52 protein-coding genes, 1 pseudogene and 1 riboswitch (2 of these 54 cut by a window edge) are annotated in these 56,131 nt (G+C 65.9%); of the genes and pseudogenes, 27 read left to right on the forward strand and 26 right to left on the reverse strand.

The window, feature by feature from the left end; all coding sequences use genetic code 11:
• On the forward strand, nt 1–625 hold the 3' portion of the coding sequence (locus BRAD285_RS32730; RefSeq protein ID WP_006611485.1) for a CoA ester lyase. Its footprint begins 254 nt before the window's first position; only the last 625 of its 879 coding nucleotides appear in the window; its start codon lies off the left edge, out of view; its stop codon occupies nt 623–625.
• 25 nt (nt 626–650) lie between these two features.
• On the opposite strand, the gene BRAD285_RS32735 is transcribed toward BRAD285_RS32730, so the two are convergent.
• The 5 genes from BRAD285_RS32735 to BRAD285_RS32755 form a co-directional block, all read right to left on the reverse strand.
• Nucleotides 651–1,022 carry a c-type cytochrome gene (locus BRAD285_RS32735; protein ID WP_006611486.1) on the reverse strand — a complete coding sequence of 124 codons (372 nt, stop codon included), beginning with the start codon at nt 1,020–1,022 and terminating at the stop codon, nt 651–653.
• Nucleotides 1,023–1,058: 36 nt separating this feature from the next.
• Nucleotides 1,059–1,475: a hypothetical protein gene (locus BRAD285_RS32740; RefSeq protein WP_006611487.1), complete on the reverse strand. Its 417-nt coding sequence runs from the start codon at nt 1,473–1,475 to the stop codon at nt 1,059–1,061.
• Between the two features lie 95 nt (nt 1,476–1,570).
• On the reverse strand, nt 1,571–2,368 hold the full coding sequence (locus tag BRAD285_RS32745) for a hypothetical protein (RefSeq protein WP_006611488.1): 798 nt from the start codon (nt 2,366–2,368) through the stop codon (nt 1,571–1,573).
• An 84-nt stretch (nt 2,369–2,452) separates the two neighbouring features.
• The gene (gene leuD, locus BRAD285_RS32750; protein ID WP_006611489.1) at nt 2,453–3,058 is read right to left on the reverse strand and encodes a 3-isopropylmalate dehydratase small subunit; all 606 of its coding nucleotides are present in this window, start codon (nt 3,056–3,058) and stop codon (nt 2,453–2,455) included.
• Between the two features lie 94 nt (nt 3,059–3,152).
• On the reverse strand, nt 3,153–3,551 hold the full coding sequence (locus tag BRAD285_RS32755; protein ID WP_006611490.1) for a metallopeptidase family protein: 399 nt from the start codon (nt 3,549–3,551) through the stop codon (nt 3,153–3,155).
• Nucleotides 3,552–3,689: 138 nt separating this feature from the next.
• On the opposite strand from BRAD285_RS32755, the gene BRAD285_RS32760 reads away from it, so the two are divergent.
• From BRAD285_RS32760 to BRAD285_RS35965, 4 genes are all read left to right on the forward strand, one after another.
• Nucleotides 3,690–4,004, forward strand: a complete 315-nt coding sequence (locus BRAD285_RS32760; RefSeq protein WP_006611491.1) for a hypothetical protein — start codon at nt 3,690–3,692, stop codon at nt 4,002–4,004.
• Nucleotides 4,005–4,235: 231 nt separating this feature from the next.
• Nucleotides 4,236–4,517: a hypothetical protein gene (locus tag BRAD285_RS32765; protein WP_006611492.1), complete on the forward strand. Its 282-nt coding sequence runs from the start codon at nt 4,236–4,238 to the stop codon at nt 4,515–4,517.
• Nucleotides 4,518–4,602: 85 nt separating this feature from the next.
• A complete protein-coding gene (locus BRAD285_RS32770; protein ID WP_035646006.1) occupies nt 4,603–4,908 on the forward strand; it encodes a hypothetical protein in 306 nt (101 codons plus the stop codon).
• Between the two features lie 298 nt (nt 4,909–5,206).
• A complete protein-coding gene (locus tag BRAD285_RS35965; RefSeq protein ID WP_006611494.1) occupies nt 5,207–5,908 on the forward strand; it encodes a hypothetical protein in 702 nt (233 codons plus the stop codon).
• Nucleotides 5,909–5,991: 83 nt separating this feature from the next.
• Here BRAD285_RS35965 and BRAD285_RS32780 read toward each other — a convergent pair whose 3' ends face one another.
• The 7 genes from BRAD285_RS32780 to ffh form a co-directional block, all read right to left on the reverse strand.
• On the reverse strand, nt 5,992–6,207 hold the full coding sequence (locus tag BRAD285_RS32780; protein WP_006611495.1) for a hypothetical protein: 216 nt from the start codon (nt 6,205–6,207) through the stop codon (nt 5,992–5,994).
• Nucleotides 6,208–6,399: 192 nt separating this feature from the next.
• Nucleotides 6,400–7,806, reverse strand: a complete 1,407-nt coding sequence (gene leuC / locus BRAD285_RS32785; protein ID WP_006611496.1) for a 3-isopropylmalate dehydratase large subunit — start codon at nt 7,804–7,806, stop codon at nt 6,400–6,402.
• A 401-nt stretch (nt 7,807–8,207) separates the two neighbouring features.
• On the reverse strand, nt 8,208–8,588 hold the full coding sequence (gene rplS / locus BRAD285_RS32795) for a 50S ribosomal protein L19 (protein WP_006611497.1): 381 nt from the start codon (nt 8,586–8,588) through the stop codon (nt 8,208–8,210).
• Between the two features lie 107 nt (nt 8,589–8,695).
• A complete protein-coding gene (gene trmD / locus BRAD285_RS32800; protein WP_006611498.1) occupies nt 8,696–9,469 on the reverse strand; it encodes a tRNA (guanosine(37)-N1)-methyltransferase TrmD in 774 nt (257 codons plus the stop codon).
• Between the two features lie 197 nt (nt 9,470–9,666).
• On the reverse strand, nt 9,667–10,263 hold the full coding sequence (rimM, locus tag BRAD285_RS32805; protein ID WP_006611499.1) for a ribosome maturation factor RimM: 597 nt from the start codon (nt 10,261–10,263) through the stop codon (nt 9,667–9,669).
• Nucleotides 10,264–10,391: 128 nt separating this feature from the next.
• On the reverse strand, nt 10,392–10,724 hold the full coding sequence (gene rpsP / locus BRAD285_RS32810) for a 30S ribosomal protein S16 (protein WP_006611500.1): 333 nt from the start codon (nt 10,722–10,724) through the stop codon (nt 10,392–10,394).
• A 138-nt stretch (nt 10,725–10,862) separates the two neighbouring features.
• Nucleotides 10,863–12,398, reverse strand: coding sequence for a signal recognition particle protein (gene ffh / locus BRAD285_RS32815; protein WP_006611501.1), 1,536 nt, complete (start codon nt 12,396–12,398; stop codon nt 10,863–10,865).
• A 403-nt stretch (nt 12,399–12,801) separates the two neighbouring features.
• Between ffh and BRAD285_RS32820 the strand changes: the two genes are divergently transcribed.
• Nucleotides 12,802–13,794 carry an MBL fold metallo-hydrolase gene (locus BRAD285_RS32820; RefSeq protein WP_006610775.1) on the forward strand — a complete coding sequence of 331 codons (993 nt, stop codon included), beginning with the start codon at nt 12,802–12,804 and terminating at the stop codon, nt 13,792–13,794.
• An 11-nt stretch (nt 13,795–13,805) separates the two neighbouring features.
• Here the strand turns inward: BRAD285_RS32820 and BRAD285_RS32825 are convergent.
• From BRAD285_RS32825 to leuB, 5 genes and pseudogenes are all read right to left on the reverse strand, one after another.
• Nucleotides 13,806–14,050: pseudogene (locus BRAD285_RS32825) on the reverse strand (YbfB/YjiJ family MFS transporter); the annotation flags it as partial.
• A 385-nt stretch (nt 14,051–14,435) separates the two neighbouring features.
• Nucleotides 14,436–15,377 (reverse strand): ABC transporter substrate-binding protein, encoded by a 942-nt coding sequence (locus BRAD285_RS32830; protein ID WP_006610773.1) that lies wholly within the window; start codon nt 15,375–15,377, stop codon nt 14,436–14,438.
• 81 nt (nt 15,378–15,458) lie between these two features.
• Nucleotides 15,459–16,496 carry an ABC transporter permease gene (locus BRAD285_RS32835; protein ID WP_006610772.1) on the reverse strand — a complete coding sequence of 346 codons (1,038 nt, stop codon included), beginning with the start codon at nt 16,494–16,496 and terminating at the stop codon, nt 15,459–15,461.
• Between the two features lie 4 nt (nt 16,497–16,500).
• Entirely contained in the window at nt 16,501–18,012 is a 1,512-nt protein-coding gene (locus BRAD285_RS32840; RefSeq protein WP_006610771.1) for a sugar ABC transporter ATP-binding protein, read from the reverse strand.
• A gap of 587 nt (nt 18,013–18,599) precedes the next feature.
• A complete protein-coding gene (leuB, locus tag BRAD285_RS32845) occupies nt 18,600–19,712 on the reverse strand; it encodes a 3-isopropylmalate dehydrogenase (protein ID WP_006612274.1) in 1,113 nt (370 codons plus the stop codon).
• Nucleotides 19,713–19,980: 268 nt separating this feature from the next.
• Here leuB and BRAD285_RS32850 point away from each other — a divergent pair, with 268 nt between their 5' ends.
• Nucleotides 19,981–21,177, forward strand: coding sequence for a YbfB/YjiJ family MFS transporter (locus BRAD285_RS32850; RefSeq protein WP_006612275.1), 1,197 nt, complete (start codon nt 19,981–19,983; stop codon nt 21,175–21,177).
• 173 nt (nt 21,178–21,350) lie between these two features.
• Here BRAD285_RS32850 and BRAD285_RS32855 read toward each other — a convergent pair whose 3' ends face one another.
• The 3 genes from BRAD285_RS32855 to BRAD285_RS32865 form a co-directional block, all read right to left on the reverse strand.
• Nucleotides 21,351–22,133 (reverse strand): molybdopterin-binding protein, encoded by a 783-nt coding sequence (locus tag BRAD285_RS32855; RefSeq protein WP_006612276.1) that lies wholly within the window; start codon nt 22,131–22,133, stop codon nt 21,351–21,353.
• A gap of 14 nt (nt 22,134–22,147) precedes the next feature.
• On the reverse strand, nt 22,148–22,777 hold the full coding sequence (locus BRAD285_RS32860; RefSeq protein WP_006612277.1) for a cytochrome b/b6 domain-containing protein: 630 nt from the start codon (nt 22,775–22,777) through the stop codon (nt 22,148–22,150).
• 201 nt (nt 22,778–22,978) lie between these two features.
• Nucleotides 22,979–23,533, reverse strand: coding sequence for a fasciclin domain-containing protein (locus BRAD285_RS32865; RefSeq protein WP_006612278.1), 555 nt, complete (start codon nt 23,531–23,533; stop codon nt 22,979–22,981).
• A 352-nt stretch (nt 23,534–23,885) separates the two neighbouring features.
• Between BRAD285_RS32865 and BRAD285_RS32870 the strand changes: the two genes are divergently transcribed.
• Nucleotides 23,886–24,380: a hypothetical protein gene (locus BRAD285_RS32870; protein ID WP_244563569.1), complete on the forward strand. Its 495-nt coding sequence runs from the start codon at nt 23,886–23,888 to the stop codon at nt 24,378–24,380.
• 4 nt (nt 24,381–24,384) lie between these two features.
• Here the strand turns inward: BRAD285_RS32870 and BRAD285_RS32875 are convergent, their stop codons facing one another.
• Entirely contained in the window at nt 24,385–25,572 is a 1,188-nt protein-coding gene (locus BRAD285_RS32875; protein WP_006612280.1) for a DNA topoisomerase IB, read from the reverse strand.
• 381 nt (nt 25,573–25,953) lie between these two features.
• Between BRAD285_RS32875 and acs the strand changes: the two genes are divergently transcribed.
• The 7 genes from acs to cysN all read left to right on the forward strand — a co-directional run bounded on the left by acs (nt 25,954) and on the right by cysN (nt 35,630).
• Nucleotides 25,954–27,906 (forward strand): acetate--CoA ligase, encoded by a 1,953-nt coding sequence (acs, locus tag BRAD285_RS32880; protein WP_006612281.1) that lies wholly within the window; start codon nt 25,954–25,956, stop codon nt 27,904–27,906.
• Between the two features lie 105 nt (nt 27,907–28,011).
• On the forward strand, nt 28,012–28,731 hold the full coding sequence (locus tag BRAD285_RS32885) for a hypothetical protein (protein ID WP_244563570.1): 720 nt from the start codon (nt 28,012–28,014) through the stop codon (nt 28,729–28,731).
• Nucleotides 28,732–28,921: 190 nt separating this feature from the next.
• Nucleotides 28,922–29,455 (forward strand): L,D-transpeptidase, encoded by a 534-nt coding sequence (locus BRAD285_RS32890; protein ID WP_006612283.1) that lies wholly within the window; start codon nt 28,922–28,924, stop codon nt 29,453–29,455.
• Nucleotides 29,456–29,618: 163 nt separating this feature from the next.
• A complete protein-coding gene (locus BRAD285_RS32895; protein WP_006612284.1) occupies nt 29,619–31,649 on the forward strand; it encodes a methyl-accepting chemotaxis protein in 2,031 nt (676 codons plus the stop codon).
• A 98-nt stretch (nt 31,650–31,747) separates the two neighbouring features.
• A complete protein-coding gene (locus BRAD285_RS32900) occupies nt 31,748–32,767 on the forward strand; it encodes a hypothetical protein (RefSeq protein WP_006612285.1) in 1,020 nt (339 codons plus the stop codon).
• The gene (gene cysD, locus BRAD285_RS32905; RefSeq protein ID WP_006612286.1) at nt 32,764–33,735 is read left to right on the forward strand and encodes a sulfate adenylyltransferase subunit CysD; all 972 of its coding nucleotides are present in this window, start codon (nt 32,764–32,766) and stop codon (nt 33,733–33,735) included. The genes BRAD285_RS32900 and cysD overlap by 4 nt, the downstream gene beginning before the upstream one ends.
• Nucleotides 33,735–35,630, forward strand: coding sequence for a sulfate adenylyltransferase subunit CysN (gene cysN / locus BRAD285_RS32910; protein ID WP_006612287.1), 1,896 nt, complete (start codon nt 33,735–33,737; stop codon nt 35,628–35,630). Before cysD ends, cysN begins: the two co-directional genes overlap by 1 nt.
• Before the next feature lie 21 nt (nt 35,631–35,651).
• Here cysN and BRAD285_RS32915 read toward each other — a convergent pair whose 3' ends face one another.
• Complete coding sequence (locus BRAD285_RS32915; protein ID WP_035646600.1) at nt 35,652–35,846, reverse strand: DUF1674 domain-containing protein; 195 nt, start codon at nt 35,844–35,846, stop codon at nt 35,652–35,654.
• A gap of 246 nt (nt 35,847–36,092) precedes the next feature.
• On the opposite strand from BRAD285_RS32915, the gene BRAD285_RS32920 reads away from it, so the two are divergent.
• From BRAD285_RS32920 to purH, 3 genes are all read left to right on the forward strand, one after another.
• Nucleotides 36,093–37,445: an RsmB/NOP family class I SAM-dependent RNA methyltransferase gene (locus tag BRAD285_RS32920; RefSeq protein WP_006612289.1), complete on the forward strand. Its 1,353-nt coding sequence runs from the start codon at nt 36,093–36,095 to the stop codon at nt 37,443–37,445.
• A 269-nt stretch (nt 37,446–37,714) separates the two neighbouring features.
• Nucleotides 37,715–39,406: a heparinase II/III family protein gene (locus tag BRAD285_RS32925; RefSeq protein WP_006612290.1), complete on the forward strand. Its 1,692-nt coding sequence runs from the start codon at nt 37,715–37,717 to the stop codon at nt 39,404–39,406.
• Nucleotides 39,407–39,730: 324 nt separating this feature from the next.
• Nucleotides 39,731–39,811: riboswitch (ZMP/ZTP riboswitch) on the forward strand.
• A 26-nt stretch (nt 39,812–39,837) separates the two neighbouring features.
• Nucleotides 39,838–41,430, forward strand: coding sequence for a bifunctional phosphoribosylaminoimidazolecarboxamide formyltransferase/IMP cyclohydrolase (purH, locus tag BRAD285_RS32930; RefSeq protein ID WP_006613394.1), 1,593 nt, complete (start codon nt 39,838–39,840; stop codon nt 41,428–41,430).
• 105 nt (nt 41,431–41,535) lie between these two features.
• On the opposite strand, the gene BRAD285_RS32935 is transcribed toward purH, so the two are convergent.
• Nucleotides 41,536–42,939 carry an MFS transporter gene (locus BRAD285_RS32935; RefSeq protein WP_006613395.1) on the reverse strand — a complete coding sequence of 468 codons (1,404 nt, stop codon included), beginning with the start codon at nt 42,937–42,939 and terminating at the stop codon, nt 41,536–41,538.
• Between the two features lie 145 nt (nt 42,940–43,084).
• On the opposite strand from BRAD285_RS32935, the gene ggt reads away from it, so the two are divergent.
• Nucleotides 43,085–44,791, forward strand: a complete 1,707-nt coding sequence (ggt, locus tag BRAD285_RS32940; RefSeq protein WP_035647510.1) for a gamma-glutamyltransferase — start codon at nt 43,085–43,087, stop codon at nt 44,789–44,791.
• 166 nt (nt 44,792–44,957) lie between these two features.
• Entirely contained in the window at nt 44,958–46,364 is a 1,407-nt protein-coding gene (locus BRAD285_RS32945; protein WP_035647520.1) for a serine hydrolase, read from the forward strand.
• A gap of 4 nt (nt 46,365–46,368) precedes the next feature.
• Here the strand turns inward: BRAD285_RS32945 and BRAD285_RS32950 are convergent, their stop codons facing one another.
• The gene (locus BRAD285_RS32950) at nt 46,369–47,034 is read right to left on the reverse strand and encodes a glutathione S-transferase family protein (RefSeq protein WP_006613398.1); all 666 of its coding nucleotides are present in this window, start codon (nt 47,032–47,034) and stop codon (nt 46,369–46,371) included.
• 170 nt (nt 47,035–47,204) lie between these two features.
• On the opposite strand from BRAD285_RS32950, the gene BRAD285_RS32955 reads away from it, so the two are divergent.
• From BRAD285_RS32955 to panE, 5 genes are all read left to right on the forward strand, one after another.
• Nucleotides 47,205–47,777, forward strand: coding sequence for a DUF2239 family protein (locus tag BRAD285_RS32955; protein WP_050886920.1), 573 nt, complete (start codon nt 47,205–47,207; stop codon nt 47,775–47,777).
• Nucleotides 47,778–47,890: 113 nt separating this feature from the next.
• Entirely contained in the window at nt 47,891–49,237 is a 1,347-nt protein-coding gene (locus BRAD285_RS32960) for an MATE family efflux transporter (protein ID WP_035647514.1), read from the forward strand.
• A gap of 107 nt (nt 49,238–49,344) precedes the next feature.
• The gene (locus tag BRAD285_RS32965; RefSeq protein WP_006613401.1) at nt 49,345–49,953 is read left to right on the forward strand and encodes a 2-hydroxychromene-2-carboxylate isomerase; all 609 of its coding nucleotides are present in this window, start codon (nt 49,345–49,347) and stop codon (nt 49,951–49,953) included.
• A 103-nt stretch (nt 49,954–50,056) separates the two neighbouring features.
• Nucleotides 50,057–50,794, forward strand: coding sequence for an SDR family oxidoreductase (locus tag BRAD285_RS32970; RefSeq protein ID WP_006613402.1), 738 nt, complete (start codon nt 50,057–50,059; stop codon nt 50,792–50,794).
• A 114-nt stretch (nt 50,795–50,908) separates the two neighbouring features.
• A complete protein-coding gene (gene panE, locus BRAD285_RS32975) occupies nt 50,909–51,832 on the forward strand; it encodes a 2-dehydropantoate 2-reductase (protein WP_006613403.1) in 924 nt (307 codons plus the stop codon).
• A 258-nt stretch (nt 51,833–52,090) separates the two neighbouring features.
• On the opposite strand, the gene BRAD285_RS32980 is transcribed toward panE, so the two are convergent.
• Together BRAD285_RS32980 and BRAD285_RS32985 are read right to left on the reverse strand one after the other, a co-directional pair.
• A complete protein-coding gene (locus BRAD285_RS32980) occupies nt 52,091–52,666 on the reverse strand; it encodes a cytochrome c (protein ID WP_006613404.1) in 576 nt (191 codons plus the stop codon).
• A gap of 145 nt (nt 52,667–52,811) precedes the next feature.
• Nucleotides 52,812–54,089: a sorbosone dehydrogenase family protein gene (locus BRAD285_RS32985; RefSeq protein ID WP_006613405.1), complete on the reverse strand. Its 1,278-nt coding sequence runs from the start codon at nt 54,087–54,089 to the stop codon at nt 52,812–52,814.
• Nucleotides 54,090–54,463: 374 nt separating this feature from the next.
• Here BRAD285_RS32985 and BRAD285_RS32990 point away from each other — a divergent pair, with 374 nt between their 5' ends.
• Together BRAD285_RS32990 and pncB are read left to right on the forward strand one after the other, a co-directional pair.
• Nucleotides 54,464–55,939, forward strand: coding sequence for an amidase (locus BRAD285_RS32990; protein WP_006613406.1), 1,476 nt, complete (start codon nt 54,464–54,466; stop codon nt 55,937–55,939).
• Nucleotides 55,905–56,131: the 5' end (the start) of a nicotinate phosphoribosyltransferase gene (gene pncB / locus BRAD285_RS32995; protein WP_006613407.1), read on the forward strand. It continues 1,078 nt past the right edge of the window; only the first 227 of its 1,305 coding nucleotides appear in the window; its start codon is at nt 55,905–55,907; its stop codon lies beyond the right edge, outside the window. Before BRAD285_RS32990 ends, pncB begins: the two co-directional genes overlap by 35 nt.

Consider the following 56,131-nt stretch of genomic DNA (forward strand, 5'->3'; position numbering starts at 1 on the left):
GACCGCAACTGACGGCATCCTGGTTCCCAAGGTGTCAACCGTCGACGATCTGCGCCTGGTGACGAGCCGCCTCGCCGAGGTCGGCGCCGATCCGGCGCTGAAGGTGTGGGCGATGATCGAGACCGCGCGCGCCGTGCTCGACGCCGACCTGCTCGCGGCCACCGCGCATGAAGAAGGCTCACGGCTCGCCGGCTTCGTGTTCGGCCCGAACGACATCTCGCGCGAGACGCGCATCCGGATGGTTCCGGGCCGCTCGACGATGCTGCCGATGATCAGCCATTGCATTCTGGCGACGCGCGCGCATGGGCTGGAAATTCTCGATGGTCCCTACAGCGACTTCGCCAACACCGACGGCTTCTCGCAGGAATGCATCCAGGCCCGCGATCTCGGCTTCGACGGCAAGACGCTGATCCATCCCGGCCAGATCGACACCTGCAACGCGATCTTCACGCCGCCGGCGGCCGAGGTGGCCGACGCCCGCAAGATCCTTGCGGCGTTCGAATTGCCGGAGAATGCCTCGCGCGGGGCGATCCAGATCGACGGCCGCATGGTCGAGCGGCTGCATGCCGAGATGGCCAAGCGTACGATCGCGATCGCGGATGCGATCGCTGAGATGGCGAAGTAGTTGAGACGGAGGAGGACGCGCCGCGTCAGATCTGTCTGAGGCTGAGGATGTAGTTGACGAGATCGCCGCGCTGCTCTGGCGTCAGGATGACGTTGGGCATCGTCGGGTGGCTGCTCTGCAGGAATACCTTCAGCGACAGCTCGGTGGTCGACGGCATGTTAGCCACCGCCGCGAAATCGGGCGCCGTGCGTGTCTGGGCTCTGGCTGCGCTGGCATCGATCGCGTGGCACGGGCTGCACCACGCCTCCGCGAGCTTACGGCCCGTCTGGACGCTCTCCGCCGTGGGCGTCGCGCCGTTGGCATAGTGCAGCCGGATCAGCAGCATCGCGACGAGCGCGAGCAACAGCGCGGCCCCGATATGGAGCCAGGTGTTGCGGTGCAGGTTCGGCATACTCATCGCGTTGCTCCGCTATGGGGAATGGGAGGGCGGCGATCAGTGCTTGACCACGGCGGCACCCAGCCGGTCGATGGTGGGCGCGTTGAGGCAGTAGTCCTCGTAATGCGCGCCGGACGTGCCCGCCGCGAGATCGCGATGGCAGCGCGGCTTGTCCTTGCACATGGCGCAGACCCGCTCCATGTCGCGCAGGACCAGCGGCTCGGCACGGCCCAGCGCGGCCTCGTCGATGCCGAGCGCCTTGAGCATCAGCGGCAGCTCGTCGGCCGCGTGCTCGCCCTGGCGGACCAGCTCGTCGAGATCCGACGGCGTGACCTGCAGGTCCATCGCGATGCGCTCGAAATCGTCGCGGTCGAGCTGCCGGAGCTCACTGAGCTCGCGCCGGTGCCGCAGCCATTGTGCGAACGTGTCGATCAGGAATTGCACGCGGGGATAGGGCTTGGCTTGGGCAGGCATGGCTCGTCTCCGATGATGCCCGCAATCAATCACCGGGTAGCCGCGCGGACGTTGCGGTAGATCAAGCAGCGGAACAGCCCTGTCACGGCAGACCGTCAGGCGCCGAACCGCTCCGTGGCCCAGGCGTACAGGCTGCCCGGAATCGGCGCCTCGCCGCCACGGCCCTTCGGCGAGATGTGCAGGCCGATGATGCCAGGATCGCTGATCAGGCCGGAGAAGTCGCTGGGATCGAAGAACGCCTTCGGTTCGGCATGAACCGCATAGAAGCTGCGCTTCGGCAACGCATGGCGCAGCGAGCCATGGCGGCGGGCCAAGGCGGTCAGCGCGGCCGGGCCGAAGATGGCGACGCGGATGTCGGACAGCCGGTCGGAGCCGCCGCGCAGCCGGCGGAGAGCGAAGGTGATCCGGTGGCGCAGCGACAGCCAGTTCGGCGTCAATTCGTCCTGCGCCATCAACGCGTCGAATTCGGCGACGATCGGATCATCCGGCGGCAGATACAGCGCGGAGTTGCCGAGCTGCCGCGGCCGCTCCCAGGCGAAGTATGGCAGGGCGGGATCGATCTCGACAGGGCGCAGCAGCAGCACGTCGGCATCGAGCCACAGCCCGGCGCCGCGCGCCATCAGCCGCATGCGGAAGAAGTCGCTGAACTGCAAGGTGGTCCAGTCGCGCCAGCTGCCGTCGGGCTGCGGCGGTCTGAGTCGCTCGGAGAACGCATAGGGCAGGACCGCGTCGGCCTCGGCATTGCCGACGCCATCGGGCAGGCCGGGCAGCGGATCGAAGCTGTAGACGGTGACCTTGTGGCCGGCCGCGAGCTGCGAGCGCAGACAGGTCTGCCGCAGCCGGTCGAGCGGTCCGCGCCAGAAGGTGACAACCTCGGGCAATACGCGCGTCAACGGCGGACCTGTGCTCGGGATGCTCTCGAAACAAGGCCCCGGACGAGGTCCGGGGCCCGCGAACTCTATGTTGTCAGACGGGGCTCAGGCCCAGGCGCGCTCGGCCTTGAGTTTGGCCTCGTAGCTGTCGATCGAGGCCTTTTTCTCCAAGGTCAGGCCGATGTCGTCGAGCCCGTTGAGCAGGCAGTGCTTGCGGAACGGATCGATCTCGAACTTGACGGTGCCGCCGTCGGGACCGCGGATCTCCTGGGCGGCGAGGTCGATCGTGAGCGTCGCGTTGGCGCCGCGCTCGGCGTCGTCGAACAGCTTGTCGAGATCGGCCTGCGATACGCGGATCGGCAGAATGCCGTTCTTGAAGCAGTTGTTGTAGAAGATGTCGCCGAACGAGGTCGAGATCACGCAGCGGATGCCGAAATCGAGCAGCGCCCAGGGGGCGTGCTCGCGGCTCGAGCCGCAGCCGAAATTGTCGCCGGCGACCAGGATCTTGGCGTTGCGATAGGCCGGCTGGTTGAGGACGAAATCCGGGTTCTCGCTGCCGTCGTCCTTGTAGCGCTGCTCCGAGAACAGGCCCTTGCCGAGGCCGGTGCGCTTGATGGTCTTCAGGTACTGCTTGGGGATGATCATGTCGGTGTCGACATTGATGATCTTCAGCGGCGCGGCGACGCCTTCCAGCGTGGTGAACTTGTCCATCGGGGAGCACCTTCGAGAATATCGAGCAGGCCGCTGTTTAGCCCGAAGCGCGGGGCGGATAAAGTCAAATTGCCTCGAATATCGGCCCTGCCGGTCAGTCGGCGGCGGCCTCGATCGCCTCCATGTCGTCGTCCGACATCCCAAAATGATGCCCGATCTCGTGGATCAGCACATGGCGGACGATGTGGCCGAGGCTCTCGTCGTGCTCGGACCAGTAATCCAGGATCGGGCGGCGATACAGCCAGATCATGTTGGGCAGGCGCGGCAGGTCGTCATTGCTGCGGAACGGCAGCCCGGTGCCCTGGAACAGGCCGAGCAGGTCGAACTCGCTCTCCGCCTCCATCTCGTCGAGCACCTCCTCGGTCGGGAAGTCGTCGACCCGGATGATGACGCCCTCGCACATCCCACGGAAATGCTCCGGCAGGCGCTCGAACATCTCATGCGCCATGGCTTCCATGTCGGCGAGCGAGGGAGCTTTCAGATCGGTCCACATGGCCGCCTTCTAGCCCGGCTTTGATCATCTTGCATCCCGCTTTCTGCCGCCTGCAGCGGTTGACGCGGGCAGCGAAAACGGCGACCGTCCGCGGCGCGCGATTTGGGTTTTGGGGGACGCATGCGACAGAAGTCGGTGATGCTGGCCGGGACGGCGCTGGCTGCGGCCGTCGTGATTTCGATGTCGGCAGGAGTGCGGGCGGAGCCGGCGGCCCGGACGGAGCTTCACGCCGTTCGAAGCGACAGCAGCACGGACGTCTCCGCGCAGCGGCGCCCGCGGCGCATCATGATCTATCCCCGCCGCTATGAGGGCCATTGGGACCCGGACGTCGTGCCGCGCTACAATCCCGGTCCCAATGCCGTCCGCGTGTGCGACGCGTCCTACGTTCAGGAGCATCGCCCGAGCGGCACGGTCATCGTGCCGCATATGAGCTGCACCTGGCGGCGCGGCTGAATCCATTCCTCTGCAGAGTCCAATAGTGCCTGTCGTGCCACAGTGCCGATATGTCGCGAGATCGGGCGGAACTGCGCGCGGCAGTTCGGCATTCTGCTCGGGCGCAGGTCTTCAGGTCCCATTCACGTCGCTCATTCGAGACTGATCTGCGTCGTACCGCAGCGGCGGCCATCAGCGGAGATGGCGGTGCACGGTGCCCGGCGTGATGTCAGGCGATCGAAGGAGAAGTTCATGACTGTGATGAAGCTGTTGGGCATTGCGGCGGTCGGTGCCGTGCTGGCTTTGGTGGCGCCCGCACAGCGCGCAGAGGCGCTGTCGCTGAGCAATCCGGGCGCTGCGACAGCGGTGCAGCAGGGCGCCGTGCAGGAGACCACCCAGGCGCATTGGCATGGTCGCCGCCACTGGCATCCGCGCCGGCATTACTACCCGCGGCATCACTACTATCCCCGCCACCACTGGCGTCCGCATCACTATGGACATCACTACGGGCATCGCCATCACGGCCGCTGGTGAGTGACCGCTCCAGCGCCGTCGTGCATGATCGACATCAAACAGGCCCGCTTCGCGGGCCTGTACGTTGTTGGTGGGCTGGCCTGCCATGAAAAAGTCCATCGCCGAGACCCGTACCAAGACTCATACCAAGACTTGGATCGGGATCGGCATCGTCACGCTGTCGATGCTGCTGGCAAGCTCGGCTGCCACCTCGCCGGCGATCGCAGCTTCCTTCGGCGTTGATGCGAGTCGCTCGGCGACCGCGACGGAGTTCGGCACGCGCAGGCCCGCCCGGTCGTGGAAAGCGGCCAGATCGATTGTGACGCCGCCCCGCTACTATGGCCGCCCCGTCGACTACGTGCCCGCTGTTGCGCCGGGCCCTTTCGTCCTGTTCACGCCATTCTACGATTGAAGCGCACCCAGTGCGCCACTAACGGCGTTCGCTGGTCGAATGACTTGCGCACGCTCAGTTGCGGAATCCCTGCACGAGCAGCACGACCTTGTCGGTGTCCCAGTCTCCTTCGAGACTCACACGCTGATCCTCTGCCGCGACGCCACGTCGCAGATGCGCGCGCCGCGTGCATCATTCATGCCGCATTCACGTCGCTATCTCTACGTTCATGTTGGGGAGCGCCAATCCACCGATCGGACGACCAGCAACGGCGCTGCATGGGTCCATCGTTTTGCACGGCATTCAGGGAGAAGGGACCATGATGAGGATGAAGGACCAGCGTGCTGGTCTTGCTCGTCGCCTCAGTCTTGCGGCGGCGGCATTGTTCGTATTCGCGGGTGCGTCCAGTCGTCCGGCTTCGGCGATGTCGCCTGTCGCTCCCGGCGCGGGGCCTGCGACACAGGCCGCGTCTGACACCTCGATGATTCAGGTTCGCGGCCCTGGCGGCCATGGTGGAGGCGGCGGCGGACATCACGGCGGTGGTGGCGGTGGCTTCCACGGCGGCGGTGGCTTCCATGGTGGTGGCGGCTTTCACGCCGGCCCTGCGTTCCATGGGGGTGGTGGAATGTTCAGAGGCGGAGGCGCTCCTGCCTTCCACGGCGGCGGAGGTCACGCGTTCGGAGGCGGTGGCCCGCGTCACGTGTTTCACGGCGGCAGTCCGGTGTTTCATGGTGGAGGCGGCCCGCGGCCGGTGTTCCATGGCGGCGGCTACTATCATCGCCCGCACTACGGCTATCGGCCGTACTACCACCATCACCGCCGGCACTTTTACGGCTACCGCAGCTACTACACCCCGACCTACACCACGGGCTACTACTATCCGTATCGCCGCTGCCGGATCGTCTACACCTATTACGGCCCACGCCGCATCTGCCACTACCGGCATTGGCGGGGGCATCATTGGCGTCATCACCACCGGTGGCATCACCGTCACCACCGCCACCACTGGCGCTACTACTGACGCGCTGAGGGCTTGATCGAGACGACGAAGGACGCCGAAGGGCGTCCTTCTGTCGTTTCAGCAGCAGGAGTTCGGCGCAACGCTCAGAGCCAGTCCTTGAACTGCCAGTTCTTCACCGTCAGCTTCCACGGCACCAGCGTCTCCAGCCGCCATTTGGCGAACCGCCCGGGCGGCCAGTTCGACAGCCGGCGCTCCTCCTTCGGCTCTTCGGCCTTGGCGATGATCTTGGCGGGCGGCGTCTTGCGGCGCTGACGCGTCGCATCGCGGATGAGGTCGACGTATTCCGGCTTCTCGGCCATTGTAGGCTCCTCGGCACGTTCCTCCGCCGGCGCGGCGCGTCCGGCGGTAGGATTGTGCGTGAAGAGCTTTAAGGAGCTCTTGCCGACAGGCCTCGATGTTGAGTCGAAATGAAAACGCGGCGGCTTCTCTCCAAGCCGCCGCGCTCGTCAATCGGTTGCCGTGCAGCTTGGCCGCACCGCGGGGAGCGTGGCTCAGCGCCAGTCGCGCACGTCGACGAAGTGGCCGGCGATCGCGGCCGCCGCGGCCATCGCGGGTGACACCAGATGGGTGCGGCCCTTGAAGCCCTGACGGCCCTCGAAGTTGCGGTTTGAGGTCGAGGCGCAGCGCTCCTCCGGCGCCAGCTTGTCCGGGTTCATGGCGAGGCACATCGAGCAGCCCGGCTCGCGCCATTCGAAGCCGGCCTTGATGAAGATCTTGTCCAGACCTTCGGCCTCGGCCTGCTCCTTCACGATTCCCGAGCCCGGCACGACCATCGCGTTGACGTGACCGGACACAGTCTTGCCCTCGGCGATCTTGGCGGCGGCGCGCAGATCCTCGATGCGGCCGTTGGTGCAGGAGCCGATGAAGACACGGTCGAGCTTGATGTCCGTGATCTTCGTGCCCGCGGTCAGGCCCATATACTTCAACGCGCGATGCTTGGAGATGCGCTTGGCCTCATCAGTGATCTTGTCCGGATCCGGCACCAGGCCTGTCACCGAGATCACGTCCTCGGGCGAGGTGCCCCAGGTCACGATCGGCGGCAGCTTGGCGGCGTCGAGCCGCAGCTCATGGTCGAAATGCGCCCCCTCGTCGGAGCGCAAGGTCTCCCAGTAGCGCATTGCCGCATCCCAGGCCGCGCCCTGCGGCGCCTTGGGACGGCCGCGCAGGAAGTCGTAGGCCTTCTCGTCCGGCGCGACCAGACCGGCGCGGGCGCCGCCCTCGATCGACATGTTGCAGACGGTCATGCGGCCTTCCATCGACAGCGCGCGGATCGCCTCGCCGGCATATTCCAGCACGTAGCCGGTGCCGCCGGCGGTGCCGATCTCGCCGATGATGGCCAGGATGATGTCCTTGCCCGTCACGCCGTCCGGCAGCTTGCCGTCGACGGTGACGCGCATGTTCTTCGCCTTCTTCTGGATCAGCGTCTGCGTCGCCAGCACGTGCTCGACTTCGGAGGTGCCGATGCCGTGCGCCAGTGCGCCGAACGCGCCATGCGTCGAGGTGTGGCTATCACCGCAGACGATCGTGGTGCCGGGCAGGGTGAAGCCCTGCTCCGGACCGATGACGTGGACGATGCCCTGGCGGCGGTCGAACTCGTTGTAATATTCGACGCCGAATTCCTTGGCGTTCTCGGCGAGCGCCTTGATCTGCTCGATGCTCTCCGGATCCGGGTTCGGCTTGGTGCGGTCGGTGGTCGGCACGTTGTGATCGACCACAGCCAGCGTCTTCTCCGGCGCATGCACCTTGCGGCCCGTGGCGCGCAGTCCTTCGAACGCCTGCGGCGAGGTGACCTCGTGCACCAGGTGGCGGTCGATGTAGAGCAGGCAGGTGCCGTCCTCGGCTTCGTGCACCAGATGGTCGTTCCAGATCTTGTCGTACAGGGTGGTCGGTTTCGACATGAGCGAATGCTCCCGGGAATGAAGGTTTGAAACAAGACGCGTGACGGACACGCGCGAACAGGCAGAGAGGCGCTGCGGGTTACAGCGCGCGCCTAAGCTCTGACGTCGCCGACGTCGCGAACCGTCCGAAGAACCGCCCGGGCAGCCGGCTATGATCGTCGATAACGACGCGGCGGCAGGCCATGCTGGTGCGATCTAGAACCATTTCAGGGGGATATATAGCACGCAGGCGCGGAGTGCGAGATGCGTTTGCGCCCGGCGTCATTGCGAGCGCAGCGACGAAGCAATCCAGAGTCCTTGCTGGGCCCTGGATTGCTTCGCTTCGCTCGCAATGACCACGGAGCAAAAGAAAAAAGCGCGGGACCAGCCCGCGCTTTCCGTCAATCCATTGGAAGCAACGATTACTCGTTGACGGCGGTCTGGCGGTCCTGCTTCTCGACGATGCGGGCCGACTTGCCGCGCAGCTGGCGCAGGTAATACAGCTTGGCGCGACGCACCTTGCCGCGGCGCACGACCTTGATCGAGTCGATCATCGGGGACAGGATCGGGAACACGCGCTCCACGCCCTCGCCGTACGAAATCTTGCGAACGGTGAAGCTCTCGTTGATGCCGCCGCCGGAACGGCCGATGCACACGCCCTCATAGGCCTGCACGCGGGTGCGCTCGCCTTCGACCACCTTCACGTTGACGATCACGGTGTCGCCCGGGCCGAACTCCGGAATGGTCTTGTTGGCGGACAGCTTGTCGAACTGCTCTTTTTCGAGCTGCTGAATCAGGTTCACGGGTAAATCTCCATCGGCGGCGCGCCCAGCCGGGTCACGCGGGCTGCGCTTGTTCCTGCCGTCACTTGCGGAATTGGGCGCTCCTATAAGGCAAAGCGCGAGGCTTGTCACCCGTCTGTCGTGCTTTTTGGCGCTTTTTGGCTGGTCCTCGTTTGTTCTCGGGGCCGGCGCGCCTGCCATTCGGCCCATAAATCCGGCCTTCGCGCTTCCGTCAGGGCCTCGGATTGCGCCCGGCGCCACGCTGCGACCTTGGCGTGATCGCCGGAGGTAAGCACATCTGGAATCGTACGGCCCTCGAACGATTGGGGGCGGGTGTATTGCGGGTATTCGAGGAGGCCATCCGAGAAACTCTCATCGGTGCCGGATTCGAGCTTGCCCATCACGCCCGGCAGCAGCCGCACGCAGGCGTCGATGAGCACCAGCGCGGCGATCTCGCCGCCGGACAGCACATAGTCGCCGATCGACACCTCGATCAGCTCCCGGGCGTCGATCACGCGCTGATCGATTCCCTCGAAGCGGCCGCACACGATCAGCGGTCCAGCACCGGCCGCGAGCTCGCGGACGAGCGCCTGGGTCAATGGCCGACCGCGCGGGCTCATCAGCAGCTTTGGCCGTTCGGGGGCGGTGGCCGCTGCGTCGATCGCGGTGGCGAGAACGTCGGCGCGCAGCACCATGCCGGGACCACCGCCGGCGGGCGTGTCATCGACGCTGCGGTGCTTGTCGGTCGCCGAAGCCCGGATGTCGCGCGCCTCCAACGACCAAATGCCTGATGTCAGCGCCCGGCCAGCCAAGCTCACGCCCAGCGGCCCGGGAAACATCTCCGGAAACAGCGTCAGCACAGTCGCGCGCCACGGCGCGGTGGGAGGGGGCGAAGCGGTCATGATGCTCTGTTACGGCACCAAGGCCGCGAGATCGAGCCCCTGGATCGACGCTGCGTGTTGTACGAGTTCATCACAGGTGTCGTCCCGGACAAGCCCCGACGCGCAAAGCGCGTCGCGGCGCCGATCCGGGACCCATACCGCGTGATGTTCGAAAAAGGCAGGCCGCCAGTCGCGCGGAAGCCAATCAGTTGCGGTGGCTATGGGTCCCCGCTTTCGCGGGGACGACGAGCTGAGTGTGAGGCGGCACCGTCACCTTCAGCGGAAGGAGACTCATCGGGCAAGCCTTCATCCTCGCCCTCGATCTCGCCGGGCAACTCGATGATCACGCGGCCATTGGCGAGATCCACCGTCGGCACGACGGCATTGGTGAACGGCAGCATCAGCGTGCTGCCGGAGGGCGGAGCGATCTCGATGATGTCGCCGGCACCGAAATTATGGATTGCGAGGACGCGACCAAGCGGGGCGCCGGCGGTGGTTTCCGCAGCGAGGCCGATCAGGTCGGCGTGATAGTATTCGTCGTCATCGGTCTCTGGCAGGCGATCGCGCGGCACATAGAGCTCGAGCCCGTTAAGCCGCTCGGCGGCATTGCGGTCGGTAATGCCCTTGAAGCTCGCGACGAGATGATCCTTGGCCTCGCGCGCTTTCGCGACTTCGAGCGAACGGCTGCCGTCCTTGGTCGTCAGCAGGCCGTAATGCAGCACGGCCAGCGGCTCCTCGGTGAAGGTCCATAAGCGAACCTCGCCGCGCACGCCGTGCGCGGCGCCGATCTTGGCGACGCAGATCAGCTTGGACATCAGGAGGCCCCGTCCTTCGAGACGCGCGCAACGGCGCGCTCCTCAGGACGAGGAGCCAATTCCTCATGCTGAGGAGCACGGCGCGAGCCGTGCGTCTCGAAGCATGAGGCCAGGATCGTCAAAGGACCTTAGCCCTTGGCCGCGGCTTCGGCCTGCGCCTTGCGCTCCTTGCGCGGCACGGCCTTGATCGGGTTCTGACGGGCTTCGCGCTTCTTGACGCCGGCGGTGTCGAGGAAGCGGGCGACGCGGTCGGACGGCTGCGCGCCCTTGGCGAGCCAAGCCTTCACCTTCTCCATGTCGAGCTTGAGGCGCGCCTCGTTGTCCTTCGGCATCAGCGGATTGAAGTGGCCGAGGCGCTCAATGAAGCGGCCGTCACGCGGAAAGCGCGAGTCGGCGACGACGACGTGATAGACCGGACGCTTCTTGGTGCCGGCACGGGCGAGACGAATGACGACGGACATGAAAGTTCTCCTTAGGTGTCGATGTCTTGATACGAAGTTGGATGGGTCGTCATTGCGAGCGAAGCGAAGCAATCCAGAGCGGCATGCGCGACTCTGGATTGCTTGGTCGCTTCGCTCCTCGCAATGACGGGAGTGAGGTCATTTCTTCTTCCCCGGAGGCAGCCCGAGGCCCGGCAAGGTCGGCTTGCCGCTGAGACCAGTGAGGCCCGGCAAATTCGGCAAACCGCCGCGCAAGCCGGCGGGCAGATCCTTCGGCAAATTCGGCAGACCGCCGGGCATCTTCTCGGCCAGCGCCTTGAGCTGCTCGGGCGACGGCATGCCGCCACCGCCCCCAAAACCCATCGCCTGGGCGATGCCGGCGAGCGGGCCGCGCTTGCCGGAGCCCATGGCCTTCATGACGTCGGCCATGTTCCGGTGCATCTTGAGCAGCTTGTTGACGTGCTCGACGCTCTGGCCGGAGCCGGCCGCGATGCGCTTCTTGCGGCTCGCCTTGAGCAGGTCGGGATGCTTGCGCTCCTCGCGCGTCATCGAATCGATGATCGCGACCTGGCGCTTGAGGATCTTGTCGTCGATCCCGGCGGCAGCGATCTGGTTCTTCATCTTGGAGATGCCGGGCATCATGCCCATCAGCCCGCTGATGCCGCCCATCTGCGACATCTGCAGCAGCTGCTCGCGCATGTCGTTGAGGTCGAACTGACCCTTGCGCATCTTCTCGGCGGCGCGCGCGGCCTTCTCGGCGTCGATGTTCGCCGCGGCCTTCTCGACCAGCGAGACGATATCGCCCATGCCGAGGATGCGGCCGGCGATCCGCGAGGGATAGAAGTCTTCAAGCGCGTCGGTTTTTTCGCCGGTGCCGAGCAGCTTGATCGGCTTGCCGGTGACCGCGCGCATCGACAGTGCCGCACCGCCGCGGCCGTCGCCGTCGATACGGGTCAGCGCGATGCCGGTGAGACCCACGCGCTGGTCGAACGAGCGGGCCAGATTGACGGCGTCCTGGCCGGTCAACGAATCCGCGACCAGCAGCACCTCGTGTGGATTGGCGACCGCCTTGATCTCGGCGGCCTCCTTCATCATGTCCTCGTCGAGCGTGGTGCGGCCGGCGGTGTCGAGCAGCACCACGTCATAGCCGCCGAGCTTGGCGGCCTCGATGGCGCGGCGCGCGATCTGCGGCGGCATCTGGCCGGCGACGATCGGCAAGGTCGGGATGTCCAAGTCGCGGCCGAGCACCGCGAGCTGCTCCATGGCGGCCGGACGGTAGACGTCGAGCGAGGCCATCAGCACCTTGCGCTTGTCGCGCTGGACCATGCGGCGCGCGAGCTTGGCGGTGGTGGTGGTCTTACCGGAGCCCTGCAGGCCGACCATCATGATCGGCACCGGCGGTACGGCGTTCAGGTCGATGGTCTGGCCGTCGTCGCCGAGCGTCTTGACCAGCTCGTCATGGACGATCTTGACGACCATCTGGCCGGGGGTGACCGACTTGACGACGGTGGCGCCGATCGCCTGCTCGCGCACGCGCTCGGTGAAGCTGCGGACAACCTCCAGCGCGACGTCGGCCTCAAGCAGCGCCCGGCGGACCTCGCGCATCGCGGCGTCGACATCGGCCTCCGAGAGCGAACCGCGCCCCGTCAGCCGATCGAGAATGCCGCCAAGCCTTTCCGACAGATTGTCGAACAATGCCGTTATCCCTTCTTCACCTCTCCCCACCGGGGAGAGGTCGGATCGTGTCAGCGATCCGGGTGAGGGGTGCGGGACGACGGTTTGCACCGTACCCCCTCACCCCAGCCCTCTCCCCACGGGAGAGGGAGCCGCAGTGTCGCCCGGTGTTGACACCGGGCCAAATCTCCAAACACCTTTGCGCCCGAGGGCGCACAGCGCTGTCGGGCGTTGACCTCCGGCCTCTAGGGCCGGGCGGTGGCTCGAAAAGACGAAACTTTCCGAAATTCGGCCGGGTTTACCCCCCCGCAGCCGGAAAAGTCAAGGAAACTTGCTCGCGGCGAGCCGTTGCCGGACCCTGTGGTGCTGCTTACCTCCTGCGCCAGTTCAGATTTCCCTGTCAGCTTTCCCTGCGAGGACACCCTTGCTGCGCCGTTCCAGGACCTATTCCGGCCCCGTCACCGACCATTTCGACGGCAAGCGATTTTACGATCCCGACGGCGTTCCGCCCAAATCCCTCGCCCAGGTGCTGCGTTGGCAGTTCGATCGCAACGGCAAGCGCTCGAAATGGCCTGAGTGGGCGCCGAGCCCGCATGCCGATACCCCGCCGCACCGGATCGACGGCGAGACGGCGCGGCTGTCGTTCATCGGCCATGCCAGCTGGCTGGTTCAGACCGGCGGGCTCAACATCCTGATCGACCCCGTCTGGTCGGAGCGGGTGTCGCCGTTCTCCTTCGCCGGTCCTCGTCGCCACAACGATCCCGGTATCGCCTTCGAGGCGCTGCCGCATATCGACGTCGTGCTGGTGTCGCATGGCCATTACGACCATCTCGATATAAGCACGCTGTCGCGGCTGACGGCGAAGTTCGCGCCGCGTGTCGTGACGCCGCTCGGCAACGACCTGACGATGATCGATGCCGATTCCAAGATTCGCGCCGAAGCCTATGACTGGCACGATCGCGTGACGCTGAACGACCAGGTCGCTGTGACCCTGGTACCGACGCGGCACTGGACGGCGCGCGGCATCTTCGACCGCAACAAGGCGCTGTGGGCGAGCTTCGTGCTGGAGACGCCGCGCGGCAAGCTCTACATCGTCTGCGATTCCGGCTACGGCACGGGTGCGCATTTCCGCCGCGTCGCCGAGCTGCACGCACCGCTGCGGCTCGCGATCCTGCCGATCGGCGCCTACGAGCCGCGCTGGTTCATGCGCGACCAGCACATGAACCCCGAGGATGCCGTGCAGGCCTTGCAGGACTGCGGCGCCGAAACCGCGCTTGCGCACCACCACGGCACGTTCCAACTGACGGACGAGGCGATCGACGCGCCGGTCCACGCGCTGCATGCCGCGCTCGATTCCGCCGGCATCCCGCGCGAGCGGTTTGGGGTGCTGAAGCCGGGGCAGGTGGTGGAGGTTTGACTCGCCGCCGCCTAACAAGAGGCGTCGTCAGGGGCTTTCAACTTCTTTTGCATCGCCGCCATCACCGCCCCGAGCAACAATAACACAGCCGACGCGTTCAGCGCGTAGGTCAGACTCCCCATCGCATCGGTGATCGCGCGACGGCGAATGGCCCGAGCGTTTGGCCGATACCGAACGAAATCGTCAGCGCCGCAATTGCGCACGGCCACGCGCTCTGCGGCAGCTTGAAGCGCACGAACGCCGTCGTCGCCATTGTCGGCGACGCTCTCCTCAACCCCAGCCCTTTAAAGCGCGATGAGATCAGGATGAATCGTCATGGCGCTTTAGGTTATTGTTTGCGCATGATCTTTTCGGAAAACCGCTGCGCACTTTTCCGGATCATGCTTTAGCTCTTCACCGTCCGGATCAATTGCTCGCTGTGCCGGCGTTGCCGATACCAGCCTGAGCGACGTGTTGGCCGCATCGATCGCCGGCAACTCCAATGGACCGGCGGCTCACTACCCGGCTGGTTCTGTTTCGATGGCGGACAGTTCGATCTCCTCCTGGGCACAAGATTTGGCACGGCGGAGCTCGATCCGCCCGAGCGCGCGATCATGCTGACCCGCCGCGCTTGACCCTTGCCTTGGCGGGCCGGCAAATTCTCAATCGTACAGCACCGCGGCGATCTTCGCGTCGTTGAGGTTGGACTTGTCGTACCAGTAGAAGCCGGTGTCGGTGACCTTGGGCAGCTTCTCGCCCTTGAGCGCCTTGACCGCCGAGTCCACGGTGCAGCTGCCGATGCCGATCGGGTTCTGGGTGATGGCGCCGGCCATCTCGCCGGACAGGATCGCGGCCTTCTGCTGCTTGCCGGAATCGTAGCCGATCACGACGATCTTCTTCTTCATCTCCTTGACGCCGTTGAGTACGCCGATGGCCGAGCCCTCATTGGCGCCGAAGATGCCCTTGACGTTGGGATTGGCCTGCAGGATCGACTTGGTGATCTCGGTCGACTTGAGCTGATCGCCACCGCCATACTGCACGCTGACGATCGTGATGTTCGGATGCTTGTCCTTCATCTGCTTCAGGAAGCCGTCGCGGCGGTCGATGCCGGTGCGGCTGGTCTGGTCGTGCACGACGACGGCGACCTCGCCGGCATCGCCGATCAGGCCCGCCATCTTGTCGGCGGCGAGGCCGGCTGCGGCGAGGTTGTCGGTGGTGCAGGTCGTGAGCGGGATGTCGCTGTCGACGCCGGAGTCGAAGGCGATCACCGGGATCTTGGCGGCCTGCGCCTTCTTCAGCAGCGGAATGGCGGCCTTGGAGTCCAGCGCGGCGAAGCCGATCGCCTGCGGCTTCTTGGCGAGCGCGGCCGAGAGCATGTCGATCTGCTTGTCGACCATGGCCTCGGTCTCCGGCCCCTCGAAGGTGATCTTGACGTTGGCGGCCTTCGCGGCCTGCTCGGCGCCGAGCTTCACCGCCTGCCAGAACTGATGCTGGAAGCCCTTGGAGACCAGCGGGATGTAGGTGTCCTCGGCACGGACGACCGTCGACATGCCGGCGGTGACGAGCGCGCCGAGCGCGACGCTCAGGAGATGCTTTTGCAACATGGGTGTTTCCTCTCGTTTGTTAGTTGATTGTGTCGTCGTGATGATCGTATCGGCAGGCCGGCGGTCGCGTTCTCCTCGCTGTCACGCGCGCTTTCTGCGCAACATGTCGGCATAGACCGCGAGAATGATGATGATGCCGGTGACCACGAACTGCCATTCCTGCGCGACCGACAGGATGCGCAGGCCGTTGGTCAGCACGCTCATGATGAAAGCGCCGATGATGGTGCCCAGGATGGTGCCGGTGCCGCCGCTCAGCGACGTGCCGCCGATCACGACCGCGGCGATGGCGTCGAGCTCATAGCCCTGGCCGAGCGCGGGCTGCGCGGAGTTGATGCGCGAGGCGATCAGGAGGCCGGCCACGCCGCAGATCGCGCCGCCGAGAGCATAGATGATGATCTTCCAGCGGTCGACATTGACACCGGAGAGCCGCACCGCCTCCTCGTTGCTGCCGATGGCGAAGGTGTAGCGGCCGAGCGCGGTGCGGTTGAGAACGATGGAGGCGAGCACCGCCATCACGATCAGGATCAGCGCCGCATTGGGGATCGGCAGGTCCGGCACGATGGCGCCGAGCAGCGAATCCTGCGAGATCATCGAGAAGTTCTCGGTGTTGGTGAAGTAGATCGGCTTGCTGCCGGAGACAACAAGAGCGAGCCCCTTGAGCACCAGCATCATGCCGAGCGTGGCGATGAACGGCGGCACCTTCATCTTGGTGATGACCGTGCCCGACAGCGCGCCTGACAGCGCGCCTGTTGCGATGGCAGCGACGATGCCGGTCCACATCGGCAGCTCCCAATAGGTCAGGAACACGCCCGCCATGACGGCGCAGAACGTCATCAGCGTGCCGACCGACAGATCGATGCCGGCGGTGATGATCACGAAGGTCGAGGCGATCGCCAGCACGCCGTTCACGGCCGTCGCCTGCAGGATGTTGATCATATTGTCGGTCTGCATGAAGGCTGGCGACGCGAAGCTGAAATAGATCATCAGCAGCACCAGGCTCGCAAAGGCCAAGAGCTTCTGCAGCGCCGCGGGTCCGAGCAGCCGGCGGCGCAATGCGGCGACAGCGCCGCTGGTCGCCATGCTCTCCTTGTGGTCCTTGACCAGTGCCGGGTCGCTCATGCCGTCAGCCTGCCTTCATGGTTTCGCGCTGGGTCGCCAGCTGCATGATCCGCTCCTGCGTGGCCTCGTCCGGCGACAATTCGCCGGTGATACGGCCTTCGCACATCACGACGATGCGATCGCTCATCCTGATGATCTCCGGCAGCTCCGAGGAGATCATCACGATCGCCTTGCCCTGGTCGGCGAGCGCGCGCAGCAGCCGGTAGATCTCGTTCTTGGCGCCGATGTCGATGCCGCGCGTGGGCTCGTCGAAGAACAGGATGTCGCAATCGCGATCGAGCCATTTGGCGATCACGATCTTCTGCTGGTTGCCGCCGGACAGCAGCCGCACCTCCTGCGTCGCCGAGGGCGTGCGGATGTTCAGCATCCGGATGAAGCGGCCGGCGGTGTCGCGGATCGCGCGCTTGCGCAGCATGAGCTTCATCGCGAGATAGTTCGGAAGATTCGACATCACGACGTTGGACTCGACGTCCATGCCGGTGGCGAGCCCGAAGCGCTTGCGATCCTCGGAGAGATAGCCGATGCCGTTGTTGACCGCATGCGCCGGCGTTCGGATCGTCACCCGGCGGTCGTTGACGCGGATCTCGCCGGTGGGCACCGCATCGGCGCCGAAGATCGCGCGCGCGACCTCGGTGCGGCCGGCGCCCATCAGGCCGGCGAAGCCGAGAATCTCGCCCTTGCGTAAGGTGAAGCTGACGTCGCGCACCAGCGGCCCGCAATTGAGATGGCGCACCTCGAGTGCGACGTCGCCGGGCGGTGCTGCGCCGATGATGCGCGCGTCGCTCAAGGCACGGCCGACCATCATGCCGATGATCGTGTCGATCGGCGTCGTGGCGGTCGGCAGGGTGGCGACATATTCGCCGTCGCGCAGCACGGTGACACGATCGGAGATCTGCTTCAGCTCGTCCATCTTGTGCGAGATGTAGACGATGCCGACGCCGCGCGCCTTCAGCGCTCGGATCATCTTGAACAGCTCGGCGATCTCACGGTTGTTCAGCGCGGCCGTCGGCTCGTCCATGATCAGGACGCGCGAGTTGAACGACAGAGCCTTGGCGATCTCGACCATCTGCTGCTTGGCGACCGTCAGCCCGCCGACAACGGTGCGCGGGTCGATCGCCAGATTGAGCTGGGCGAGCAGCTCGGCCGCCTGGCGGTTCAGCCTGTCCTCATCCAGCAGCAGCCCGAACGCCTTCATCGGCTCGCGCCCGATGAAGATGTTCTGCGCCACCGTGAGGTGGTTCATCAGCTGCAGCTCCTGATGAATGATGCCGATGCCGGCGGTCTGCGCCTCGCGCGGGCCCGGAAAATCGACGCTCGCACCGTCATAGAGAATCTCGCCGCTATCCTTGCGGTAGACGCCGGCGAGGATCTTCATCAGGGTCGACTTGCCGGCGCCGTTCTCGCCCATCACGGCATGAACCTCGCCGGCGAGCAGCTCGAACCTGACATTGTGCAGCGCCCGCACACCGGGGAAGCTCTTGCACAGGCCGTGAACGGAGATGAGCGGCGCGCTCATGGGTCAGCGCGCGTGGCGAGACGAGGCACGGGCAATCGCAACGTCATTGCAGCGAGGCTGCAGACGCCGACGCGCATGGCGAGCGACATATCGCATCGCAGCCGCGATCACATTCATCCTCCCCACCTTCGCCGTCGTCGTCTCCGACGACCGCGAGCCCGCGTCCCTTCAATGGCGCGGCGTTGAGGTCAGGCTATTCAACCCCGGATGAAAGTCCATAGGTAAAATTGACAGGCGCGGGCGGAGACGGGTGAGGATCATGAACGCGGAATGCCACTGTGCATCGCGGCACTTGGCACCTCAATTGAGCCCGACACTGCGTGAGTTCAACTCGCGCTTTCTCGGCGACGGCGGTGCGCCCCCTCCCCCTTGCGGGGAGGGGTTGGGGGGTGGGGGTCTCCGGGCGATGCCCTCTGATGAGTTCGCACCGAGACGCGCCACGCTGAAAGATGATCGTTGGGAGAAATGGGGCCTTGCCCCGAACCGAGCTCACTGGGTACCCCCACCCCCTACCCCTCCCCGCAAGGGGGAGGGGAGCGCACCGTCTGCGTGGTAACAGCTCGGCTCGAATGAGCCTTCGGCGCCAACTACGCCGTGAGCTTCTCCAGCTCCTTGATGATCGCTTCGCCCATCTGCGTGGTCGAAGCGGGCGTCGAGCCCTCGGCCTTGATGTCGGCCGTGCGCAGGCCTGATGCCAGCACGGCGGCGATGGCGGCGTCGAGCTTGTCGGCGAGGGCGCCCATGTCGAAGGAGTAGCGCAGCGCCATGCCGAACGAGGTCAGCATCGCGATCGGGTTGGCGAGGCCCTTGCCGGCGATGTCGGGGGCCGAGCCATGCACCGGCTCGTACAGGGCGCGGCGCTTGTGGGTCTTGGCGTCGACCTCGCCGAGCGAGGCCGACGGCAGCATGCCGAGCGAGCCGGTCAGCATCGCCGCGATGTCCGAGAGCATGTCGCCGAACAGATTGTCGGTGACGATGACGTCGAACATCTTCGGGTATTTCACCAGGTTCATGCCGCCGGAATCGGCGAGCTGGTGCTCGAGCGTGACGTCCTTGTACTCGCGCGCATGGACCGCCGTGACGACCTCGTTCCAGAGCACGCCCGACTTCATGACGTTGCGCTTCTCCATCGACGTCACCTTGTTCTTGCGCTTGCGCGCGAGATCGAAGGCGACGCGGGCGATGCGCTCGATCTCATAGGTGTCGTAGACCTGGGTATCGACGGCGCGCTTCTGGCCGTTGCCGAGATCGGTGATGGTCTTCGGCTCGCCGAAATACACGCCGCCGGTGAGCTCGCGCACGATCATGATGTCGAGGCCCTCGACGAGCTCGCGCTTCAGGCTGGAGGCATCGGCGAGCGCCGGATAGCACACGGCGGGACGCAGATTGGCGAACAGGCCGAGATCCTTGCGCAGGCGCAAGAGGCCGGCTTCGGGGCGGACCTCGTAGGGCACGCCGTCCCACTTCGGACCGCCGACGGCGCCGAAGATGATGGCGTCGGCCGCCTTGGCCTTGTCCATGTCGGCCTCGGAGATCGAGGCGCCGTGCGCGTCATAGGCGGAGCCGCCGACCAGGCCCTCTTCGGTCTCGAACGAGGCCAGCCCCTTGCCATTCAGCCAGCCGATCAGCCGCTTCACCTCGGCCATCACTTCGGGGCCGATGCCGTCGCCGGGCAGCAGCAGGAGCTTCTGGGTCGCCATGGTCGTTATCCTCGTAGGCTGGTCATGCCCGGGCCTGGCCCGGCATCCATCATCTTCTGGATTGCCGGCTCGCCCCGATGGGTCGGGGACGGCAGCCCGGCAACGACGAGAGTTACAAAATCGGCGGAGTGCTAAAGCCCTCCTGCGTGGTTGGCAAGCCACCATTGCCACCGCCCGTCTTCTGTAGCGCGGCTCCAGGCTATACGGTGCTCTGAAATGGCAGCCGGACAGCATGAATTGCCGGACATACGCCGCGCCGGAGCATTTCTTGCCAAACTCCCCATCCGCCTCGACTCCGGGCCATCCGGCGTTGACCAATCTGACGCTGTCGCTCGGGCCGATCATCGGTCTGGGCATCGGCCGTTTCGCCTATGCGCTGGTGCTGCCCGACATGCGCGACACGCTGCAATGGTCGTATTCGGCAGCCGGCTTCATGAACACGGTCAATGCCGCCGGCTACCTGATCGGCGCGCTGATCGCTTCGCACACGGCGCGGCGGTTCGGGGGACTGGCCGCCGTGCGCGGCGGCACGGTGGCCGCGCTGGCGTCTCTCATCGTCTGCGCCATGACGAGCGACTTCGTTGCGCTGAGCCTGGCACGGCTGGTGACGGGAATCGGCGCCGGCGTGGCCCTCGTCGTCGGAGGTGCGCTCGCGGCGCGGGTCGCCTTGGCGCGGCCGGCGCAGGCGAGCTTCGTGCTCAGCCTGTTCTATGCCGGGCCGCCGCTCGGCATCGTCATCTCCGGCCTGATCGCACCGTTCGTGCTGCAGGCGTTCGGGCCGGGATCATGGTGGATCGTGTGGGCGGTGCTCGCAGGCGTCGGCGTGGTGCTGATCGTGCCGCTGCTGCTGATGCGCCTGCCGTCCGACGCGGCCATGCCGGAGACCCGCGCGGACCGCGTGTCGCTGCGACCGATGGCGATCTATCTGTTCGGCTACTTCCTCTATGGCGCCGGCTATATCGCCTATCTGACTTTCATGATCGCCTATGTCCGCGATCTCGGCGGCGGTGCGGCCGCGCAATCCGGCTTCTGGTGCCTGATTGGCTTCGCCGGTTTCACCACACCCTGGGTGTGGCGCAGGGTGATTGCGCTCGACCGCGGCGGCTGGCCGACCGCGCTGATTCTCACGGTGAACGCGATCGGCGCAGCGCTGCCTTCGCTCAGCCATTCACCCATGATGCTGACCTTGTCGGCCGCGGTATTCGGCATCGCGTTCTCGACGGTGACCACGGCGACGACCGCCTTCGTGCGCTTCAACCTGCCGCAGGCGGCGTGGCCGCGCGCGATCGCCGCGCTGACCATCTCGTTCGGCGTCGGCCAGACGCTCGGCCCGTTCGCGGTCGGCGCGATCACCGATGCGATGGGAAGTTTGACCTACGCGCTCAACGTGTCAGCGGCGTTGCTGCTGCTCGGCGCGGTGATGGCTGCGATGCAGGGGAAGCTGAAGCGCACAGACCGCGCCTAACCCACGGTGTCGTCCCCGGCTTGCCCCGGGACCCATACCCACAGGGAGTGGTTTAAGGCAGGCCGGTCATTGGCATTTTGCCCATCACGTCCGCCGCGGCGTATGGGTCCCGGGTCAAGCCCGGGACGACAGCGGAGCTTGGGGCCACATCGCGGCTCTATCAGCCTCAACGCTCAGCTCCCGCTGAACGAGTTGTACCCCTGGTCCTCCCAATAGCCGCCCTTGTAGTCGTTGGTGACTTCCATCGCGACGACGTATTTGGGGTTCTTGAAGCCAAGCTTGGTGGGGACGCGGATCTTCATCGGGTAGCCATAGGCGCGCGGCAGGATCTGGTCGGCGAACTTGAAGGTCATCTGGGTCTGCGGATGCAGCGCGGTGCGCATGTCCAGCGGCGAATTGTAGCCTTGCGCATCGGCGCAGTTGAACCAGACATATTTCGCCCTGGTATCCGCGCCGACCAGCTTGAGGAAGTCGCGCAGCGGCGTGCCGGTCCAGGAGCCGATCGCGCTCCAGCCCTCGACGCAGATGTGGCGCGTGATCTGCGTGACCTGCGGCAGCGCGTGCAGCTCGTCGAGCGTCCACGACTTCTTGTTGTCGACGAGGCCGCGTACCTCGAGCTTCCAGTCGGCGGCGTCGATCTCCGGCGCCTCGTCGAGCGTGTAGTAGGCATTGAACGGGAACGGTTTTGTGATCGCGCTCTCCGGGAAGGTCGGCGCCAGCGCGTCGGGATTGAAGATCCAGGACTGAACCGCGTCATTGAACTTCGACACCTTCTTGAGCAGCTCCTCGGCGCTGTCGCTATCGACGACGTCGCAGCCGGTCAGCAGGGTCAGCGCGCCCAGGCTGGCGCCGCCGGTGATGAAGCGGCGGCGGGTGAGATCCGGCATCGTCTTGATCGAATCTTTGATCAGGAGCCGCTTGTCGACGCCGGGAATGAGGAACGGACGCTTGGCCATGATGGTCTCTCCTCTCAGCGGCCGATGATCATCGCGCGCAGGCTTTTCGGCACCAGCAGCGCGAGCAGGATGTGGATGACCAGGAAGGCGCAGATCAGCGCCATGCAGATGAAATGAACGTAGCGCGCCGCCGGGTAGTCGCCGAACAAGGTCACCAGCCAGTGCAACTGCACCGGCTTCCAGATCGACAAGCCCGACAGCACCACGACGATGCCGACCAGGATGATGCCGAGATAGAGCAGCTTCTGCACCGCATTGTAGACGGTGAGATCGCCATGCGAGAGCTTGAAGGTCAGTGCGGCCTTGAGGTCGGAGATCACCGCGGACGGCGAGAGCGGCAGCAGCTTGCGGCGGAACCGGCCGGCGGCAAGGCCGGTGACGAGATAGGCGAGGCCGTTGAGCATCAAGAGCCACATCGCGGCGAAGTGCCACAGCAGCGCGCCGCCGAGCCAGCCGCCCAAGGTGATGCTGCGGTCGAAGCGGAAATCGAACAGCGGCGAGGCGTTGTAGATCTGCCAGCCCGACATGATCATCAGGATCATCGCGACGGCGTTGATCCAGTGCATGATGCGCACCCAGGCCGGCTGGATCACCTTGGCTTTTTCGGTGCTGATCGTCGTGTCGGTGGCGGCGATGCTGGACATGGCGGGCTCGGTTGGTTTCGGGGTGGTTCCAGGCAGATATACGCCAAAGGCTGGCCGCCCGTTACGGGCTCAAACCGGCAAATCGATGCTTTCGGAGCGATGGCTCTCACAAAAAAGCGAGCCGGGGTGGGCCCGGCTCGCTCATGGTCACATCCGCGAGGAGGAGGAAGAAACGGACGTGTCCGGTGTTTCGGTGCGGTCTTACGACGCCGGCATCAGCACGGTGTCGACCACGTGGATCACGCCGTTGGACTGGTTGACGTTCGGGATGGTGACCATCGAGGTGCCGCCCTTGGCGTCGACGATCATGACGTTCTTGCCTTCGCGCTTGACGGTGAGCTGCTCGCCCTCGACCGTCTTCAGCGTCTGGCCGTCCTTCAGGTCGGCGGCCTCGAGCTTGCCGGGCACCACGTGGTAGGTGAGGATCTTGGTCAGGGTCGCCTTGTTCTCCGGCTTCACCAGCGTGTCGACGGTGCCGGCCGGCAGCTTGCCGAAGGCGGTGTTGGTCGGCGCGAACACCGTGAACGGACCCTTGCCTTCCAGCGTCTGCACCAAGCCGGCGGCCTTCACCGCGGCGACGAGCGTGGTGTGATCCTTCGAGTTGACGGCGTTCTGCACGATGTTCTTCGACGGATACATCGCCGCGCCTCCGACCATCACGGTCTTCTCCTCGGCGCGCGCGGGCGCAATGGCGATCGAGGTCAGCGACAGCGCGCTGAAGGCGGCGGCAGCGAGGAAGGCAATGCGCTTGGACATGGGTAGCTCCCTAAAGACGGCGGCAGGGCCGCGTGATGAGTTCGACTGCGACACCGATGCTGATGCGAGCGATGCGCTCTTGCGTCGTGTCGGGCCGAGCTACGCGCGTTTTCGGCGGCGAGTTTCGCGGCATAATTTAACGTGATCCGTGAAACCAACGGCGGTTGAGATCGTCTCGCCGACTCATTGGCCGAGATGTCGCGCGCCGCAATGTCGCAGAGCTACGGAAACACCAGCGCGATGTCGGCCATTGGCTGACGAGGATTAGTCTCGCTCGGCCATTAACTACAATGCGAGCCGGACCCGGCCAAAGCTGCCAAAGACATTGCGAGTAAGACTTTCTTAAGGTTGATTGGTCGGCACGGCAGCCGGCTGCGGGAAGGGGATGTCCCGCACTGTCCGGCGCGATCGGCGGGGGTTTCCTACAGTGAACAGAACGATCTGGATTGCGGGGTTCTGCCTCGTGATAATCTGCTGCTTGCTTGCAACCAAGATGGTGCTCGCCGCGGCGACGCCCGGCGACATCGCTGGCGAAACGACGTCGTCGCTGATCCGCGAACCGATCCCCGGCGTTGATACGCTGAGCGAGAGCGATCACAGCTTCGAGGTTCAACCAATCGAACTCAACGAGGGCGTGCGTCTGCCGCTGGTCTCAAAATCCGTGCGCGCCGAGGGACGAAACGCGTCGGTTGCGCGGAGGGCCAATGCCGCGAACAAGAAGGCTGTGCTGCGGCCGGGCAAGCGCGACGCTGCGTCGGTGAAGAGTGCGGCCGTGCCGTGCAAGCAGCTCGATCCGATCGCGCGCTTCCTCGCCTCGGCTAAGATCGGCCCGCGTTGTCAGGCTTGATGGATCACGCCGAGACGGCCGTCACCACCTGCGCCAGGAGCTGCTCGCGCTTGGTCTGCGAGCGCTGGCCCTTCATGGTGGCGGCGAAGCGTTCGAGGATGCCGTCCTCGAACGCGGTGACGATGGTGTCGTGCACGTAGCTCTTGCGGCAGATCGCTGGCGTGTTGGTGAGCTCGTCGGCGGCGGCCCGGATCGCTTCCAGGATCTGCTTCTTGCGGCCGCGCGCGCTTTCCGCCGGCGTGATCCGCGACAGGGTCTCGAGCGCGACGGCGGAGGCCATCAGCGTGCGGAAATCCTTGGCCGAGATCTTGATGCCGGCGATCTCGCGCAGGAACGCGTTCACCTGGGTGGTCGAGACGGCGCGCACCACGCCCTGCACGTCGCGATATTGGAACATGCGCCGTCCAGGAAGGCCACGCAGGATGCCGACGGCGCGCACCAGCTTGGCAGCGTCGCACTCCTTGCGCACCGCTTTGCCGCCCTTGGCCTTGAAGGTCAGCACCAGACTGTCGTCTTCCAGAATGACGTTCGACTTCAACAGCGTCGCGGCGCCGCGCGTGCCGTTGAGCCGCGCATAGGACTCGCTGCCGGGGCGAATCGCGGTGCGCGCGATCAGCTCGATGACGGCAGCCAGCGCGAATTCGCGCGTCGGCTCGTCGCTGGCGAGATGTTTCGACACCGCACGACGGATGCGCGGCAGCGCGCCGACGAGCTTGGCCAGGCGATGCGCCTTGCGATGCTCGCGCACCTTCTCCCAATCGGTGTGATAGCGGTATTGCAGCCGCCCGGCGGCATCGATGCCGACCGCCTGCAGATGCATGCTCGGGTCGGGCGCGTAACGCACCTCGCGATAGGCCGGCGGCACCGCCATCGCATGCAGCCGGCGGATGGTGCCGGCATGGCGGATCTGGGTGCCGTTGGCGCGGATGAAGGTGTAGCTCTTGCCGCGCTTGATGCGGCGGATGGTCAGCTCGCTCTGATCCCCGAGCTTGAGCCCAATGCGCTTGGCCAATTCCTCGACCGTGGTCTTGGCATTGGCCTGCGCATTCGCGGTCTTGGCGTGGGCGAGATCCTTCAGCGTCAGCTTGCGGCGCGCCGGCTTCGGCGGCCACTGGCCCAGCGCTTTTGCGAGCGCGACCTCGGCGTCGGCCGCGCCGACCCGGGAGCCCTCGAAATTCTGCTGGTCCATCATTGCTTTAGACGCCCTGCCGTCGTGTTCATCCGCTCAATGCCCCGGGCCGCGTTTTGGTTCCGGCCCGGTTATCCACAGCTTCCACGCGATTTAGGGCGTCAGAGCGCGGATGGCGAGTCCCTAAATACAGGCAAAAAGGTCATGTGATACCGTAAACGAGTGTCTGTATGGGTAACCTTGACGATATCAAGCAGATCGCCGGAGTCGGAAAATCCGGCGAACTCAACCTCTGCGCACAAATCTTTGATCCTGCGCAGACCGCCTCCCCGCCGAAGGTTCTACTTGTCTTGCCTTGTCGCCGCCGGTTACGCGGACGCATAGTGGAAACAACGACGGCCTGTGACGGGGTTCATCCGCAGGCCGCATGGTGGAGGGTGTGAAATGTCCGAGAAGATCTACGACGTTCCGGCCGAGTGGGCGAAACGCGCCTTCGTCGACGACGCCAAGTACCAGGAGATGTACGCGCGCTCGATCAAGGACCCGAACGGCTTCTGGGCGGAGCAGGCCAAGCGGATCGACTGGATCCATGCGCCGACCAAGATCGAAAACGTCTCCTACGCCCCCGGCAACATCTCGATCAAATGGTTCGAGGACGGCGTCCTCAACGCCGCCTACAACTGCATCGACCGCCACCTCGCCACCCGCGGCGACCAGACCGCGATCATCTGGGAAGGCGACGATCCCGCGGACTCCAAGCACATCACCTATCGTCAGCTCCATGACGAAGTGTGCAAGATGGCCAACATCCTGCGCAATCGCAACGTCAAGAAGGGTGACCGCGTCACCATCTACCTGCCGATGATCCCGGAGGCGGCCTATGCGATGCTGGCCTGCGCCCGCATCGGCGCCATCCACTCGGTGGTGTTCGCCGGCTTCTCGCCGGATTCGCTCGCCCAGCGCATCAAGGATTGCGATTCCAAGGTCGTCATCACCGCGGACGAAGGCCTGCGCGGCGGCCGCAAGGTGCCGCTCAAGGCCAATGTCGACGCGGCGCTGAACAAGGTCGACAATGTCGACTGGGTCGTCGTGGTCAAGCGCACCGGCGGCAAGATCGAGATGAACCCCACGCGCGACCTCTGGTACCACGAGGCCGCGGAGATGGTGACGACCGAATGCCCGGTCGAGCACATGAACGCCGAGGATCCGCTGTTCATCCTCTACACCTCGGGCTCGACCGGTCAGCCCAAGGGCGTGCTGCACACCACCGGCGGCTATCTCGTCTACGCCGCGATGACACATCAGTATGTGTTCGACTATCACGAGGGCGACGTCTACTGGTGCACCGCCGACGTGGGCTGGGTCACCGGCCACAGCTACATCCTCTATGGGCCGCTGGCCAACGGCGCCATCTCCCTGATGTTCGAAGGCGTGCCGAACTATCCGGACAATTCGCGGTTCTGGAACGTCATCGACAAGCACAAGGTCAACATCTTCTACACCGCGCCGACCGCGATCCGCGCCCTGATGCAAGGCGGCGATGGCCCGGTGACCAAGACCTCGCGCGCCAGCTTGCGCCTGCTCGGCTCGGTCGGCGAGCCGATCAATCCGGAGGCCTGGGAGTGGTATCATCGCGTGGTCGGCGACGGCCGCTGCCCGATCGTCGACACCTGGTGGCAGACCGAGACCGGCGGCATCCTGATCACCCCGCTGCCCGGGGCGACGAAGCTGAAGCCGGGCTCGGCGACGCGGCCGTTCTTCGGCGTGGTGCCGGAGATCGTCGATGCCGACGGCAAGACGCTGGACGGCGCGACCGAGGGCAATCTCTGCCTCACCCGCTCCTGGCCCGGCCAGATGCGCACGGTCTACGGTGATCATGCCCGCTTCGAGATGACCTACTTCTCGACCTACAAGGGCAAGTACTTCACCGGCGACGGCTGCCGCCGCGACGCCGACGGCTACTACTGGATCACCGGCCGCGTCGACGACGTCATCAACGTCTCCGGCCACCGCATGGGCACCGCCGAGGTCGAGAGCGCGCTGGTCGCGCATGCCAAGGTCTCGGAAGCCGCCGTGGTCGGCTATCCCCACGACATCAAGGGCCAGGGCATCTACGCCTATGTCACCCTGATGGCCGGAGAGACCCCGAGTGAGGAGCTGCGTAAGGAGCTCGTCGCCTGGGTGCGCAAGGAGATCGGCCCGATCGCCTCGCCCGACCAGATCCAGTTCTCGCAAGGGCTGCCCAAGACCCGTTCCGGCAAGATCATGCGCCGCATCCTGCGCAAGATCGCCGAGGACGAGCCGGGCGCGCTGGGCGACACCTCGACGCTCGCCGATCCCGCTGTGGTCGACGACCTCGTGCAGCACCGGCAGAACCGCAAGGAGAAGCAGGCCTAGCGCATGCCTGCGCAACCTCTGAGGAGACGATTGGAGAACGCGGCCCGGATGGGCTGCGTTCTCTTGATTTTGGCGGCTGGACTTGGCCCCTCGGCGGCGCAACTGATGCCGCAATCGCCGGAGCTCAAGGCCTCGACCGCGTTCTTCTATAAGGATCCGCGCGTCGAAGGCCTCGTCAATGTCTTCGCGACATTGAAATCCGAAGGTCGCGATTGGACCCACTACCCGCCGGTCACCGGGCTGCTGGCGCGGTCGTTCGTGCTGCATCCGGACTGGATCGAGCGGCTGGTGCCGCCGGCAGACGACAGCAAGGCGGCCTCGGCATTCCTCGCCGCGCTCCGGCTCTCGGGCCATGCCGCAGAGGCCGGCAAGTATCGCAACCGCTTTGGCGCCAATGGCCTGGATTCTACGTTGGAGGATCAGTTCAGCCGCGCGCCTGCCCGGCTCGAGGACATCACCATCAGGACGCCGACCGACCTGGACCTGCTGTGGGGCGCCTCCTTCGTCGAGGGAGACGGCCGCTACGTCCGCATGATCCTCGACTTCTTCGCGTCGATCGCCAATCAGTCCGAACTGATTGCGCTCGATACCGCGCGGATCACCGTGGCCATGGTCGGCGGCCCGAAGGACATCTACGACCAGCTGAAGCAGCGCTATGACGCGGGCCAGCGCGGCCGGATGGTCGTTGCCGCCGCCGCCTTGTGGGCCGTCGGCGCGAATGCACGCCAGCACGACTACGTCCGGGAGACGACGGCAGACTATATCCGGGACCATAAGGGCACGTCGGCCGTGCGGGCGCTCTCGGCGATCACTGGCCTCAAATGACGCCGAGGTCAGCGGGCATCGGCGCGCGAGGTTGAGCCTGAGAGCCCGGCCGGAACATCGCTGGTAGAAGGTTTGCTGCCAACTGTTGTTTTTCAGTCATTTACTTGGGGACGAAGTTTTCATTTCCTCAAGCCATCCGAGTGCCCCCCGGCTGGGGAGCGCGACTGCGGACCGGGCTGAGGGGATGACGATGCGGGTGGGAGCGGTTGGGCTGGCCGTGAAGGCCGCGATGGTGACGGCGTCGGCACTTGGCGCGCTGGTGGCGGGGAGTGGAACGGCCTTGGCTCGCCCCGAGCTCGTCCCCATCGCCGGCGACTATTCGCCCGGCACGATCGTCGTGAAGACCGGCGAGCGGAAGCTCTATCTCGTGCTCGATGGCACCCACGCCATGCGCTACACCGTCGGCGTCGGCAAGGCCGGGCGGCAATGGGCCGGCACCACCAAGATCGACGGCAAGTACAAATATCCGGCCTGGGCGCCGCCGGCCGACGTCAAGCGCGACAAGCCGAACATTCCCGACGTGATCCCCGGCGGCTCGCCGCAGAACCCGATGGGTGTTGCGGCCATGACCCTGGCCGGCGGCGAATATGCAATTCACGGCACCAACGTGCCGGGCTCGGTCGGCGGCTATGTCTCCTATGGCTGCATCCGCATGCTCAATGCCGACATCACCGACCTGTATGAGCGGGTGTCGATCGGCACCACCGTGGTGGTGACGCGCTGAAGGACGCCGGCCAATCCACGGAAATTCAGCCGTAGAATAGAGTTCCCTCTCTGGGGTTCCCAAGTGGAACTTTTTACCTGTAGTTGTACGGGTTGAGGTATTTATATCTTCTTTAATCTTGGTTGAGCCTACTACCCCCATACAACTCTGGGGTGGGTGGGGAATGTTTGGGTTCAATTTCAAGATCGGAACAAAGCTCGGCATTACAGCCGGAATCGGCGTGGTTCTGGTGGCGGGCATGCTCGCGAACCAGATCGTCGGCAACCAGTCGATCGCCGAGCTGACGCGTCTGGCCGTCATCAACATGGCCAACAAGTCCAATGCGCAGGGCGCCGACGCCGCGCTGCTGCGCGCGCAGCTCAATCAGCAGGACATCGCGCGCGCGACGACGCCCGAGCGCCTGCAGGCCAGCCTGCAGGCGCTGCAAGACAATCTCGCGGCGGCCAGCAGTGAAGTCGAGGCCGCGCGGCAGCGCGCGACCCGGGCCGTGGCACAGCAGCTGTACGCCGAGATCCGCCAGTACATCGACAAGTCCGCCGCCGCGGGCGCCGACTTCGCCAAGGCGCGGGGCGAGGTGCTCGCCAAGATTGCGGCCCGCAGCCAGGCCTTCGATGCCTGGAAACGCAGCTTTCCGAAGCTGACGAGCCTGCCCAGTCTGCTCGCCTCCCCCGTGCATTTCAGCATCGAGTCCGAGCTGCGCACCGCCGATGCGACCATGGCAACAGTGAGCGCGGCGAGCTGGCGCTTCGGAACGACCGCCGACCCGGCGCAACGGGACATCGTGACCAGCGGGTTGGAGACCTTGCTCGCCGACCTGCAGAAATCCCGCGAGCTCACCAACAACAAGGACATCCAGGCCGGCATCGACGAGCTGATCACCATCGCGACCACGTTCAAGGCGGCGGCGCTGAACTACTTCAAGGCCGACGAGGCGAGCCGGCGGATCTTCGACGAGATCGTCGTCACCGCCGACCAGGAGATCAGGAAGCGCCTCGGCGAGGGCGTCAAGATTGCCACTGACATGCTGTCGCTGCGGCAGAGCCAATTGTCCGGAGAGATGGAGCGCGTCGGCAATGTGGCGATCCTGGTCGGTGCGCTGGTGGTGCTGATCCTGATCGGCTCGGCCGTGTTCTCCTCGCTCACCATCGCCCGCCCGATCCGGCGCGTCGGCGATGTGCTGCTCGAGCTCGCCGGCGGCAACAAGGCAGTCGAGATCCCCTACACGCAGCGCGGCGACGAGGTCGGCGACAACGCCCGCGCGGCCCGCACCTTTAAGGACAATCTGATCCGCATCGAGCAGATGGAGCAGGATCAGAAGAACCGGGACAAGATCGCGGCGCAGCAGCGCAAGGCGGAGATGATGAAGCTCGCGGACGCGTTCCAGGCGGCCGTCGGCGGCATCGTCACCACCGTGTCCTCGGCGGCGCATCAGCTCGAAGGCGCGGCCGGGACCCTGTCGGGCACGGCCAACCAGACGCAGTCGCTGTCCAGCATGGTCGCCGCCGCCTCGGAGGAAGCCTCGACCAATGTCGGCGCGGTGGCCTCCGCGACCGAGGAGATGAGCGCCTCCGTCACCGAGATCAGCCGCCAGGTGCACGATTCCAGCCGTATCGCCAATGAGGCGGTCAAGCAGGCCGAACGCACCGACGGCCGCATCAACGAGCTGCAATCCGCCGCCGGCCGCATCGGCGATGTCGTCAAGCTGATCACCGCGATTGCCGAGCAGACCAACCTGCTGGCGCTGAATGCGACCATCGAGGCGGCGCGTGCCGGCGAATCCGGACGCGGCTTCGCCGTGGTCGCGAGCGAGGTCAAGGCGCTCGCGGCGCAGACGGCGAAGGCCACCGAGGACATCGGCACGCAGATCGCCGGGATGCAGGCGGCAACGCAGGAGTCCGTCGCGGCGATCAAGGAAATCGGCGCGACCATCACGCAGATCTCCGACATCGCGGCCACGATCGCTGCCACGGTCGAACAACAGGGCGCCGCGACGCGCGAGATCGCGCGCAATGTCGGCGAAGCCGCCAAGGGGACGGCCGAAGTGGCGCAGCGGATTACGGAAGTGAACCGCGGCGCCAGCGCCACCGGGACGGCCTCGGGCCAGGTGCTCGACTCCGCGCGCTCGCTGACACTCCAGAGCAGCAGTCTCAAAGTCGAAGTCGAGAGATTCCTCGACACCGTCCGCGCGGCCTGATCGATCGGCGCGGTCGCGCTCCGCGGCCGCGCCCCGCACTCATTGCATCCCGAAGCACATTCTCAAACCTATTTCGAAACTCAGACAGGGGCAGGCACATGCTTCTCGACGTGACGTCGGCTGATTCCATTGCAGAGATGGCCACTCTGATCCGCACCGAGCACCCATCCCTCGACATCCTGCCGCTGGCGCCGGTCGGCGCATTCCAGAGCAGGACCGCCACCTTGGAAACGCTGATGCGCGAGGTGACGGAGTGTCTCGCCGCGACGTTCCGGGAGCGCCCGGCGCAGGACTTCCCGATGCTCACCTTCGCCTGCGGCAAGGCCCGCGTCGGCTCGACGGCGCTGAGCAATCTGTTCGGCATGACCGGGATGCCGTCCTACTATCAACCGCTGAAGGCCATGCTGCGCGATGCGATGGTCGGCCGGCCGCTGACGCCCTGGATCATTCCGTCTTCGGCCGACGAGCCGAACCTGTTCAGCAAGGAGACGATCGGCCCCTATGTCATCGCGGAAAGCCTGTTCAATCCGCTGAAGCTCTTGATCGATGCGGGATATCCGAGCCATCGGCTGCATTTGATCGCGCTCGATCGCGAGCCGGCGAGCGCGCTGGCATCCTGGCTGGACAAGCTGATCTCGCGCGCCTCGGATAGCACGCTGCTGGCGCATTATGTCATCGCTGCGCTGAGCGCGGCGCGGGTGTCGAACTACGCCAGGCAGCACGGCGTGCCTGTCACTCATTACGTCTATGAGGTCAGCAAGGAGCCGATCGCATCGGTGCGCGTGCTGTTCGACCGTCTCGGGCTGTCAGGAAACTTCGTCGAGAACGCCGTGACGAGCTGGCAGCAGCCGGGACAGGGGCATTCGACCAACGCCCGCGTCATCTTTCCGAGCGAGGCCGCGATCTACAAGGTGCCCAATCTCCACACCTCCGACAGCGCCTATCGCTACCAGCCTCGCGCGACCGGCGCCGTGACTCCGGCCCAGCTTGAGCTGCTGGAGCGCTGCGGCGTCAATGACGTCTATCGCGCCTCGGTCGCGGCCTGCATCCGCGATCTCGGCCTGAATGCTGCGACATCCGCGCGGCTGTTCGGTGAGCGTGCGGGAGTGGCTGCATGAATGGGATCATTCATCACGCGCCCGACATTGCACCCGCACTCCAGCCGGCCGAGACAGCTCCGCAACCATTGGCGCTCAGCCATCTGCGCCGGCTGGAAGCCGAGAGCATCGCCATTCTGCGCGAAGTGGCAGCGGAATTTCGCAAGCCGGTGATGCTGTATTCAATCGGCAAGGACTCGTCCGTGCTGCTGCATCTGGCGATGAAGGCGTTTCATCCGGGCAAGCCGCCATTCCCGCTGCTGCACATCGACACGACCTGGAAGTTTCGCGACATGATCGCGTTCCGCGACCAACGCGTGCGCGAGCTCGGCCTGGAGCTTCTCGTGCATGTCAATCAGGAAGGGCAGGCGCAGCAGATCAGTCCCTTCGTCCACGGCTCCGCGCTCTACACCGACGTCATGAAGACCCAGGCGCTGCGGCAGGCGCTGGACATGCATGGCTTCGACGCGGCGATCGGCGGCGCGCGGCGCGACGAGGAGAAGTCGCGCGCCAAGGAGCGCGTCTTCTCCCATCGCAGCATCACGCATCGCTGGGATCCGAAGAACCAGCGCCCGGAGCTCTGGACGCTCTACAACACCCTGCTCGCGCCCGGCGAAAGCATGCGCGTCTTCCCGCTGTCGAACTGGACCGAGCTCGACGTCTGGGACTACATCCAGCTCGAGAACATCCCGATCGTGCCGCTGTATTTCGCTGACTTGCGGCCGGTGGTCGAGCGCGACGGCGCGCTGATCATGGTCGATGATGAGCGCATGAAGCTGCGGCCGGGCGAGACGCCGGAATGGCGATCGGTCCGTTTCCGCACGCTCGGCTGCTATCCACTGACTGGGGCGGTGCCATCCACCGCCTCCGACCTCGACGCGATCCTGCGCGAGATGATGGCGTCCCGCACCTCCGAGCGGCAGGGCCGAATGATCGATCGCGACAGCACGGCCTCGATGGAGCGCAAGAAGGTGGAGGGCTATTTCTGATGGCCGTTCACACCGCGCTCATCGGGCGCGCGCACGACGCCGCACGCCCTCATGCCCAGGACAAGCCAACCTTGCGTCTCGTCACCTGCGGCAGCGTCGATGACGGCAAGAGCACGCTGGTCGGAAGGCTGCTCTACGACTCCAAGATGCTGCTCGACGACCAGCTCGACGCGCTCAGCGCCGACAGCAAGGTGGCGGGCACCACCGGGCCGGCACTCGATTTCGCGCTGCTCGTCGACGGCCTGCAGGCCGAGCGCGAGCAGGGCATCACGATCGACGTCGCCTACCGCTTCTTCGCCACCGCGCGCCGCCGCTTCGTCGTCGCCGACACGCCCGGCCACGTCCAATATACGCGCAACATGGCGACCGGCGCCTCGCAGGCGGATCTCGCGGTGGTGCTGATCGATGCCCGCAAGGGCGTGGTGAGCCAGACCCGCCGCCACACCCACATTCTCGCTCTGCTCGGCATTCGTCACGTGCTGGTCGCCGTCAACAAGATGGACCTGGTCGATTTCGACGCCGATCGCTTCAGCGCCATCGCGACCGCCTTCTGCACGATGGCGGAGCAGCTCGGCATCACCAATGTGCAATGCATTCCGGTGGTGGCGTGCGACGGCGACAACATGATCAACAGCAGCGCGCGCATGCCGTGGTACGACGGGCCGAGCGTAATGGAGCATCTCGAGCAGGTCGACGTCTCCGAAGGCATCTCAGGTCAACCGTTCCGTTTTCCGGTGCAATGGGTCAACCGGCCGAATGCGGAGTTTCGCGGCTTCAGCGGCCGGGTTGCCAGTGGCACGCTCCGCTGCGGAGATTCCATCGTCGTGCAGCCTTCGGGGCGGCGCAGCCGCGTCTCCGGCATCGTCACGGCGGACGGCCGGCTGCAACAGGCCGTCTCCGGTCAATCGGTGACGCTGCTGCTCGCGGACGAAATCGATGCGAGCCGCGGCGATGTGCTCACCTCCGGCGCTCCGCCTCGGGTGACCGATCACATCATCGCGCATCTGATCTGGTTCGACGATGAGACGATGCGGCAAGGTCGTCGCTATCTGCTCAAATCGGGAACGTCGTCGATCGGCGCCACGGTCTCGACGATGACGCATCGCGTCGACATCGACACGATGGCGCATGAGGCCGCGCAGGCGTTGGAGGCCAACGAGATCGGCTGCGTCGAGATCGCGCTGGACCGGCCGCTGGTCTGCGATCCCTATCGCGACAACCGCGATCTCGGCAGTTTCATCCTGATCGATCCGTTCAGCCGGCACACGGTGGCGGCGGGGCTGATCGATGCACCGCTGAGCCGGCCATCCAACATCAGCTGGCACCCGACAATGGTCGACAAATCGGTGCGCGCGCGGCTGAAGCAGCAGAAGCCATGCGTGCTCTGGCTCACCGGACTGAGCGGCGCCGGCAAGTCGACGATCGCCAATCTCGTCGACCGACGGCTGTGCGAGCTCGGCCGCCACACAGCGCTGCTCGACGGCGACAATCTTCGCCACGGCATCAACCGGGATCTCGGCTTCACGCCGGAAGCGCGGGTCGAGAATATCCGCCGCGTTGCCGAGGTCGCCGCGCTGTTCGTGGAGGCAGGCCTGATCACGCTGGTGTCGCTGATCTCGCCTTTCCGCGCCGAGCGTGAGATGGCGCGCAGGCGATTCGCCATGGGCGAGTTCATCGAGATCCATGTCGCGACCGCGCTCGCCACCTGCGAGGCGCGAGACCCCAAGGGCCTCTACAGACGCGCACGCGCAGGGGAGCTGTCGAACTTCACGGGGATCGACCAGCCGTATGAAGCTCCGGAGAAACCGGACATCACGATCGATGCTGCCGTCCTCTCGGCAGAGGCGGCGGCCGAGCTGATCGTCCGGCATCTGCGCGAGCATCATTATCTCTGACGTGCGGATGGGGCCCGTGCGTCAGAAGTCGGAGATGATGCCCTTCCTCTCCCAATCGCCGTAGCGGGTCGGTTCCGGCCCCTTCGGTCCCTGCAACTCCTTCGGCATCGGCGTCTCCGCCTGCTCGGCGGCGAGACGCCGGCGCTCCTCGGCTTCGGCCAGCGCGCGTTGCGCCGCCGGGGTGAGCGGCTTGCGCGGAGCGTCGTTGCTGGCCACCAGCGTCAATGCAGGCTTGCCTTTCAGCTCGTTGTTCGGCTCGTCGCTCATTGTACTATTCCACCGTTACACCGGGTCATTGCTGACCTCATCAGATCGTGTGCCCACGTCAGACAAAACAGGTCTAAAAAAAGCAGAGCCGATTCTTACATTTGGCATATTCCCGTGGCAGTGGTCCCGCAAGCTGATGGCATGCACCCGATCGTCGCGGAACTGCCTTTCTTCTTTCGCGAGTAATTCCCAGGCATGCCTCCGCCGCGTTTTGCGACTCCTTCCGAAGTTCCCGGCCTTGCGGCCCGCCGCATCGCCGCCGATGTGATCGACGGCGTGCTGCACAAGCATCGCACCCTCGACGACCAGCTCGATGGCAGCGGCGCGCATCCCGGCCTCAAGCATCTCGCCGACCGCGACCGCGCCTTGATGCGCCGCCTCGTCGCGACGACTCTGCGCCGGCTCGGCACGCTCGGAAACGTGCTGTCGAGGCTGTTGGATCGCGGCATCCCGACCGATGCGCCGCGAGCGCAGAGCGCGCTGCTGATCGGCGCCGCACAGATCCTGTGGATGGATGTGCCTGATCATGCCGCCGTCGATCTATCGGTGCGGCTGGTGCAGGCCGACCGGCGCGCAGCGAAATACGCCGGCCTCGTGAACGCCGTGCTGCGGCGCTGTGCGCGCGAGGGAACGGCGCTGCTCGACGACGCGCAGGGGCAGCCGCTCGACATCGCGCCCTGGCTGCTGAAGCGCTGGATCGATCATTACGGCGAGGCCACCGCCAAGGACATTGCGGCCGCGCTCGGCCAGGAGCCGTCGCTGGATCTCACCGTGAAGTCCGATCCGGCGCAGTGGGCCTCGCGCCTGCATGGCGAGGTGCTGCCGACCAGCACCGTTCGCACCCTGCTGCACGGCTCGGTGACGGTGCTGCCCGGCTTTTCCGAGGGACAATGGTGGGTGCAGGACGCCGCGGCCGCGCTGCCCGCGCGCCTGCTCGGCGACGTCAGCGGCAAGACCGTTGCCGATCTCTGCGCCGCGCCGGGCGGCAAGACGGCTCAGCTTGCCCATGGCGGCGCCCGCGTCACCGCCGTCGACCGTTCGCCTGCACGGATGAACCGGCTGAAAGAGAACATGACGCGGCTGCAGCTCACGGCGGAGACTGTCGTCGCCGATGCCGCCGAATGGCAGCCCGTCGAGGCCGGCGGCTTCGACGCCCTGCTGCTGGATGCGCCGTGCACCTCGACCGGCACGATCCGCCGCCACCCGGATGTGGGCTGGCTGCGCAGCGAGGCCGACATCACCGCGCTATCCGGCCTGCAGGCGCGGCTGCTGACCCGGGCGGCCAGCCTGCTCAAGCCGGGCGGCACCCTGGTCTATTGCACCTGCTCGCTCGAGCCGGAGGAAGGCGAGCAACTGGTCGACGGCGTCCTGGCCGCCGGCAGCGAGCTTCGCCGCGTTCCCATCACCCCGAGCGAGGTGGCCGGACTGGGCGAATTGGTGACGCCTGCGGGCGATCTGCGAACGCTGCCCTGCCACCTGCCGCACCAGGATCCGCGGCTCGGCGGCCTCGACGGTTTTTATGCGGCGAGGCTGGAGCGCAGGCCATGAGCGTGGCATCGTGTGCGCAATCTATGGCTGCCCGGTGACGGTAGCCGGTTGAGGGCGTCGGTGTTGCGTCCGTCAGTTAAATCCTGATTTTGCACCAGTTTCTCGTCCCGCGATGGTGCTGCACCGGGGCCAAAAATGGTGTATCGGCGGCAGTTGCGATTCTCTCGAGATCCGCAACCGAATCCCCCTCTCGCTGAAGGCTTGGCGTGTCCGCCGCTCAACGCAGACGCATATCGACACTGGTTTTGGGCCGCGCGGCGCGCAGCCTGATGTCCAATGTCAGCGGCGTGTCGGTATCCGTATCCGGACTGTGGCCGGGCCGGGCCGACCGGCTGATCATTGCGCCGCATGATCTGCGTACGTCGGACGCCACGAGGGCGGCCGAGATCTATGCCGGACGCTTCGTGTTCGCGGGCAAGATCGTCACCTGCCATGGCCGGTCGATCTTCGATCTTGAGCCGCCGTCGGAGGACTGGGAGGTCGCTCTGCTCGGCTTCGGCTGGCTGCGACATCTCCGCGCAGCCGACACCGCGCTGACCCGGGCCAATGCCCGCGCCCTGGTCGACGACTGGATCACCAACCAGATCGGCCGCCATCCGCTGAGCCGCCGCGCCGACGTGCTGGCGCGCCGGGTGATCTCGCTGCTGTCGCAGGCGCCGCTGGTGCTGGCCGATTCCGACGGCAAGTTCTACCGGCGCTATCTGCGCGGCCTGACCCGCGAGATCCGCTATCTGCGCTATTCGACCATCGACATTCCGGACGGCGTGCCGCGCCTGCAGGTGCTGATCGCGCTGTGCTATGCGGCGCTATGCCTCGCCAACCAGGCCAAGCACATCCGCAGCGCCAGCAAGAAATTGTCGGAGGAGCTGCAGCGCCAGATCCTGCCCGACGGCGGTCACGTGTCGCGCAATCCCGGCGCGCTGATCGAGCTGCTGATCGACCTGCTGCCGCTGCGCCAGACCTTCGCCGCGCGCAACATCGCCCCGCCGCCGGCGCTGCTCAACGCCATCGACCGGATGATGCCGATGCTGCGCTTCTTCCGGCATGGCGACGGCAACATGGCGCTGTTCAACGGCATGGGCGGCACGCCCTCCGACCTGCTGGCGACCTTGCTCGCCTATGACGACACGCATGGCACACCGATGGCGAGCATGCCGCATTCCGGCTTCCAGCGGCTCGATGCCGGGCAGATGACCGTGATCGTCGACACCGGCGCACCGCCGCCGCCGCATCTCAGCCACGAGGCGCATGCCGGCTGCCTCGCCTTCGAGCTGTCGTCGGGCACGAGCCGCATCATCATCAATTGCGGCCTGCCGTCGACCGGCCGCGACAACTGGCGCACCTTCGCGCGCTCGACGGTGGCGCATTCGACGCTGACCTATCACAACACCTCGTCCTGCACCTTCGTCGAGATGTCGGCTATGAAGCGCCTGCTGCATGGCGCGCCGATCGTGTCAGGCCCGACGCGGGTGGAGAACTTCCGCGAGATCGTGCCCGACGGCACCGTGCTGTCGACGTCGCATAATGGCTATGCCGCGAAGTTCGGCCTGATCCACCGCCGCGTGCTGGTCGCGGCCGAGGACGGCTCCCGCCTCGACGGCGAGGACACGGTGACCCCGGCGCAAGGCGCGCGGCTGCGCGGCGGCGGCTCGGACTACACGCTGCGCTTCCATCTGCACCCCGCAGTGAAGGCGAGCCGGCTCAGCGACGGCCGCGGCGCCATGCTGGTGCTGCCCAACCGCGAGGTCTGGACGTTCGAGACCTTCGAGGACCGCGTCGATCTGGAGGACAGCGTCTTCCTCGCCGGCAATGACGGCCCGCGCCGCACCACGCAACTCGTGATCCGCCAGGACGCCCAGCAGGCCCCGTCGATCCGCTGGAGCTTCGTGCGCTCCTCGACCTCGCCGAGCGAGACGAACGCGCGGAGAAATGCACGGCGGGAGCCGGAGCTGCCGCTGTAGGCTGGAGCCGGTAGCGAGCGTACCCGCGAGCGTGAGACAGTCGTCTCCCCGCAAAAGGTGCGCTCCCTCTCCCCGTTCTTCACGGGGCCGCGACGAGCTTCGCTCGCGCTGAGAGGGTGGGGGTGAGGGGCCGCCACACCCACCGACCGTGCGGAGAGCCCCCCTCACCCGGATTGCATCTGACGATGCAATCCGACCTCTCCCCGCACGCGGGGAGAGGTTAAGGGCGTCCCGATGCTCGAGCTGAAGCTCACCAAGCCGGTCAACCCAGCGCGAGCGCGTATGCCTCCCCGTTGTCCCCCCAGCCAAAAGCTGCTATGCACCCGGCTTCCGCGCGACTGGCGACTTTGGATGGAGCACCATCGGGGAGCGCGGAATTGACCGCCGTGCGCCTGGGCAACTGAACCTCCTGCGACAGGATTCTGCCCGCCATGACCAACCAGCTTCGTCCCGTACGTCGTGCTCTGCTGTCCGTTTCCGACAAGACCCGCCTGACCGATTTCGCGCGCGCGCTCGCCGCGCGCGGCGTCGAACTGATCTCCACCGGCGGCACCGCCAAGGCGATCGCCGAGGCCGGCCTGAAGGTGAAGGACGTCTCCGACCTCACCGGCTTTCCCGAGATGATGGACGGCCGCGTCAAGACGCTGCACCCGAAGGTGCATGGCGGCCTGCTCGCGATCCGCGACAATGACGAGCACACCGAGGCGATGAAGACCCACGGCATCGCGCCGATCGATCTGCTCGTCGTCAATCTCTATCCGTTCGAGGCCACGGTCGAGCGCGGCGCGCCGTTCAGCGACTGCATCGAGAACATCGACATCGGCGGCCCCGCGATGATCCGCGCGGCATCCAAGAACCATGAGGACGTCGCGGTCGTCGTCGACGTCGACGACTACGAGGCCGTGCTCGAGGATCTCGCGCGGCACGAGGGATCGACCACCTTGCTGCTGCGCCGCCGTCTCGCCGCCAAGGCCTATGCCCGCACCGCCGCCTACGACGCCGCGATCTCGAACTGGTTCGCAGCGACCATTCAGAACGACGCGCCGGATTATCGCGCGTTCGGCGGCAGACTGATCCAGCCGCTGCGCTATGGCGAGAACCCGCATCAGCATGCCGCGTTCTACGCGCTGCCGGGCCGCCGGCCCGGCGTCGCCACCGCGCGCCAGGTGCAGGGCAAGGAGCTGTCCTACAACAACATCAACGACACCGACGCCGCCTATGAGTGCATCGCCGAGTTCGATCCGGCGCGCACCGCGGCCTGCGTCATCGTCAAGCACGCCAACCCCTGCGGCGTCGCCGAAGGTCCGGACCTGATCACCGCCTACCAGAAGGCGCTGGCCTGCGATTCCACCTCGGCGTTCGGCGGCATCATCGCGATGAACCGCAAGCTCGACGCCGCCACCGCGCGCGCCATCACCGGCATCTTCACCGAGGTGATCATCGCGCCCGACGCGACCGAAGAGGCGATCGCGGTGATCGCCGCGCGCAAGAACCTGCGGCTGCTGCTCGCCGGCGCCCTGCCCGATCCGCGCGAGGCTGGTCTCACCGCCAAGACCGTGGCCGGCGGTCTCCTGGTGCAAAGCCGCGACAACGCCGTCGTCGACGACATGGCGCTGAAGGTCGTGACCAAGCGGGCGCCCACCGATGCCGAGCTGCGCGACCTGCGCTTCGCCTTCCGCGTCGCCAAGCATGTGAAGTCGAACACCATCGTCTACGCCAAGGACTCCGCGACGGTGGGTATTGGCGCCGGCCAGATGAGCCGCGTCGACTCGGCGCGCATCGCCGCACGCAAGGCGCTGGATGCCGCCGCCGAGATGAAGCTCGTCGAGCCGCTGACCAAGGGCTCGGTGGTCGCGTCTGACGCGTTCTTCCCGTTCGCCGACGGCATGCTCGCCTGCATCGAGGCCGGCGCCACCGCGGTGATTCAGCCGGGCGGGTCGGTGCGCGACGACGAGGTCATCAAGGCCGCCGACGAGCACGGTATCGCCATGGTGCTGACGGGTGTCCGGCACTTCCGGCACTGACAAGCTCGTCATTGCCGGGCTTGACCCGGCACTCCATCGTTCAGCGAAGTGAGATGGATGCGCGGGCCTTCGCCGCGCCGGAGGGGCTACGGCCCCGCAGGCGGGTCAAGGCCGCGCATGACGGTTGGAGTCGACCAGCGCCAGCAACACCAAGCCCACCGCGAAGAACAGCACCAGCACGGCCATGCCCGCCTTCTGGCTCGCGGTGGCGGCGGTGATGATGCCGATCAGCAGCGGGCCGATGAACGACGTGACTTTTCCGGTCAGTGCGAAGAGCCCGAAATATTGCGCGACGCGTTCCTTCGGCACCATGCGGATCAGCAGCGAGCGCGAGGCCGCCTGCAGCGGCGCCCCGCAGGCCCCGATCACACAGCCGAGCAGCAGATAGACGCGCTCGGGCCACGAACCGAACAGCGGGCCGCCCGGCATCGCGGGCGCGACCGGCATGAACAGGATCGAATCGCGGCTCACCAGAAGGATCGCGATGATCGCGAGCAGCAGCAGGGTCATGCTGCCGGCGATCACGCGTTGTGGTCCGAGGAGATCATCGAGCTTGCCGCCGAGCCAGCCACCGAAGGTGCCGGCGGCTGCGAGGATGATGCCGAAGGTGCCGATCTGGATCGTGTTCCAGCCGAACGTGCCGGCGGCATAGATGCCGCCGAAGGCGAACAGCGACACCAGCCCGTCGGTGTAGATCATGTTGGCGATCAGGAAGAGCGCGACGTCGCGCTGCTCCGGCAGGCCGCGCAGAGTCTGCTTCAGCTCGCCGAGCCCCTCGCGCACCGCAGCACCGAGCGGTTGGCGCGCCGGGAAGTCCGGCGTGAACAGGAACATCGGCAGCACGAACACGATGAACCACAGCCCGGTGAGCGGCCCGGAGATGCGATCGCCCTCATGCGTCACGGGATCGAGCCCGAACAGCGGAGTCAGCCCGAACAAGGTGTGGCCAGTTGTTGGATTGGCGGCCATGAAACCCAGCACGAGCACCAGCGAGACGATGCCGCCAATGTAGCCGGTGGCCCAGCCGGTGCCGGACAGGCGGCCGATGCGCTCGGGCGGCACCAGGGTCGGCATCATCGCATTGTTGAACACGGTGGCAAACTCGACGCCGATGGTCGCGAGCACATAAGCCGCCAGCAATGGCGGGATCAGTTCGGGCGCGCCGGGCCGCCCGATCCACATCAGGCAGGAACCGATCACCAGCATGGCGCCGAAGGCGGCAATCCACGGCTTGCGCCGGCCGGCAGCGTCGGCGATTGCGCCGAACACCGGTGACAGCAGCGCAATCACGATACCGGCGGCCGCGGTGGCGAAGCCCCACAGCGCCTGGCCGCTCGCCGCGTCCGGTGCAACGTGTGCGGCGAAATAAGGCGCGAAGATGAAGGTCGTGATCAGCGTGAAATAGGGCTGCGTGGCCCAGTCGAAGAAGATCCAGCTGACCACCGCCGCTTGCCCGGGATAGCTGAGCTTATCAGCAGCATCGGTGGTCTCCATCATCGTGACGGCCATGCCAAATCCTTCTGCGATCTCGTCGTCGCGTTTTACCTCGGCGACGCGGCCCTATAACATCTGACGATCCCAGGCGGATGTCAGCAGCGGCAGAATTGCGATGACCCTCTTCACGATTGATCGACGACGGCTCCTCGCGGGGGCCATGCTGTTGCTGGCCGGCTGCTGGCCGGCGCATGCGCTGGATCCGCAGGCGATCGAGATTCCCCAGCCGCCGAACGTCGCTGCACCTGCGCAGGCGCCGGCGCATGGCATGGTGGTGGCGCAGGAGCGCATCGCGGCCGAGGTCGGCCAGCGCGTGCTCGCGCTCGGCGGCAACGCGGTCGATGCCGCGGTTGCCACCGGCTTTGCGATGGCCGTGACCTATCCTGTCGCCGGGAACATCGGCGGTGGCGGCTTCATGGTCATCCACCTTGCCAAGACCAACGAGGACGTCGCGATCGACTATCGCGAGACCGGCCCCGCGGCGATGACGCGCGACATCTTCCTTGGCGCCGACGGCAAGCCTGACAACGCAAAGTCGCGCGATTCGGCGCTTTCGATCGGCGTCCCCGGTTCCGTAGCCGGCCTCGCACTGGCGCTGCAGAAATACGGCTCGGGCAAGTTCACGCTGGCGCAGCTCGTGTCGCCGTCGATCGTGTTGGCGCGCGACGGCATTCCGGTCGCCGACGATGTCGCGGTCACGCTGCCGATGATGGCGCCGCGGCTGGCAAAATGGCCGTCCTCGGCCGCGATCTTCATCCGCCCCGACGGCACCGTGCTGAAGGAGGGTGACCGGCTGGTGCAGCGCGATCTCGCGGCGACGCTCACCGCGATTGCCGAGCAGGGGCCACGCGGCTTCTACGAGGGCGCGGTCGCCGAGAAGCTCGCCAAGGCGATCCAGGCCGCCGGCGGCATCATGACGTCAGAGGATCTCAAATCCTATCAGCCAGTGCAGCGCGTGCCGGTGCGCGGCACCTATCGCGGCTACGATATCGTCTCGATGCCGCTGCCGTCCTCCGGCGGCACCGTGCTGGTCGAGATGCTGAACATTCTCGAGGGCTTCAAGCTCGCCGAGCTGAAACCGGGCTCGCCGGCCTCGCTGCATCTGCTGATCGAGGCGATGAAGCGCGCTTACGCCGACCGCGCGCGCTATCTCGGCGATCCCGCCTTCGTCGATGCGCCGGTGCGCGCGATGTTGTCGAAGGACTATGCGGCCGAGCAGCGCGCCAGCATCGATCCCGCGCGCGCCACCAGCGCCGGCGACGTGCTCAACACCAAGCCGCTGCGCGAGGGCAGCAACACCACGCATTTCTCGGTGGTCGACAATGACGGCAACGCCGTCAGCAACACCTACACGCTGAACTTCCCCTATGGCGTCGGGCTGATCGCGGAAGGGACCGGCGTGCTACTCAACAATGAGCTCGATGATTTCACCGCGGCGCCCGGCGCCTCCAATGCGTTCGGCCTGGTCGGCTTCGAGGCCAATTTGCCGGGGCCCGGCAAGCGTCCGTTGTCGTCGATGTCGCCGACCATCGTGCTGAAGGACGGCAAGCCGGTGCTGGTCACGGGCTCGCCCGGCGGCAGCCGCATCATCTCGACCGTCCTGCAGGTCATCGTGAACGTGCTCGACTACCAGATGGACGTGCGCCAGGCCGTCACCGCGCCGCGACTGCACCATCAGTGGATGCCGGACGAAGTCCGGGTCGAGAAGGGCTTCTCCGACGCCGTGCTCGCAGATCTGCGCGCACGCGGCCACAAGATCGAGGAGCCGATGGGACGGACCTCCGCCAACTCGATCCTGGTGACGACAGACGGCCTGGTCGGCGCGCCCGATCCGCGCAGCAAGGGGGCAACCGCCGCCGGGCGGTAAGTCCGGTCGCTGCGTGCGGCTGCCTGGTTCCTCGCCCACAGGACGATTTGCCGCCGTCGCCCGGACGCATTCCATCGCCTCCGTCCGTTGGCGAGGTGCCTGAGCCGGGTTAGAACAGGTCCAGGGCGCGGCGTCGCTCGCCCATGAGACGATGTCAGGCGTTCTGGTGAACTTGCGCAGATTTTCGGTCGGGCTTTTGGTGTTCGCGGGTCTGCTGGTGGCGGGGTGGCTCACCTATCGACCCGATCGCGCGCTGCGCGCCGCCACGACCGCCGTCGCCGAGATGATCTGCGCCAAAACCTTCGTCTCCGGCCTGGACCCGCAGACCACCTTTGCCGAGACCATGGAGCGGCCCGGCCTGCGGCGGTTGCGCGCCGTCATGCGCTACAGGGTCGAGCCCGAGATGCGGGCCGTTGACGCCTCGCTGCTCGGCCTGCATGCGAGCCGCGCGTCCTACCATGACGGCCTCGGCTGCGTGTCGCTGCAGGGCCAGAAGCCGCCCTACGTGCCGCACAGCGACATCAACGCGCTGCGCGCCGCCGGCCTCGCGCCCGCCCTCCCCGATTTCGCCGATGTAAACCCGGTCGAGCCGGCCAATCCAGCTCTCAAGGCGGCGCTCGACCACGCGTTCGAGGAGCCCGCCGGTCCGCCGCTCCGGCGCACCAAGGCCGTCGTCGTCATCAAGGACGGCCGGCTGATCGCGGAGCGCTATGCGCCGGGCATCAGCGTCGAGACGCCGCTGATGGGTTTCTCGATGACCAAGACGGTCACCAATGCGCTGCTCGGCATTCTCACCCGGCAGGGCAAGCTCAGCCCATCGATCCCGGCGCCGGTCGCGGAATGGCAGGGCTCCTCGGACGGCCGGCGCGAGATCACCATCGAGCAGCTGATGCGCATGACATCGGGGCTGGCGCTGGACGAGACCAATTCGGGCTTCGATGCGTCGAGCCAGATGGCGATCCACCGCGACATGGCGGCCTTCGCCGTCCATGCGCCCCTGATCTCTCCGCCCGGACAGCGCTGGGCCTATTCGAGCGCGTCGACGCAGATTCTGGCCCGGATCATCCGCGATGCCGCGGGAGGTCCGGAGCAGACCATCGAGCTCGCCTGGCGCGAGCTGTTCAACCCGCTCGGCATGCGCAGCGCGACGCTGCAATATGACGGCACCGGCACGATGCAGGGCCACGCCAACATGCTGGCAAGCGCGCGTGACTGGGCAAGGCTTGGGCTGCTCTATCTCGGCGACGGCGTCGTCGGCGACCGGCGCATCCTGCCCGACGGCTGGGTGGCAATGTCGGCGACCGCAACCCTCGACACCGATTATGGCGCAGGTCTTTGGACCAATCGCAGCCCGCATGTTCATGCGCAGGGACGTGCCCGCGCCGGCATCCCTGCCGATGCGTTCTTCGCGTTCGGGCTGCTCGGCCAGCGCATCGTGATGATGCCGAGCCAGCACATGGTGGTGGTCCGGCTTGGCGACTCCATCGATGCCGATGGCGACATCAAGGGCGTGGCCCGGCTGGTCCGCGAGGTGATCGCCGCGACCGAGACGCCCGCCACGGCAGCGAAGTAGATCCTCAGCGGCCGATCTCGTACGGCCCGCCCTTCTCCAGCGCGATCTTGTAGGCCGGCCGGGCCTCAATGCGGGCAAGCCAGTCCATCGCGCGCGGATGGCCCTGCTCCAGCCCGCCGCGCGCGGCGGCGGCCTGCAGCGGGAAGCTCATCTGGATGTCGGCGGCGGTGAACTCATTGCCGGCGAACCAGTCGCTCGTCTGCAGTTCGCTCTCCCAGAACGCCATGTGCTGCTTCAGCTGAGGATTGACCAAGGTGGTCAGCGCCTGGCTGGACACCTTGCGCACGATCGGCCGCAGCAGTGCCGGCGCCCGCTTCGGCATGATGTTGAACAGCAGCTTCAAGAGCAGCAGCGGCATCGCCGAGCCCTCGGCGTAATGCAACCAATACGAATAGCGCAGCCGCTCCGGCGTCTTCGGCGGCGGGATCAGCCTTCCATTGCCGTAGGTCTCGACCAGATATTCGACGATGGCGCCGGATTCCGCGACCGTGTTGCCATTGTCCGTGATGACGGGGGACTTGCCGAGCGGATGGATCGCCCGCAGCTCCTTCGGCGCGCGCATGTCGGGCTGGCGCTCGTAACGGATGATCTCATAGGGGACGCCGAGCTCCTCGAGCAGCCAGAGCACGCGTTGCGAACGGGAATTGTTGAGGTGGTGAACGGTGAGCATGACGTCCCCGAAAAAGGCGGATCGAGTGGCGGGCGCTGTTCCGTAGCAGGACAGAACGGGTTCGGCGAGGCGCCGGACCGCGCCGAATGATGTCGAAATATTCACCCGGGTAATATTGACATTTATTTTTATCCGGGTCTTATTGTGCCCTCACGACAGGATTGATGGACATGGATACCTACACCGCCTTTGCCGGCCATGATCGCATCGCCGCGGGGCCGCTGCCGAAGGTGGCGCTGGCGCTGAAGCACGCGCCGGCGAGCCCGGCGCCAGTGATCATCTTCAGCGACCGCACGGGGCGACCGATCGACCTCGATCTGCGCGGCAGCGACCGGGAGATTCTGGCGAGGCTTGCTGGCGGCCCCGCGATGCCGGCCGAGCCCGCGCCGAGCGAGCCTCGCGGGCGCGGACGGCCCCGCCTCGGCGTCGTGGCCCGCGAGGTGACCTTGCTGCCGGAACATTGGGAATGGCTGGGCGCGCAGCCCGGCGGCGCCTCGGTCGCGCTGCGCAAGCTCGTCCACGAGGCTCGCCGCGCCAGCGGCGACAAGGACCGCGCCCGCGAGGCGCGCGATGCCGCCTATCATTTCATGTCGACGATGGCCGGCAACCTGACGAATTTCGAGGAGGCGGCGCGGGCGCTGTTCGCGGACGATCTCAATCGCGTCACGTCTTTGATCGTAGACTGGCCCGCCGACATCCGCGACCATGTGATGGCGCTCGCTTTTCGCCATCGCGCCGATTGAGATCTGTCCTATTCGACACGCCAACGAGAGCGCCGATCGGTCCCGCTCTCGTTTCAGTTCATTCCAACGCGAGCCGCAGCTCAACCTGAGCGCGGCCGACGGATTTATTTGTCGTGACAACGCCCGCTCCGCTCCGAAAGCCATTCCTGATGTTTCTCGCGCCGATGATGCTGAGCAACATCCTGCAATCGCTCTTCGGCACCATCAACAACGTCTATCTCGGCCAGATGATCGGCGTCGACGCGCTCGCCGCGGTGTCGGTGTTCTTTCCGGCGATGTTCTTCTTCGTTGCCTTCGTGATGGGGCTCGGCTCGGGCGCGAGCGTGCTGATCGGCCAGGCCTGGGGCGCGAAGGAGCCCGGCAAGGTGAAGGCGATCGCCGGTACGACGTTGACCATCACCTTGATGCTTGCGTTCCTGATCGCGCTCGGCGGTCTCTACAGCCGCGAACTGCTGACCGCGCTCGCAACGCCCGCGAACATCCTCGATGCGGCATCTAGCTACGCCCGCATCATGATGCTGACGATGCCGCTGACCTTCGCCTACATCATGCTGTCGTCGCAGATGCGCGCCGTCGGCGACACCGTGACGCCGCTCGCCGCGCTGGCTGCATCGACGGTACTCGGACTGGTGCTGACGCCGATGTTCATCCGCGGCTGGCTCGGCGTGCCCGAGCTCGGCGTCGCCAGCGCCGCGTGGGCATCGGCGATTTCGACCCTGATCACGCTGACATCGCTGCACCTCTATCTGCGCCGGCGCAAGCATCCGCTAGCGATCGATATGGCGTTTCTCAGGGGCATGCGGCCCGACCCGACGCTGTTGCGCGTCGTGCTGCGGCTCGGCATTCCCGCAGCGATCGGCATGATCGTGATGTCGCTTGCCGAGATGGTGCTGATCGGGTTGGTCAACGGCTTCGGCTCGGATGCGACCGCGGCCTATGGCGCGGTCAACCAGGTGCTCGGCTATGTGCAGTTTCCGGCACTCTCGATCGCGATCTCGGTGTCGATCTTCGGCGCGCAGGCGATCGGCCGCGGCAATGCCGAGCACATCGGCCGCATCGTCCGCACCGGGATCGAGATGAACGTCGTGCTGACCGGCGGCCTGGTGGCGATCGGCTATCTGTTCTCGCGGACATTGATGGGTTTCTTCATCACCGATCCCGCCGTCATCGAGGTGGCACAGCGCTCGCTGCACATCGTGCTGTGGAGCTCGGTGCTGTTCGGCATGTCCACGACGTTCTCGGCGGCCATGCGCGCCTCCGGCACGGTGTGGATGCCGCTGGCGATCTCGGCGTTCTGCATCGCCGTGATCGAGGTGCCCGCGGCGACCTGGCTCAGCCGCAGCATCGGGCTCGACGGCGTCTGGTGGGCCTATCCGATCACGTTCACGGCCATGGCGCCGCTGCAGATGAGCTTCTATCTCCTGGTCTGGCGCAAGCGCACGGTGCAAAGGATGATCTGAGACAGGTCGCGCATCGTCCGCCCGCGCAATATGACGATCATCATAAAGCCCTGGACGCCGCGGGCGCCCCGGGCCACAATGCGCAAAACGTTTCGAGGAGACCGCCCGTGAGCCGACCCGCACCGGAGTTCATGTTCGATTTCGGCAGCCCCAATGCCTTCCTCAGTCATGAGGCAATCCCCGCGATCGAAAAGCGCATCGGCGTGCAGTTCTTCTACGTGCCGGTGCTGCTCGGCGGCATCTTCAAGGCCACCAACAACAAGTCTCCGGCCGAGTCGCTCGCCGGCATCAAGAACAAGCGCGAGTTCCACGAGGTCGAGACGCAACGCTTCCTCAAGCGCTTCCATGTGCAGCCCTGGGTCTGGAACCCGCACTTTCCCGTCAACACGCTGAACCTGATGCGCGCCGCGATCGCCGCCGAGCTCGAAGGCGTGTTCGAGAAATATGTCGACGCAGCGTTTCATCACATGTGGCGCGAGCCGAAGAAGATGGACGATCCCGAGGTGGCGATCGCCGCGCTGAATTCCTCCGGGCTCGACGGCGCAAAACTGTTCGCGCGCGCCCAGGAGCCGGAGGTCAAGGCGAAGCTAGTCGAGAACACCCAACGCGCGGTCGAGCGCGGCGCGTTCGGCTCGCCGACCTTCTTCGTCGGCAATGAGATGTTCTTCGGCAAGGAGCAGCTGCGCGACGTCGAGGACTATATTCTCGGCAGGTAAGTGCCGTCATTGCGAGCGAAGCGGAGCAATCCAGGGCTACGCTCACGACTCTGGATTGCTTCGCTTCGCTCGCAATGACCACGTGGTGAGAACGGAGACCAGCATGCAACAGCGCAACGCCACCGTCGCGGTGATCGGCGCGGGCGACTACATCGGCGCCGAGATCGTCAAGAAATTCGCCTCCGAAGGTTTTACGGTGTTCGCCGGCCGCCGCAATGGCGAAAAGCTCGCGCCCCTGGTGGCGGAGGTCGAGGCCGCCGGCGGACGGATCGTGGCGCGTTCGCTCGATGCCCGAAAGGAGGAGGAGACCACCACCTTCCTCAACGACGCCGACAAGCATGCCCCGCTGGAGGTCGTGATCTTCAACGTCGGGGCCAACGTCAATTTCCCGATCCTGGAGACCACCGACCGGGTGTTCCGCAAGGTCTGGGAGATGGCGTGCTGGGCCGGCTTCGTCACCGGGCGCGAGGCCACCCGGCTGATGCTGCCGCGCGGCGGCGGCAAGATCTTCTTCACCGGCGCCACGGCGTCGCTGCGCGGCGGCTCCGGCTTTGCCGCGTTTGCGTCCGCCAAGTTCGGCCTGCGCGCGGTGGCGCAGTCGATGGCCCGCGAGCTGATGCCGCAGAACATCCATGTCGCCCATCTCATCATCGATTCCGGCGTCGACACCGCCTGGGTGCGCGAGCGCCGCGCCCAGCTCTGGGGCCAGGAGGCGCTTGATAATCCCGACCTGCTGATGCCGCCCGCGTCCGTTGCCGGTGCCTATTGGCAGCTCTACCAGCAGCCCAAGAGTGCCTGGACCTTCGAGATGGAGATCCGGCCGTTCGGCGAGAAGTGGTGAGGGGCGAATGGCGAAGAGGGAGTGGCGAATAGGGAATGGAGCCCATCCCTATTCGCCACTCGCCATTCCCTGTTTGCTTCGGCAAGATGCGGCCTCTTTCAAGGAGCCTCACCCATGCGTATTCTCGTCGTCGGCGCCGGCGCGATCGGCGGCTATTTCGGCGGCCGGCTGCTGCAGTCCGGCGCTGATGTCACCTTCCTGGTCCGCCCCCGGCGCGCCGCCGAGCTCGCCAGTGCCGGCCTCGTCATCCGCAGCCCAAGCGGCGACGTCACCTTGCCCAATCCGCCGACGGTGCAGGCCGACAGCCTCAAGCAGCACTTCGATGTCGTGCTGCTGAGCTGCAAGGCCTACGATCTCGACGACGCGATCAGCTCGTTTGCGCCTGCTGTCGGTCCTGATACCGCGATCATTCCGCTGCTCAACGGCATGAAGCATCTCGACGTGCTCGACGCCAGGTTCGGCCGCGCGCGGGTGCTCGGCGGCCTCTGCGCCATCGCCGCGACCTTGAACGAGAGCCGCGAGGTCGTGCAGCTGCAGCCGATGCAGTCGCTGAACTTCGGCGAGCGCGACGGCGGCTCGTCCGATCGCGTCCATGCCATTTTCGAGATCTTCCAGCGCGGCAATTTCAATGCCGCCGCCAGCGACCACATCATGCAGGACATGTGGGAGAAGTGGGTGTTCCTGTCGTCGCTGGCCGCGTCCACCACGCTGATGCGCGCGCCGGTCGGCGTCATCCTGACCGCCCCCGGAGGCAAGGACTTCCTGCTCGGTATGCTCGACGAATGCAGCGCGGTGGCGGCGGCGGCCGGATATCCGCCGGCGGGCGCCTTCTTCCAGCGTGTCTCCGGCATGATCACCACTGAGGGATCACCGATGACCGCCTCGATGTTCCGCGACCTCCGCGCCGGCCTGCCGGTGGAGGCCGATCACGTCATCGGCGATCTCGTCGCCCGCGCCGACGCCGCGAAGGTCCCGGTGCCGCGGCTGCGGATTTCGTATACGCAGCTGAAGGTGTACGAGGCGCAGCGGGGGAAGTAGTCGTGGGAGGCAGGTAACTGCCAGCGAAGTCCATCGATAAGTTCCGCGGTATGGGTCCCTGCGTTCGCAGGGACGACACCTTTGGTGAGGCGCGGTCCTGCCGAATACTCGCTGTCTTCCCGGCCTTGAGCCGGGACCCATACCCCCAGGGAGCGGCTTGAGGCATGCTGGTCCTGGGCATCTTGCCGATCACGACCGCCGCGGCGTATGGGTCCCGGCGTTCGCCGGGACGACACTTTTTGCTCGGCCGAGATCGAGCTACAAATGCGCCAGATAATGCGCCAGCGCGGTGATCTCCTCCGCTGACAGCGGATACGCCACATCCGTCATCGCCGCCTGGCTGCCGCCGACGCGCTGGCCGCTCTTGTAGTCGTGCAGCGCCTTGACGAGATATTCCTCGCGCTGGCCGGCGATGCGCGCGACGCCCTTGGTGCCGGCGTAGCTGTCGAGATGACAGGAGGCGCAGCGGCGGCCGGCGGCGGCTTCGGCGCCCTTCTTCGAAAGCTCGGGATTATCGTCCGACGGGGACTTGGCTGGCTCACGTGACGCGAAGTATGCGCCGAGATTACGAATGTCCTCGTTCGTTAGCTGATCGACGATCGGTTTCATCGCCTCGTTCTTGCGGGTGCCCGCGCGGAAGAACACCAGCTGCCACTGGATGAACTGATCCTGCTGTCCCGCGAGCGACGGAATATTCTCGGTCTGCGAGATGCCGTTCTCGCCGTGGCAGCCGGCGCAGACCTCAGCCTTTGCCTTGCCGGCCTCGATGTCCGCCGCCTCGGCCGGAACACTCAGCAGTGCGAGCGCGAGCAGACCGGCTACTCCATGACGCATGTCTCTTCCTCCATGTCACCACGGCGTGCACCGCAGCGTCGTCCTGCGCTGTCGCGGACTGATCGGCGGACAACGCGCGTGACGCAAAATAGTTGGGGCTGCGGCCGCCATGATGGCGGCGCGCAGCCCCGCTTTGGTCAAAGGCTCACTTCTTGTCGTAGCTGATGCGATAGATCGCACCCGCCCAGTCGTCGGCCACCAGGATCGAGCCGTCCTTGTCCAGGATGATGTCGTCGGGACGGCCGAGATAGCCCTGGTCGCCCTCGATCCAGCCGGAGGCGAACACCTCCTGCTTGGCATCCTTGCCATCCGGCCCCACGATCACGCGCATGATCCGCGCGCCCTGGTACTTGTGGCGATTCCACGAGCCGTGCTCGGCGATCAGGATGTTGTTCTTGTACTCGGCGGGGAACTGGTCGCCGGTGTAGAACTTCATGCCGAGCGGGGCGACGTGCGCGCCGAGGTTCAGCACCGGCGGCGTGAACTCCGAGCACTTGTGGCCCATCGCGAACTTCGGATCCGGCATGTCACCCTGGTGACAATAGGGATAGCCGAAATGCTCGCCGATCTTCGAGATCATGTTGAGCTTGTCGCTCGGCAGATCGTCGCTGACCCAGTCGCGCGCGTTCTCGGTGAACCAATAGCGGCCGGTGCGCGGATCGACGTCGCCGCCGACGCTGTTGCGCACGCCGAGTGCCCAGATCTCGGCATTGCCCGTGCGCGGATCGACGCGGCGGATCTGCGACACCGAGGTCGGCGGGATGCCGATGTTGAAGGGCGGGCCGAACGGCAGATAGAACCAGCCCTCCTTGTCGACCGCGATGTACTTCCAGCCATGCGCGGCATAGGACGGCATGTCGTCATAGACGACCTTGCCCTGGCCGAGATTGTCGACATTGGCCTCGGCATTCTCATACTTGATCAGCTTATCGACCGCGATCACGTAGAGATTGCCGTTCTGGAAGGCGAGCCCGGTCGGCATGTTCAGGCCCTTGAGGACCGTCTTGACCTCGCGCTTGCCGCCCTTGTCAGTGATCGCATAGACGTTGCCGAGCCCGAACGAGCCGACGAACAAGGTGCCCTTGTCGCCCCAGGCCATCTGCCGCGCGGCGAGCACGCCCGAGGCCCAGACTTCCATCTTGAAACCATCAGGCAGCTTCACCTGCTTGACGATCTTGGCGAGCTCGGCGTCGGAGGCGCCAGTCGGCGGCCCCGACGGCGGTGCGAGGCCCTTCTGCGCTTCGGTCTCATCGCCGAGGAACCAGTCGTCCGGCGGATGCGTCCAGAATTCCTTGGTGCCGGATTCGTATTTCTTCAGGCCTTTGCCCTGGTCGGATTGCTGCTGCGCGCCGGCCATGCTGGTGCCGGCGAGAAGACTGATTGTTGCAAGCGCAAGAATGCTTCGGTGAAAAGCCGATGTCATCGCTTCACTCCCATGAGGCGGCTCGTTTGGCCGCGTCTATTTATCGGAACGTGTTTGCAGACGTTCGTTGGTCGCCACGTCAGTCGACGACGCGAAAATGGTAGCACATCCTGCGCGGGTGAGAAGCGGATTACGGCGAAGTTTGCGCGACGCTCACGCCGCGCCTCTGCACTCATCGCATGCCACCTGCTGATTTGCTGAGCGCGCTTGCGACGCGCCGACGATTGTCGCGACGACGGAAAGAATGGCCATGCGCTGTACTCATATGCACCGATCGCGGGCGCGATTGGCGTGCGCATCGTCAGTCGCTAGGGTGTCGCGGTGGACGCGGGCCGTGCCAGCGCCTCCAAGACTCGTGCCGAATGGGATCCCCGATGTCGCGACAATCCGAACTTCAGACGCCGAAGGCCGGTGAAGGCGCACTCGAGCTGCTGCACCGATTCGCCGCAGATCCGGCTGCAGCCTCGGCCTATGGTGAAGATTGTCTGAAGCGGACGCAGGCCATCGAGCCGCAGCTGAAGGCGTTCGAATATCTCCCGCGCGACGTCACGGCAAAGAGCGGTCCGCTCGGCGGAATTCCCGTCGGCATCAAGGACATCATCGCAACATCGGACATGCCGACGACCAACGGCTCGGCGATCTATCGGGACCATGTTCCGGATGCTGACGCCTGGGTGGTGGCGCGGCTGCGCGATCTCGGCGCGACGATCTTCGGCAAGACGGTCTCGACCGAGTTTGCCTGGCGTCATCCCGGTCCGACCGTCAATCCTTGGAACCCAGCGCACACGCCGGGCGGCTCATCGTCCGGCTCGGCGGCCGCCGTTGCGGCCGGATTGGTGCCGCTGGCACTGGGCACGCAGACGCTCGGCTCGGTGATCCGGCCTGCCGCCTTCAACGGCGTCGTCGGCTTCAAGCCAAGCTTCGGCGCGATCCCGCGCACGGGCGTGCATCCGCTCAGCCCCTCGCTCGATCATGTCGGCTTCTTCGCCCGACGTGTCGATGACGTCGCCCTCGCGCTGTCGCTGCTGGCGGGGACAAGCGCGGATGATCTCCACGGCCGTCCGCTGCCGGCGTTCACGGTCGATATCGCGCACGGTCTCACGCCGCTCGGCAAGCCGCGGCTCGCGGTGGTGCGCTTTGCCAAATGGGAGCGGGCGGAAGCCGAGCAGAAGGGCGTGTTCGAGTCCGTCAGCGACAGGCTGCGCGGCGCCGGCGCGGTGGTCGAGGAGGTCACGCTCACCGAGCTCGACACGGCCAACTGGGATGCGATCAACACCATCATGCTCAGCGAGGCGACGACGATCTTCTCCGGTCTGATCGCCCGCTATCCCGACCGCGTCAGCGACGTGATGAAGGGTCACGTCGAGAGCGGCCGCACCAAGTCCGCCATGGACTATCTCGCCGCCAAGACCGCACAGGCCGAGCGGCAAAAAGCGCTGGCCGCCGAGCTCGACGGCTTCGATGCCGTGCTCACCTTGCCGGCGTTCGGCGAAGCGCCGCGCGGCCTCGACTGGACGGGGGACGCCGAATATTGCGCGCCCTGGACGTTCGTCGGAGCGCCGGCCGTGGCGCTGCCGGCCGGGTTCGGCAAGAACGGACTGCCACTGGGCATTCAGGTGGCCGGCCCCTATCGCAACGATCTGCAGGTCCTGCGCGTCGCGAAATGGGTCGAGGCCGTCCTGGCCTTCGATCCCGGGGTGCCGCTGCTGGCGGGCCAATACGGGCTTCCGAGCCAGTCCGACCACCTCACTAGCCGCAAGCGCCACTGCGACAAGTCCAGTGGCGGCTTTCAGCCCAGCACTGTAAAACCGTCGCATGACCGTTACAGACATCGCGAGCAGAACCTATAATCACGGCTGGCGCCTCGATCCGATCGTGCGCAGCCTGCTCGACACCGATTTCTACAAGCTGTTGATGCTGCAGATGATTCGGGAGTTCTACCCGAATCAGCAGGTGACCTTTTCGGTCATCAACCGCACCAAGCGCGTGCGCCTGGCCGACGTCATCGACGAAGGCGAGCTGCGCGCCCAGCTCGACCATGC

Source organism: Bradyrhizobium sp. ORS 285 (assembly GCF_900176205.1).
Taxonomy (GTDB): domain Bacteria; phylum Pseudomonadota; class Alphaproteobacteria; order Rhizobiales; family Xanthobacteraceae; genus Bradyrhizobium.

Excerpts from the sequence above, each read along its gene's own strand:
- purH (WP_006613394.1), top strand. The coding sequence starts at position 39,838 with ATGACCAACCAGCTTCGTCCCGTACGTCGTGCTCTGCTGTCCGTTTCC.
- BRAD285_RS32885 (WP_244563570.1), top strand. The coding sequence starts at position 28,012 with ATGCCGCAATCGCCGGAGCTCAAGGCCTCGACCGCGTTCTTCTATAAG.
- BRAD285_RS32835 (WP_006610772.1), bottom strand. The coding sequence starts at position 16,496 with ATGAGCGACCCGGCACTGGTCAAGGACCACAAGGAGAGCATGGCGACC.
- BRAD285_RS32990 (WP_006613406.1), top strand. The coding sequence starts at position 54,464 with ATGTCGCGACAATCCGAACTTCAGACGCCGAAGGCCGGTGAAGGCGCA.
- BRAD285_RS32755 (WP_006611490.1), bottom strand. The coding sequence starts at position 3,551 with ATGTGGACCGATCTGAAAGCTCCCTCGCTCGCCGACATGGAAGCCATG.
- BRAD285_RS32735 (WP_006611486.1), bottom strand. The coding sequence starts at position 1,022 with ATGAGTATGCCGAACCTGCACCGCAACACCTGGCTCCATATCGGGGCC.
- BRAD285_RS32770 (WP_035646006.1), top strand. The coding sequence starts at position 4,603 with ATGAAAAAGTCCATCGCCGAGACCCGTACCAAGACTCATACCAAGACT.
- BRAD285_RS32985 (WP_006613405.1), bottom strand. The coding sequence starts at position 54,089 with ATGACATCGGCTTTTCACCGAAGCATTCTTGCGCTTGCAACAATCAGT.
- BRAD285_RS32970 (WP_006613402.1), top strand. The coding sequence starts at position 50,057 with ATGCAACAGCGCAACGCCACCGTCGCGGTGATCGGCGCGGGCGACTAC.
- leuD (WP_006611489.1), bottom strand. The coding sequence starts at position 3,058 with ATGGACAAGTTCACCACGCTGGAAGGCGTCGCCGCGCCGCTGAAGATC.
- BRAD285_RS32890 (WP_006612283.1), top strand. The coding sequence starts at position 28,922 with ATGCGGGTGGGAGCGGTTGGGCTGGCCGTGAAGGCCGCGATGGTGACG.
- BRAD285_RS32840 (WP_006610771.1), bottom strand. The coding sequence starts at position 18,012 with ATGAGCGCGCCGCTCATCTCCGTTCACGGCCTGTGCAAGAGCTTCCCC.
- BRAD285_RS32765 (WP_006611492.1), top strand. The coding sequence starts at position 4,236 with ATGACTGTGATGAAGCTGTTGGGCATTGCGGCGGTCGGTGCCGTGCTG.
- BRAD285_RS32900 (WP_006612285.1), top strand. The coding sequence starts at position 31,748 with ATGCTTCTCGACGTGACGTCGGCTGATTCCATTGCAGAGATGGCCACT.
- BRAD285_RS32860 (WP_006612277.1), bottom strand. The coding sequence starts at position 22,777 with ATGTCCAGCATCGCCGCCACCGACACGACGATCAGCACCGAAAAAGCC.
- panE (WP_006613403.1), top strand. The coding sequence starts at position 50,909 with ATGCGTATTCTCGTCGTCGGCGCCGGCGCGATCGGCGGCTATTTCGGC.
- BRAD285_RS32760 (WP_006611491.1), top strand. The coding sequence starts at position 3,690 with ATGCTGGCCGGGACGGCGCTGGCTGCGGCCGTCGTGATTTCGATGTCG.
- BRAD285_RS32980 (WP_006613404.1), bottom strand. The coding sequence starts at position 52,666 with ATGCGTCATGGAGTAGCCGGTCTGCTCGCGCTCGCACTGCTGAGTGTT.
- BRAD285_RS32740 (WP_006611487.1), bottom strand. The coding sequence starts at position 1,475 with ATGCCTGCCCAAGCCAAGCCCTATCCCCGCGTGCAATTCCTGATCGAC.
- cysD (WP_006612286.1), top strand. The coding sequence starts at position 32,764 with ATGAATGGGATCATTCATCACGCGCCCGACATTGCACCCGCACTCCAG.
- leuB (WP_006612274.1), bottom strand. The coding sequence starts at position 19,712 with ATGGCGACCCAGAAGCTCCTGCTGCTGCCCGGCGACGGCATCGGCCCC.
- trmD (WP_006611498.1), bottom strand. The coding sequence starts at position 9,469 with ATGACCGCTTCGCCCCCTCCCACCGCGCCGTGGCGCGCGACTGTGCTG.
- BRAD285_RS32855 (WP_006612276.1), bottom strand. The coding sequence starts at position 22,133 with ATGGCCAAGCGTCCGTTCCTCATTCCCGGCGTCGACAAGCGGCTCCTG.
- rimM (WP_006611499.1), bottom strand. The coding sequence starts at position 10,263 with ATGTCCAAGCTGATCTGCGTCGCCAAGATCGGCGCCGCGCACGGCGTG.
- BRAD285_RS32925 (WP_006612290.1), top strand. The coding sequence starts at position 37,715 with ATGTCCAATGTCAGCGGCGTGTCGGTATCCGTATCCGGACTGTGGCCG.
- rpsP (WP_006611500.1), bottom strand. The coding sequence starts at position 10,724 with ATGTCCGTCGTCATTCGTCTCGCCCGTGCCGGCACCAAGAAGCGTCCG.
- BRAD285_RS32920 (WP_006612289.1), top strand. The coding sequence starts at position 36,093 with ATGCCTCCGCCGCGTTTTGCGACTCCTTCCGAAGTTCCCGGCCTTGCG.
- BRAD285_RS32895 (WP_006612284.1), top strand. The coding sequence starts at position 29,619 with ATGTTTGGGTTCAATTTCAAGATCGGAACAAAGCTCGGCATTACAGCC.
- leuC (WP_006611496.1), bottom strand. The coding sequence starts at position 7,806 with ATGTCGAAACCGACCACCCTGTACGACAAGATCTGGAACGACCATCTG.
- BRAD285_RS32935 (WP_006613395.1), bottom strand. The coding sequence starts at position 42,939 with ATGGCCGTCACGATGATGGAGACCACCGATGCTGCTGATAAGCTCAGC.
- acs (WP_006612281.1), top strand. The coding sequence starts at position 25,954 with ATGTCCGAGAAGATCTACGACGTTCCGGCCGAGTGGGCGAAACGCGCC.
- BRAD285_RS32830 (WP_006610773.1), bottom strand. The coding sequence starts at position 15,377 with ATGTTGCAAAAGCATCTCCTGAGCGTCGCGCTCGGCGCGCTCGTCACC.
- cysN (WP_006612287.1), top strand. The coding sequence starts at position 33,735 with ATGGCCGTTCACACCGCGCTCATCGGGCGCGCGCACGACGCCGCACGC.
- BRAD285_RS32875 (WP_006612280.1), bottom strand. The coding sequence starts at position 25,572 with ATGATGGACCAGCAGAATTTCGAGGGCTCCCGGGTCGGCGCGGCCGAC.
- BRAD285_RS32950 (WP_006613398.1), bottom strand. The coding sequence starts at position 47,034 with ATGCTCACCGTTCACCACCTCAACAATTCCCGTTCGCAACGCGTGCTC.
- BRAD285_RS32865 (WP_006612278.1), bottom strand. The coding sequence starts at position 23,533 with ATGTCCAAGCGCATTGCCTTCCTCGCTGCCGCCGCCTTCAGCGCGCTG.
- BRAD285_RS32780 (WP_006611495.1), bottom strand. The coding sequence starts at position 6,207 with ATGGCCGAGAAGCCGGAATACGTCGACCTCATCCGCGATGCGACGCGT.
- BRAD285_RS32955 (WP_050886920.1), top strand. The coding sequence starts at position 47,205 with ATGGATACCTACACCGCCTTTGCCGGCCATGATCGCATCGCCGCGGGG.
- ggt (WP_035647510.1), top strand. The coding sequence starts at position 43,085 with ATGCTGTTGCTGGCCGGCTGCTGGCCGGCGCATGCGCTGGATCCGCAG.
- BRAD285_RS35965 (WP_006611494.1), top strand. The coding sequence starts at position 5,207 with ATGATGAGGATGAAGGACCAGCGTGCTGGTCTTGCTCGTCGCCTCAGT.